Source organism: Solitalea canadensis DSM 3403 (assembly GCF_000242635.2).
GTDB classification, from domain to species: domain Bacteria; phylum Bacteroidota; class Bacteroidia; order Sphingobacteriales; family Sphingobacteriaceae; genus Solitalea; species Solitalea canadensis.
The window spans coordinates 1730143-1787813 of sequence record NC_017770.1; the positions used below are offsets into that span (position 1 = coordinate 1730143).

Consider the following 57671-nt stretch of genomic DNA (forward strand, 5'->3'; position numbering starts at 1 on the left):
TTACCGAAAATAATGACACCTAAAGCAACATATAATAAGATTTTTGCCAGGCCTAAATTTGTATCAAAAGTACTTGCACTAAAGAATAATAAGAGCTGCCCGATAGCCATCAAGCTTCCTCCAAGCATAATACAGTACCTGTTTCCCAGGAATCTGTCAGAAATAAAGCCCCCTAGCATTGGAGTCAGGTAACACAAGCCTAAGAATCCCCCATAAATTAATGATGAAGTTTCCTCACTCATCATCAAAGAATGAACGATAAATAAGGTTAAAAGGGTTCTCATTCCGTAGAAGTTGAAGCGCTCCCACATCTCGGTCCCGAATAATACCCAAAGACCTTTTGGATGTTTAGAGCTTGCTTTTAGAGCATCCTGCTCTTGTGCAAGTGTTTGATTTTGATTCATTTTGTGTGTAAAAATGTGCTACTATTATAATGATTGCTATATAGTTAACTTGTTAGTAATTAGCAAGTTTATTACTTATTTAATTCCTCTTTCTTTCATAATAGTGTTAAGCCATTTTAACAGCGCGAAACCAATAAGTGCCGATACCATTAATAAGGCGAAATTAACCCAGAAGAAATTAGCTTTATGATCATATGTATCCCACATAGAAGCTAATACACCTGATAATTTATTACCAATTGAGGTTGATAAGAACCAACCGCCCATCATTAATGAGGTAATCCGGGTAGGACTTAATTTTGATACTAGAGAAAGTCCCATCGGACTTAAGAAAAGTTCTCCAATTGTAATGATTCCATAACCACCCATTAACCATAAAACAGACACTTTCTCAGCCCCATTATTTCCGGCGTATACAGCAGCAACCATGGCTAATACCGAAAGAGCTGAAATGAACATACCAAACATAATTTTAGTTGCTGTTGAAGGTTCTTGATTGCGTTTACGTAACCAGGTGAAAAAAGCAACCACCAATGGCGTTAAAATAATAACCCATCCAGGGTTGATTGATTGACTAAGGTTTGTAGCCCAAAGTTCAACTGTAGTTCCTTCAGAAGGAAGTTGATTTGGTGTTACGTTTCTGAAGTATAATGGGTAATTAAATTCTTTTATAGGTTGACCATTTACTTTTTGTAAACGGAATGCTTCATCGTATAAGGCAACTGAATCTTTTTTGTAGGTAACTGTTTGTGATAAACTTAAGGAAGTAAAAGCTTTTTCAGCGATAGGAGTGGAAACGTGTCGGTCGGTATATCTGTCGGCCCAGGTATTTAATGCGCTACCATTTTGTTTGAAAACGGCCCAAAATAGAATTACTACTGCAAAAACCGTTAATAATGCTGCTATCGGTCGTCGTTCTTCCTTAGAAGCTTGCATGAATAAAGATCCATAGAAATAAACGACCGGAATACAAGCGAAAATAAAAGCGTCTGTACTGTTAGTGCCAATTAATGGATGTCCTAATAATGCTTGCGGTACAATCCAGCCAATAACTCCAGCTACAATTGACGGTAAAAGAATCAAGTAAATAATTTTCGAAAAAGGCATATCGCCATCCTGAACTCCTTTTTTAACATCAAATGCTTTGTAATGACGTAATCCTGATATGAACACCAATACACCTATGAACATACCAATACCGGCTGCAATAAATGCATATTCCCAGCCTAGCATAATATATAATGCAGCACCGAAGAAGTTACAGATAAAGGCACCAATGTTGATACCCATGTAAAAGATATTGTAACCCTCATCTTTTCTGGTTTCAAATTGCGGAGTTGAGTAGATATTTCCTAATAAGGTTGAGATATTGGGCTTAAAAAATCCGTTACCCACAATTACCAATGTCATTGATACATAAAGCATGGTAAGATCATGAATAGCCATTGTACAATAGCCTATTCCCATTAAAATACCACCAATAATGATTGATTTTGCATAACCTAAGTAACGATCGGCAATCAAACCTCCAAGAAAAGGAGTTAGAAAGACTAATGCGATAAAGGTTCCGTATAAATCAGCAGATTCTGCTTCTGTCATTGCGAAACCGGCTTTTACATCTTTAAGGTAGAGGGTGAAAATTCCTATCATTAAATAGTATCCGAATCGTTCCCACATTTCCGATAAAAAAAGAAAAGGAAGTCCTTTAGGGTGTTTCGCCTTGGTTGTTGACATTATGAGGTTTTAATTTTGGTTTTAAATAGCCTTTATTTTATTCGTTTATTTGATTGGTTTAGGGGACAAAGATTTTCCCAAAGCCGCTAAAGTAAAAATATTTTTCTGTTATGGAAACGTTTGCAAGCTAATTAATATGGTTTAACCTAAATAAGCTAATGTTAACTATTGATAATCAAATTGTTGTTAAGTTTATTCAACGCCACTTAAATCTATTTTGAAAGGTAAAAATGTCGTTAGAAATGAGAAAAGCCTGCAATATTGCAGGCTTTTTTTTGTTAGATCGATTCATAGCTTATAAATTCTTAAGAATAAAGTCCATCATCATGGTTTGTAACTGTAAGCGATATCTTACCCCGTGATGCTCATTCGGATAATAGAAGCTATCAAACTGCTTATTTTTTTTGATCAGGCTAAGTGCCATTTCAGCCGAGTTTTGGAAATGCACATTGTCATCAAACGTTCCATGAATGAGCAGAAATTTACCTTTTAAATTTTCTGCATAATGAATAGGAGAGTTATCATCATAACCCGAAGCGTTTTCTTGTGGTGTACGTAAGAAACGTTCGGTATAAATACTGTCATAATACCTCCATGAAGTAACCGGAGCACCGGCAATCGCCATTTTGAATACATCAGCACCACGAGTAATAGCTAAAGAGGCCATATATCCTCCAAAACTCCAACCATAGTATCCAATGCGAGAAGCATCCACATAAGATTGAGTTCTTAACCACTTTGCAGCATCAATCTGATCTTGTATTTCGTATTTTCCTAATTGTAAATAAGTTACCTTCTTAAAATCAGCACCGCGACCTCCAGTACCTCTGTTATCCATACAGAAAACGATGTAACCTTTATCAGCTAATGTTTGGAACCAGATATCACCGCCATTCCAAGAATCTAAAACTTGCTGACTACCTGGACCGCCATAAGCGTACATAAACACAGGATATTTCTTCGTTGCATCAAAATTTGAAGGTTTGATGATCCATGCATTCAATTTTAAACCATCAGGCATTGGTACTTCAATAAATTCTTTAGGTTGATAAACAAAGCCAGAAAGTTTCTCTTTTAACTTTTTATTTTCTTCCAACACCCTTAGTTGTTTTCCGTTTTTGTCATTTAAACTAAATACGGCAGGGGTGTTTGCATTACTATACGAATTGATAAAATAAGAGAAATCAGTACTAAAAGTGGCATTATTTGTACCTTCAATTGAGGTGATTTTTTTCTTTCCTGTACCGTCTATTTTGATTGCATAGATATCACGCTTAGCCGGAGCTGTTTCTGTCGACTGGTAATAAATGGTTTTTGATTGCTCATCTATACCATATAATGAAATAACCTCCCAGTTCCCTTTAGTGACCTGTCGAATTAGTTTTCCGGTCATGTCATACAAATAAATATGACGGAAACCATCTTGTTCGCTAGTTAATAGGAATGATTTATTGTCGGCCAAAAACGTCAAATCATCATTTACATCAATATAACGTTTGTCATTGTCAGTTAAAACAACCTTTGTTGCACCTGTTTGCGCATTCGCAAATAAGTACTCTAATTTATCTTGATGACGATTCATGCGGAACACACACAAGGTGTTTGCATCGTTTGTCCATTTAATACGTGGGATGTATTGATCTTTTTCTGCACCAACATCAACAGTGGTTGTTGAACCGGTGGTAAGATCATAAACATGAATACTTACGATCGAATTCTTTTCTCCCGCTTTGGGATATTTGTAACGATATTCTTCAGGGTACAAGCCATTATAAACAGGAATGCTTATTTCAGGAACCTCCGTCTCATCAAATTTGTAATAAGCTATTTTTTTGCCATCAGGTGACCAAAAAAAGGCTCTGGCAAATTCGAATTCCTCTTCATAAACCCAATCAGTACCCCCGTTAATGATTTTGTTTTTTACACCATCCGTTGTGATTTTTTTCTCCTCACCACTGTTAAGGTCTTTGATGAAAATATTGTTGTCTCTAACAAAAGCGATTTTTGAAGCATCGGGAGCAAAGTCAGCATATTTCTGCTTACCAGTTTCAGATACAGCAGTTAGTGACTTTGATTTACGATCATAAACAAAATTGTTGACAAGGAAAGAACGACGGTATACTTGCTCCGTTTCAGTTGCAACCAACACTTTGCTTTCATCATTACTGAACGCATAATCGTCCATTTTAAGACTCTTTCCTTTAAAAAGTAGGCTACTATTTTTTAGAATAGTGTCTTTTACCGATCCGCTTAAATAATCATACTTAAGCACATACACATCTTCCTTACTCTTATCAGCTAACTGCGACGAATAATGTTTACCATCATTCATGGATTTTAAGCCAAATACACCTCCGGCAATAAAACTGCGTTTGGTATATATGTCATCTAACGTAATCGGCTTCTTTTGTCCTATCGCCAATGCAGGCAATAGCAACAAAACAATGGGTAATAAATTTTTCTTCATCAATTTATGGATTAGTATTTTTTATCTTTTTTCGCTGGCTGATTTTGAGGTAATGCCAGTTTTTTAGGATCGTTAAATAACTCGTCGCTGATAGACGGATCGTTTGTGAGGTTTAGATTCGACATAAATACCCAACTTCCATTTTCATATTTTAAACCATCGTAGGAAAGATCAGGTCCATAAAATTCATAGAAACCTTCTTTCGCAGGCTGACTTGGTATCAGGTGATCAAATACGATCCATTTTTTTGATGGAAGATACTTAAGCATCATTGATAAACTTCTCCCATATTCAAACACCATCCGGTTGGCAATTTTACCTTTTTCTAATTTAAAAACAGGAGCACCCATCTTTACTTTATCATTTTCGAAAGTAATAGGTTCAATAATGCGCATGCTGGTTTTAGGATCATTCGCTTTCCATCCCAATAATAAATAAGGATCGGTTGGTTTTACCGGTGGAATAATTTCATAATACTGTGCACCTACCCAGTATTCATTAGTAGTTATCGTATCGCGAATATTTTTTATGGCAGGCGAATAATCTTTTAGCGGAAACAACTCCAATTTTTGAGGATTATTCATTTGAATTGCTCCATAAAAACGAGATGTGCCATCTTCTTCAGCAAAGGCCCAGCTAAAAATTCTGAACTTATTTAAAGGATCTTTTACAATTGAGATTGTTTTCAGCGAATCGAAAGGATAATTATATGAACCTGGAAGTTTGAGTGCCTGAACGAGTGTTTTAATAAATGTATAGGTCGAGTTTCTTCGTTCTACATCACTTTCACCGTTAATAACTTGTGCATCAATCTTTTTCAGTGTCGCTTCGTATTGCTTTAACTGAACTTCGGTTTTGTTTTGAGCTACTGCCGTGGAGAAAGCTAAAACTAATCCGAGCAAAATGATTTGGGCCTTTTTCATTTTTCTGATCAAAATAAGCTTCAAATATAATTATTGAAAGAAATTATGCTTTTGAAGTTTGATTTGTCACAAAAATGATAGAATAATAAGAGCCGGTAAATTACCAGCTCTTATTATTTTAATTGGATGTTATTTCTTAGCAGGTGAGGCCGACGAGTGTATCACCCCATCGGATACCATTTTTGTTACGATAATGTTTGCAAATTCGGTAGCTGCTTTGTCAATATTATCCGGATTTAATGTTTCCGATTGACCTGACCAAACTAATTTTTCAGTATTTACATCATATAAATTAGTTTCTAGATAATAGGTTTTGTCGGTTGTATAATAGCCTGGATCATACATAGCAGGACCCATTCCTCCATAATATCCCCAGAAATTACCATAATAACCTCCTGGAGCATAAGCTGTTGTTCCTGGTACATAACGGGTTTCTGAATCCTTGTTTACCAAAGCCACTGAAATAATAGCGTCGCAACCAGCTTCTTTGAATTTCTGAAGTAATTGTTCCCTGTCCAACGCTTTATCTTTTGTCATATCAGGAGGGAATACGTTAGTGCTTTCGGTTACTTTGGCTCCTGTATTCGTTAATGAGGTAGCCATTTTATCTTCAATGGTTTTTTTGTAAGCAAGATTTTTTCCTAAAGCTACAATGAAAAGATTCTTGTAAGTTTTAGCTTCTGCATCCTTATCTTTCCATGTTGCGGTAACTTTTGTGGCGGGAGAACAAGCTGAAAACAATAATGCGGTAGAGATGAATAGCGTCAAACACCTTGTGCCAACACTTGAGAGAACGTAATTTTTAATCATAATCAGTTAAAAATAGACAAGAGACATTTTTGTGATTTTTTTCGTCGAATTGTTTGAAATACAGGCGAATTGCAAGCCTTAATTAAATATATAGAAAATACTTTAAAGATTAATATTAGTTTATAATTTAATTCCAGAGTTTGAAAAACTACTTTTTGAAAGATTGACCGCTATTCTGTATTAAAATTAGCCTTGTTAAGTTGCTGATAATTAATAGAAAGTTATATTTAGTAATAAATTATTTTGAGGAGGTCTCCTAATTCAATTCTAAATTTTTGACCTGAACATTTTTGACCCTCTGCTGTTATTAATAATTCAGATATTATTTATATTAATAAACTATGAAACTTGTTGAACTTAGTTTACCACAACCCGATACTTTTCCAATAAAAGGCAAGCTTACATTTGCGCCATTCCTGGAGTTTCTTAAAGAAAAGGTGGCGACTGTTAGTTCTATTGAAAGAAAAGTTTATAGTGAAATTATTGATAGAATTGAATCTTGTCCGGATTTATTAGATACCTCAATTGACTCTTTAAAAGATAAAGAAGAGTTGATTAGCTTAATTAAACTGTCATTAATGCCGCTTGCAGCAAACGAAGAGACGCAATTGATGGCATTAAGTTCTCCTTTTCCACCTACGCTTTTCTATTATACTGACGCATTTGAGAAAACTTTTTTGAATGCGGATGGACATTTAAAAGATTTAACAGTTGATCCTTTCGGAAGCCCGGAAAGAGATCTTCGATTTGTTTATAAGATCATTTTTGATAAATGCTATAACCTTCGTGTTGGAATAGGGGGTATGTTTATGCAAAAATGGGTTGAAGGGGAACAAAACAGTATCAAGTATTTAAAGGTAAACCTCGATAATAGGTTTATTAAAGTTGACGTAGATGGAGAACTCCCTGATATCAGTGCTTACTTGGTCGACCTACAAAATACCGGTTTTTCTAATTTCGATTTACTTAAAACCATATTGCCCCTGGAGAAATTTACGTTGTCGGGCTTTACCATATTAACGGTTGAAGATGCGACTTCAGAAGAAGCATTATCTATCATCAAAAATGCCGTATTGAATATGCATACCCAGGAATCGGAATTGACCATGTCGCAGGTGGAAGATGGCCTAAAGACATTGTTAGGTAACCGTAAGTTATGCATTGGTATCATGCCTTTTTTAAAGGTGAATGACCAGGTAATTATTGATGAGGAAATTAAATCTGAGCATATTTTGATAAATACAATGGAGGTATGTCCTAATCATATAAGCTACAGGGATTCAGCAAGGTTCTTTGAAGAAAAAAAAGAACCCTTATTTATCCCGGTTGTTGATGAGCAGGCCGTTGCTCAGTACCCTTATCTTAAAACGTTGCTTGATAAAAGAATTCATAGTTACCTGGCGATTCCCATCTATAATAATGGCAAACCTTTAGGCGTGTTAGAAATTGGTGCTCCAGATGCCGGCTTTCTGACTACAGAAGTGATGCATTCTGTAAAACAGGCTACACCAATTATTAAAGAGTTGTTTTTCTATATGGTGGAGCGTTTTAAAGCCAGGATGGATAAGTTAATTAAGAAGAAATTTACCTCTTTGCAGCCGGCTGTTGAATGGAAATTCAATGAAGTGGCATGGGAATATCTTAAAAACAAATCTGCAATTGAAGCTCCCGTTCCTGATATTATTTTTGATAATGTTTACCCATTGTATGGGGCGATAGATGTCAGAAACTCGTCTATAGAACGAAACATTGCCATTCGTAAAGATATTTTGAACCAAATTGCCGAAACGGAAGATTTACTGGACCTGTTTAGCTTAAAAGTTAAATTGCCATTATTGGAGAAGTTGCTGTTTAAATGTAATCAATTTCGGGAGTTAACGGCCAGGCAACTCAGTACTGAGGATGAAGTGCGGATCAATGATTTCTTTAGAGCAGACATAGCTGATTTTTTTGAGTACATTTTAAAGGTAGATACTACTTACTTACCTCATATTGAAGAATACGAAGAAGCAACGGATGAACTAACAGGAAAATTCCACTTGCATCAGCGAGAATATGAGGCAGGACTTGCAAAGATTAATGGAGTGATCAATACCTATCTGGATAAAGAGAAAGAAGAAGTACAGCAGATCTATCCGCATTATTTTGAAAAATACAGAACCGATGGGGTTGAATATAACATCTATATCGGCCAATCGATTGTACCTAAAAAGCCATTTGATTCAGTTTATCTGAAGAATCTTCAGTTATGGCAATTAACTTCGATGGTTGAGATTGCCCGGTTAACTAAAAATATTTTGCCTGATTTGGATATTCCACTGCAGACAACGCATTTGATCCTTGCCTATCGACAACCTATATCAATTAGCTTTAGAAAAGATGAAAGAAGATTTGATGTAGAAGGTTCTTATAACATCAGGTATGAGATCATGAAAAAGCGAATTGATAAAGCATTGATCAAAGATACCAAGGAACGTTTTACCAAGGAGGATCATATTTCGATTGTCTACTCTAATGCAAAGCAAGCGGATGAATACCTGCAGTATATTGAATTCCTCCAGAACAAAGGCATGTTAGCGCCTGAGGTTGAAAATGTTGAACTGGAGGAACTACAAGGTGTTAGCGGTTTAAATGGTTTGCGCGTAAGGGTTCTTTATAATCAAGACTAAAATCTGAAACCCAGGGTTACATAAGGAAGGTTTTCTTCCCTTGAATGCCCGAAAATAGCAGTTACCACCAGCATGTTAACCGGCGAGAGGTAAATGCCTCCGCCAATACCGTTATGCCATTTCGATGAGTTTTCGCCTTCTATCCATACACGTCCAATATCTTTATAACCTATAATGCCAAGACTACCGGGAAATAGGTAGGTCCTAAAATCCAAAAGTTTATACCTGAATTCGAAATTGTTATATAAAAAGCTGGTGCCAGCAAACCGATTTTTACGGAATCCCATTAAATGGGTTCCTCCAATATAGTGATGCTGGAAAAAGGATGGATTTCCTCCTGTAAAGCCACCTCCAACTCGGTCGGCAATTACCAAACGTGCTGGTAGATGAAAGCTCATAAACAAACTCAAATCACTTCTTAATTGTGTGAAATCATTGCTCTCCTTATTTAAGCCATAGATAGATTTAAAGCTGGTTTTCCAGTAAATACCACGGCTCGGTAAAACTATATGGTCTCTGGTATCTATAATCGCATCCATTTGAATGCCTGTATAAAATTTGGTACTGAAAAGATTGGGTTCGTCCAGTTTGTTTAACGCAGGATCAGCAATAAAACGCCCTTCGTTATCGCTTTCATCCATTTTAAAATATTGAAAAGATGGGCCGATATCGAACTTTATTTTACTTCCTAATTTGAATTGGAATGCGGGATTTAAGTTAAATACATTATATCTACTTCGATAAAATGTAATCGTTTCATTTGCTGAATCATAAATGGTTTCATTTCCTAAACCAAAGAAGTTTTCAGTATTTTTCGGACCGAGTGTTTCTGCATCGATCACTAAACCCGTTTTTCCGAATACCTCATTAAACTGAGCATGGTATTTAAAGTAAAATGCTTTGGTAGATAAGGAATGCCCTAAAACGATACGTTGACGTGATGCCTCCGGTTTCTTCAAATAAGCATAGTTAACCAATGTTAATGCGGCTCCGATAATAACACCATCATCAAGGTTGTAACCGGCTATTAAAGAGGGTATTTGCTGATTGTATTTAAAATCCCGACTCACATAAGTGTTTCCTTCATCTTTTGACGATAACTTAAGCTTGACATTACTTTCAACTTCCAGGTTATTTTTTTCCTGTTGATGATCGTATATAAAGATTTTTCCGGGTGATCCCGTATTGGAAGCAACCTTAAACGTATCTATATCTCCTCCGCCAATTACCTTTATTTTTATAGGGGATGAATTATCTCCACTAATGTCAAAAACATCTGAGCCTTTTTCTCCAAATAATCGAATTTCTTTAGTTACCGATGGATTAAACTCCCGCTGATAAATCTCTTTTTTGATTTGCTGATCTTTAGCAATTTTGTGAATACTTACCGCTACCTTGCCACTATCTAATCGTTTAATAGCGAATAATTCCTGATTATTAGAGGTTGACACATCTACTTGATTGGAAAGGTATTTATAGAAAATAAGTGCGTTTTGCACTAATATATCCCGTCGGCTTTTTAAGCTTGAGGCGATGGTGTTAACCGTTTCGCGAGGGAGTTCAGGAGGGAAGCCTTTCATTGCGGCATCAATAACACTATCTGTAAGCGATTCTGCTACTTCCATTGAAATTTTCTTCCAGTCTTTTTCTTCCAGTTCGTTTAAGAAATCTCGATCGAAAAATTTAGCTCCCATCATAAATCCATTCACATTTTTGATTTTTGGCCCAAAACCCTGGAACATCGGTAACAACCACGGAGCAGAAACCATTTTGGGTAAAACACCCTGATTTACAAAGAAAGCCTGATCTCTGTCGCGCGGAATGGGGTAGAACCTTTTTCCTTTCCCTTTTTCTACATAAGCCCAACGCCACTGGTCTTCATGACGGTCCCAATCACCAATTACAAGATCAAATAACCGAGCCCGCAAAACAGCTTTCTGGTCAACTGAATTATCGTTATCCTTTTTCAACGCCTTTACCATTTTAGGTGTTGTTAGTGTTTTACCTGGCATTACAGGTTCGCGTTGTTCTAGCAGACACAACGTATTGGCAAAGTCTTTCCGGTATTGGCCTAAAAAAGGATCGTCGGGAACAAAAACAATTTGAGGTTTTGCATGCGGTATGTTTAAGGCAGTTGCCATTGTGCTGATCACCAATGGAGCGTAAGGCATAGCTGCAGAAATTTGATCTTGTAAAACTTCACGGGCAACCGTTTCTCTTAATTCTGCGGGTAAAGCCATTTCGGGTGATTTTCTGATGGTTCTTAATGCCCACTCTAAACCAGCCGTATCCGCCAATCGCAACGATTTAGTTTGATGTCCGCCACCTTGTTCCAATATTTTAAAACCTCCACCTTCTTTCCGGAGGTTTATAATTTTAGTGTTAACAGGGAGATTCCAGATCTTACGATAATTTTCACCTAGAATAAATCGTTTAAAACTGCCGGCTTCTTCATAACGACTATCCGCTACTACAACAGTACTATCTGGATAATTAACAATAGAGTCGGTTGTAACGGTTGATTGTATTACGTCTTTTAATTGATAAACATTCGACGCAAAAGCTTGCTTATCTTCCGCTTTATCATTTACCGTATAATACTGAACATTCAATTCACCGTTTGCGGTTTGCTCCAAAACGGCATAACCATGCCCCGGATTAACAAACAGTGCATTCCTGCCTTCACGAACCCTGCTTTCATTATAACCTGAACCACTAACAATGTAAGTTTTAGCGTCTTCCTTTATCAATTGCAAGTCATGGTCGTGCCCTGAAACAAATACCAATTGCTTATAATCCTTCAGTGTTTCCTCTACACTAGTTACCATTTTTTTGTATTTCGGATGTGGCAAGTCTTGAATATTGCCAAAAACAGAACGAGAAATAGGGTAGATAGAGCCAATAATAGGCAAGGGTATGTACAGGTTTTTGTTGAGATCTGTAAAAGGAAAAATGTGTTGCTTGATGGTATAGTAGCCGCCATGAATCCCATTACTTCTGAAAGGGTGATGCATGGCAATGATAATCGCTTTGTCGCGGTTTTTATAAGCCAGTTCACTTAGTTTGGCGAGTACTTCGTCGGCTGTTTTACAGATACAATCAGAGGTTAAACCGGGTTTGTCATACGGATGAAGCCACCATTGTGTATCCAACACTAACATCACCAGTTTGTCACTTAAAATAACCTCTTCGGGACCCGGACAACCATCTTTGGGTAATAGTCTTATGTTAGGTGATTTTAAACTATCCAACCATTCCTGTTGATTTAAAATGCGTTGGTAACCAGGAGGCCTTCCTTGCGCCCAGTCGTGATTTCCGGGAATGAAAATTACTTTCGACTGCTTATGAAGTCCAACCACCGATTGATATTTTAATATTTCTACAGCTTCGTGATAATTTGGATGATCTTCATCATACATTCCTCTTTCATAAACGTTATCACCCAGATAAACCAAAGTGGTAGTAGAGTCGCTCAGTGAAAAACGTTTTGTTGCAGCATCAACCACCGGATTTCGTCCGTTAATTAATCCACCTGCATCACCAATTAATATCACACGGTGAACAACTTGCTGGGCACTTGCCGCTGCCGACAGCAAAAGAAAGCCTAAGAGAAATATAGATTTTAAAAGTTTGCAATGAGTTGATCTCATAAATTAAGGCTTGTAGGAAAACTTGTAAATATTGGCAAAACTGTTCTTCGCTTCGTTAGAAATGTAGAGATCTCCGTTACTGCTAAACGCAATTCCTTCAGGCTGCTTAAACAGCTTTGGATCGAGTTTGTACACCGATTCGATTTTGCCTTTTAAATCCGTGATGATTAATCGTTTTTGTTGATGAGAGAGGATATAGAGTTGGCCGGTTACCGGATGAATCTCAGCTGCTGAAGGTTGGAACTGTGCCCCTTTTTTTTCTTTCTTTTTTCCCGTGGGTTCACTTAAATCATCCGTAATTGTAATTTGAAAAACGGGAGACCTGTTAAATTGATGAGTAGCAAGGTCGAAGCTAAAGGCAGATACCACACCGTCATCATTACTACATTTTTTACAGATAATGACAAGGTTGTTGGACGATTTATCATGATACAAGCTTTCAAATTCATAGCCTGTTTTTTCAGGAAAATCATATTCTGTATGTGTGAATTTATGGTCGCTGGTATCTCTTAGCTGGTAAATTGCTCCATTGCTCTTTAACACATACCAAACACCATTAACATTGCAGATATCTTCATAATCGCCCGATTTACCAAACTTAACACCTTCGTCTGCTTTTTTGGTTTGAAGATCAATAGTGAAAAGATAACCTTCTTCATCATTAATGGCTGCCAGTTTCTTTCCGTCAGGGTAAAATGCGATACCTGATATTTCATCTAACAATTCGTTAAATGTTATTTTATCATCAGGCTGTACAAGATTATAACCTTTGGGCGAAGCGTTTTTTTGTGCTTTAGAGTCTGGATTACAGGCAAATGTTAAGACTGTTATTGCCAGTCCGGTGATTAAAAAGTAAAATTTTATCATATTTTAATATAAGATAAAAACACGAAATTTAGTTTAACTTGTTATAGTAGAAAATAACCAATAATTTATGACTACATATCCGGAATTACTTACCGAAATAGAAAAGTACGTGAGATCACTTTACGCTTCTCATGATAGTGAACAACTTACTTACCACAATTTGCAACATACACTTGATGTAGTAAAAGCATCTGAGCAAATAGGTGCCCATTACCAACTAAACCTTCACGACCTGTTTATTGTTTTATCGGCGGCATGGTTACATGATATTGGTTATTTATACACAACACCTGCTTTACATGTTCCTGAAAGTGCTGTACAGGCAGAAAAATACCTTAAAAATCTACATGTTGAAGATGATATTATTGAACAAATAAAAGGTTGTATTCTGGCTACACAATTACCTCAAAAACCGAAAAATTTATTAGAAGAAATCGTTTGCGACGCCGATCTTTTTCATCTGGGTACAGCTGATTATGATGAAAAAAGTAAAAGCCTGCGAGCAGAGTTGGAGTTAATCACCAACAAAAAGCTCAAGGGCAGTCAATGGCGTGAGAATTCCATTTTTTTTCTCGAATCACACCAATATAATACAGATTTCGCCCGCACACTTTTAGCACAAGGCTTGAAAGGAAATGTTAATAAGCTGAAAGAAAAACAAAAGGAAAAGGAAGCTGAAAAAATGAATGAGTCGTTTGTTCAGGAAACATTACCGCTTGCTGAAGGAAAGAAAGAAAAGAAACAAAAAGATAAAGAGGAGGATAAGCCGGGTAGGGGAATTGAAACAATGTTTAGAACCACCTCTACAAATCACTTGCGATTGAGCGAGATGGCCGATAGTAAAGCAAATATTATGATTTCTGTCAACTCAATTATTGTTTCCATTGTCATTTCAGTTTTATTAAGACGCTTGGAAGATAACCCTCATTTTATTCTTCCGACCATTTTATTTGTTGCTTCGAGTTTGTTTACCATTGTGTTTGCCATTTTAGCCACGCGCCCGACAGTAACCTCTGGAATGTTTTCGAAAGACGATATTGAAAACAAACGCGCCAACTTATTGTATTTTGGTAATTTCTATAGAATGAGCTTAAAAGATTACGAATGGGGAATACAGGAAGTAATGAAAGATAAAGACTTTTTATATGGAAGTATGACCCGTGATATTTATAACCTTGGATTGGTATTAGGTCGTAAATATAAAATGCTACGGATAGCCTATAATATATTCATGTTTGGTTTTGTGATCTCAGTTCTTTCATTTGCTATTGCGGCATTTTTCTTTGCAAAAGACTAAATAGTTATGACGCCTGTTTTTTTCGACAGAGATTTAAGTTGGTTATTATTTAATTACAGGGTTTTGCAAGAAGCCCAGGCAACAGAGGTTCCGGTTTACGAACGGATAAAATTCCTTTCCATCTATTCTTCCAACCTTGATGAGTTTTTTAGGGTTAGAATGCCGGTTTTATTGGCTACAGCCAATATTGAATTACCGGATGTTGTTGATCAAATCGTTACGAATGACCTGCTAAAGCAAGTTCAGTTAACAGTAAGCAAACAACAGCAGGAGTTTGGGGCCACATTGATCCACTCAATTATTCCCGAATTAAAAAAACATCATGTGTTTTTTAATTATGGAAAGAATATTCCTGATGAATATCGTGATTACACAAGGGATTATTTCTTTACCCGTATCCTGTCATTTTTGCATCCCGTTTTTTTGAACGGAAAAAGTGATTTTTTACTGGAAAATAATTGCATTTACTTCGCTCTGCTATTAAAATCGAAAGGAGTAGAAAACTCCGGTAATCAATATGCGTTAGTAAACATACCGTCTACTCATTTACCCCGGTTCGTTTCGGTTAGATCTTCGGTCGATTTTCAGTTGTTCTTTATAGATGATATCATCCGGGATAACTTCCAGGTAATTTTTCCGGATCATGAGGTGTTGGAATGTTGCAGTATTAAGATTACCCGAAATGCCGAGCTGAATATCATTGATGAATTTAGTCCGGATATAGCTGAGTTACTCCAAAACGAAATTGAAAAGCGTGACTTTGGAGTTCCTACACGTTTTCTGTATGAAGAAGGCATATCGGAAACCTTGCTAAATTACCTTCAGCACTTTTGTGCATTATCGCCTAATGAAATGTTTGCGGGAGGGCGATATCATAATCTGAAAGACCTTGCGAACTTACCCAACCCTATAGGGAAACAGCTGGAATATGAGACGTGGCCTGCTCAGCATCATCCCGAACTTAAAAACATTGACTCTATTTTTACAGCCATTGATAAAGCGGATCAACTTATTCATCTTCCTTATCAATCCTACGATTACATTTTACGCTTTTTTAATGAAGCTGCAATTGATCCGAGTACCGAAGAACTATTTGTGACGCTTTATCGTATTGCAGCTGATTCCTATATCGCCAATGCATTGATAGGCGCAGCTAAAAACGGAAAAAAAGTAACAGTTTTTGTGGAGTTGAAGGCTCGTTTTGATGAAGCGAATAATATTCGTTGGGCCAAGAAAATGAAAGCTGCAGGCGTTAAGATTGTCTATAGCATTCCGGGTTTAAAAGTACATGCAAAAATTGCTTTGGTACATAAAAAGTCTGGGTTGAAACATAGTTACTATGGATTATTGGCTACTGGAAATTTTAATGAAGCTACTGCTCGCTTTTATTGCGATCAGGTACTAATGACGACAAATAAGGACATCACTAAGGAACTTGATTTATTGTTTGCCTACCTGCAATCGAGAGAGCAGCCATCATCCTATAACTTTTTAAAATTTGAGCATTTGTTGGTGGCTCAGTTTAATTTACAACAACGTTTTGAGCTTTTGATCGATCGCGAAATTGAGCATGTGAAGCAAGGACGAAAGGGACGGATTGTCATCAAACTGAACAACCTGCAAGAGCGAAATATGATCGTAAAGTTGTATGAAGCCAGCTGTGCAGGGGTGAAGATCGACCTAATCATCAGAAGTATTTGTTGCCTTGTTCCGGGTATAACTGATCTAAGTGAAAATATTAGCATCACAAGAATTGTAGATCGTTACCTGGAACACTCGCGAATATTTTATTTTGCTAATAATGGAGAAGATGAATTGTTTATGGGATCAGCCGATTGGATGAACCGTAACCTGCATAGTAGGATAGAGGTGTGTTTTCCTGTACTGGCAGTAAATCCAAAAGAGCAGGTAAAACAGGTACTAAAGCTGCAGCTGAAAGGTAATAGTAAGGCTGTGGTGTTGGGAGAAGATAATACAACAGAACGGTTGCATCACAAAGCAGAAGAACGTCATCAATCGCAAGCGGAAATATATGATTATGTAAAGCTATTAAAGAAAAGTTCTTAAAGAACACACCCCTTGCTCCTCATGAGAGAGGTTAGGGGGTGTGTAATTATTAATTTAGTTACGCTAAGTTTTCAATAACGATAGCAGATGCACCTCCACCGCCATTACAAATACCAGCTACACCAATTTTACCTTTTTGTTGTTGTAAAACCGACATTAATGTAACAACAATACGTGCACCAGACATGCCAATAGGGTGACCCAAGGCAACGGCACCACCGTTTACGTTTACTTTCGAAGGATCGATCGCTAATTCGCGGTTGTTTGCCACTGAAACCACTGCAAAAGCTTCGTTGATCTCAAAAGCATCCACAGACTTAATGTCAATATTAGCTTTTGCTAAAGCACGAGGAATCGCTTTTGCCGGAGCAGTTGTAAACCATTCAGGCGCTTGTTGAGCATCTGCAAAAGAAATAATGCGTGCCAATGGTTTTATGCCTAACTCTTTTGCTTTATCAGCACTCATTAATACAACAGCAGCAGCGCCATCGTTAATGCTTGAAGCGTTAGCAGCTGTAACGGTACCTTCTTTTTTGAAAACAGGACGTAAGCCTGGAATCTTGTCGAATTTAACGGCTTTAGGCTCCTCATCTTCACTGATTACAACAACTCCGCCTTTTCCCTCAATTTCCACAGGAACGATTTCCTCTTTAAATAAACCTTTTTCTTGTGCAGCTAATGCACGTTTATAAGATTCGATGGCAAAATTATCTTGATCTTCACGGGTAATATTACAGTCTGTCGCACAAAGTTCGGCAGCGCTACCCATATGATAATCATTATATACATCCCATAATCCGTCTTTAATTAAGCCATCAACTACTTGTTGATTTCCTAAACGGTAGCCCTGACGAGCTTTATCTAAGTAATAAGGAGCATTACTCATGCTTTCCATACCACCGGCAACCACAATGTCATTATCACCGTTCATGATCGATTGTGCAGCAAGCATAATTGCTTTTGTCCCTGATGCACAAACTTTGTTCACAGAAGTAGCCGGAATAAATGGTAAACCTGCAAATTTTACAGCTTGGGTAGCAGGAGCTTGCCCTACGTTTGCAGATAATACATTGCCCATAAATACTTCCTGAATAAGTTCAGGTTTAACGCCTGAGCGTTCAACGGCAGCTTTTACGGCAATGGCACCTAATTTGGTGGCAGATAATGAAGATAAACTGCCTCCCATACTGCCTATCGGGGTACGAGCGACAGAAACAATTACAACTTCTTTCATGCTAAATATATAAGGTTTTATTGATTGCTATTGGCTTGCAATTTAGGCAATTTTATATTATGTATAATGAAAACACTTGGGTGCCTAATGCTGTTTTTTCAAAAGGCAGAATTTTATTTTTATTGAAGTTAAGATTAGGCTGATAGGGAGGGTTAATTAAATTCTGTTGCTGGTAGCCGGTTTATAAGGTAAATGTTTACATTATTGTATTAATTTGTATTTTGATCAACATCATATAGATATACAGCGTGATTATTAACAGTAAAATATTAAGGTTCTTTAGAGTAAAGTATGCTGATACTTACCATATTATTATGTTGCTTTCGTGCATAATGGTGGTGGTGCTGATACTTCCAAAGGAAAAACGTTTTAAATACGAGTATGAAAAAGGTAAGGTTTGGATGCACTCAGATTTGGTTTCGCCTTTCAATTTTGCCATTGAGAAAACACCTAAAGAAATAACTGCTGATAAAAAGGACGCAATAGATGCTGTTTTGCCTGTTTATAAGTTTGCCGACAGGATAACTGCCATTGAGCAGGAGGCTTTTAAGATTGATTTTGACACCAAATGGAAAGCTAAGTTTCAGGGAAATAACAGTCGTTCGAAAAATTTTAAAGCAGGTATTGATTTAATTGATGAATTCTATAAAAAAGGGATCATCGAACTGAATAATCATTATCAAAAGAAGAAAAATGCAGATTATTACCTCACCATTGTACAGAATAATGTAGCAACCAATGTTAATTCATCTGCATTATATACTCCTTCACGCGCATTGGATTATGCGAAGGCCAAGTTAAACAAAGCGAATGATGATATTGAACAGGGCTTCCTGTTGGATATTATACAGGATCATGTGCAACCTAATGTGATCTTCGACGAAAATCTTACCCAAAAATTGGAGCGTGAATCAGAGGAAAGTGTGTCTTTGTATAAAGGGATGGTACAAAAAGGGGAGCTTATTGTTGCGAAAAACGATGTGGTAACGGATGATGTTTATAAGAAGATCGAATCGCTGCGAAAAGAATATGAACAAACCGGTTTGTTTTCCGGAAAAAGAGAGATCGTTGCCTTGGGACAAGTAATTGTAGTAGGTATTTCACTTTCCCTGTTGATCATTTTCCTTTATTTATTCCGTAAAGATATTTACAACGATTACCGTCAGCTTTCGCTGATACTGATCATTGTTACAGGAATGCTTGTAGCTTTATCATGGGCCATAAAAATTGAATTACCAAGCATCTATTATATACCTTATTGTATTGTACCGATTATTATCAGGTTGTTGTTTGATGCGCGCCTTGCATTAAATATTCACATTTTGGTGGTATTAATAGCAGGCTTCTTCGTCCCGAATGGATTTGAGTTTACTTTTTTCCAAATCACTGCAGGTATGACGGCCATTTACAGTATTCAAAACCTGTTACGGAGATCACAATATCTTGTATCAGCTTTCTTAATCTTGTTAACCTACCTGGTTTGTTTTGCTGGGGTTTCATTTATTCATGAGGGGAATTTTTCTAAAGTTGAATGGATACATGTGGCGCCATTTGTGTTGAGCGTACTGCTTTCATTGCTGGCCTATCCAATGATCTATTTGTTTGAAAAGCTATTCGGTGTTACCTCAGATATTACGTTGATGGAGCTTTCGAATACGAACAATCCTTTATTACGCGAATTAGCATTTAAAGCACCTGGAACCTTCCAGCACTCGATGCAGGTGGCTAATCTGGCAGAAGCGGCTATTTATAAGATAGGAGGCAACGCATTGTTAGTGAGGACAGGTGCATTGTATCACGATATTGGTAAAATGCGTGCACCTAACTATTTTATAGAGAACCAGAAAAAAACTGGAAATCCACATGATGAGCTTACTTATGAAGAAAGTGCCCGTATCATTATCCGACATGTTACCGATGGGGTAGAGATAGCCCAAAAGAACCGCATACCCGACGCTGTGATTGATTTTATTCGTACTCACCATGGTAATACAAGAGTCGATTATTTTTATCAGTCGTTTCTTAAGAATTTCCCTGACCGCATTTTTGATGAGCAGGTATTCCGTTATCCCGGTCCGATTCCATTTTCAAAGGAAACCGGAGTGTTGATGCTGGCTGATTCGGTGGAGGCCGCCTCAAGAACACTTAAAGATCCGGATGCCCGCAGTATTGATATATTGGTAGAGAAAATTATTAACTACAAACTGGAGCAACAACAGCTAATAAATACTGATATTACCCTAAAAGATATTGAAACAATTAAGCAAATCTTCAAACAAATGCTCATGAGTATCTATCACGTGAGGGTAGAATACCAGTCGGCAGGCATAAAATTGCCCGAAAAAGAGGCATTAGAATCATAAATTGAAAAATAATGAAAAAATAATTGGCTGAAAGTGAGGCTGTGAGCTCTATAGGCCGAAAATAATTGGAAAAAGTTTTTGCATCGAAGTTCTTATTTCTATATTTGCATTCCCGTTACGAAACGGAGTTCTTAAATAAGTTTTCAAAAGCAGGTGAGGTGCCTGAGAGGCCGAAAGGAACGGTTTGCTAAACCGTCGTACGCCAAAAGTGTACCGAGGGTTCGAATCCCTCCCTCACCGCTTAAAATTTTCGGGGTGTAGCGTAGCCCGGTATCGCGCCACATTTGGGATGTGGAGGTCGTAGGTTCGAATCCTGCCACCCCGACGAAAATTTAAGAACAAAAGTTAGTAACGCCTCGGGGTGTAGCGTAGCCCGGTATCGCGCCACATTTGGGATGTGGAGGTCGTAGGTTCGAATCCTGCCACCCCGACCACAAGCTTAACAAGCAAAGTCAAAACCCTCTAAATTATATGATTTAGAGGGTTTTTTCTTTTTCTCCTATCATCTAAAATCAAAACAAATCAAATTTCTGGTGAGCTATTGGTGAGTTGATTTATGTTTAATAAATTGATTAAATAATGTACTTAAATTGTTGAAAATCAATTTATTAGCATACGAAAATCAGTGAGTTAAATCGGAACAGGAACAAAAGTTGTGGAGTTTAGGCTAAAAGCTGATTTTTGTGGATCAAAAAAAGAATAATGCACGATTCCTTTCAAGCCCTTCTTCACTTGGTTATTCCCGAAGGTGTTTCAGATTATTTCAAACTGGTTGACCATAAAACGCAGGCCAACTCCATTCATATTTACCTGGAAGAACTCAATAGTATTCCCCTGGAGTACCAGTCCAACCGGCTGCAATCCAAAGGTTTTTTCGATGAAGTGATTTTACAGGATTTTCCCCTCCGTGGCCGGGAGGTGTTCTTGCACGTGAAGCGTCGCCGATGGCTGAATTTAGATAGCAACAAAGTGGTTTTCCGTAACTGGGAGGTGGTGGCCAAGGGAACGCGAATCACCCAGGATTTTGCCGCTTTTTTAAAAGCTATCAGCCGATACCAAGGCACATAGCCTGCAAACGATCGGTTCATTTTACGGCATTAGCGGTAAAAAACTGCAACGCTATTATCGGGATAAGCTTAGTGACTACTCCCTTTGGGAACATAAAGTTAATGCTCGCAAGGGACTTGTTTTTGAACAGAATATGGGACCTTTTCTATCGATTGATGAAACCTCGCTCTCTCACGGAGAGCTCTATACGGTGGTGACCAACAAACAGGCAAAAGGGAAGGCAGGAACTTTAGTGGCCATTATGGAAGGCACTAAATCGGAAACGATCATCCCTTTGTTGCAAAAGCTATCGCCGAAACAACGCAATAAGGTACAGGAAATAACCCTAGACCTGGCGGGCAACATGAGCCTGATTGCCAAGAAGTGTTTTCCCAATGCCACCCGGGTGATCGATCGGTTTCATGTGCAGCAGTTGGCCACAGAAGCCTTGCAGGAGATAAGAATTAAATACCGCTGGCAAGCAATCGATGCAGAAAATCAAGCAATAGAAGATGCTAAAACAGCCCAAGTAACCTACTGCCCTCCGGTTCTCTCCAATGGAGAAACGCTCAAGCAACTGTTGGCCAGAAGCAGGTACCTCTTGTATAAAAAAGAGGATAACTGGACTGTCGAACAGGCCCAGAGGGCCGACCTGTTATTTGAACGATACCCCGATCTAAGAAAAGCCTATGAACTCACTCAAAAACTATCTTGGATCTTTAGTACTACCACAGATAAATTATATGCTTTTGTAAGATTGGCCAAATGGAACGAACTGGTGGAACAATCGGGATTCAAGTCGTTCAATACCCTCTCCAGAACAATTATTAATCACCACCAACACATACTCAACTACTTCGGACAACAAAAGTACCAATGCTTCGGCCGAATCGTTCAATGCCAAGATCAAAGCGTTCAGAGCTCAATACAGAGGGGTGGGAAATGTGAATTTTTTCCTTTTCAGGCTGGCTAAATTATATGCTTAGTCCACAGATTTTGGACCTGATCCGTTAAATCGCCTTTTAAAGCGAATTGTTTCATTTTAATGTGATTTGTTACATTATCCTCTTTAAATAGCAAGCCTCATCCTTTCAATAAGTATTCTCTGCCCAAGCTATCTTCAGATCAGACGTTTCAGTTTACATCGGATTAATTAATACGAACGGAATGTTCTGTTCCTCAAGAATTAATCGCACTGCAATAGGAGAGTAGAACAGCTGATTGATAATATAAATATGGTAACATGATCAAAAACATGTTTCATCAGCAATACTAATAACACCTTTGTTTTCAAGCAATCAAAATCATTATGAAGGTTAAATATCTTAAAAAAATAAAGATCTAATCTTCAAAGGTGCTTAAACAGAAAACATCTGGAAATTAGCTCTGAATACCTATGAAACTATTGTAAGCTCTTATTTTAATTAATAATACATGAAATACTCTACTCTACTTTTGATTATACTGCTATGCGCAGTTTTTTCACAAAACCTATCAGCATCTGTAAAAGAATACAGTACCAGTGTCACGACTGATACCATCAAAGAAAGGACTTTGTTAAGTACGAGGTTATATTCCCTCGAGAAGGTGATCAGTCTGCAACAGGAGAATAAAGAATTAAGCAGAAAAGTAAGCTGAAAGTGATTCTTATGAAAAGGTTAATTATTCTTTTAATGGTTGCGGGAGCAACTATAAGGACTGTTTACGGCCAAAAATCTCCAGGAGTATTGCCCCCTTCTCCAGTAACAGCTGAATTTACCAAATACATTACTCATCCGGTGAATATGTATAATGGTCTTGCCGATGTTTCCATCCCATTGTACACGATTCAGCTTAAAGGAGGTCTTAGCATTCCTATAAGTCTTTCTTATCACGGCTCAGGCATTAAAGTGGGCCAGGAACGGGGACAGGTGGGACAGGGTTGGGTGGTAAATCCCGGTTACCGTATCTCCCGCACGATGTATGGTTATGCTGATGAGCGGGAAACGATGCCGGACGATTTCAGTGATGCCATTAGCCGGTTAAATGCCGGAGCCGAACTGGATAAATACGTGGCCCGTTTTATGCCACCCAATGAGAGCGACCGACCGAGTTGCAGTTACGACATGCAATTGGACGGAGAATATGATCAGTTCAGTTACTCGCTACCGGCAGAATCCGGTAGTTTTATCATCAAGGACCGCAAGAAAAAACTGGTTCAAAACCTGGATGAAAGTTCATTGCTACAAACCACCTATTCCCTAGGTACAAGCATCAATAACTTTGCCCCAGGCATCTTGGGTTTTAAACTGACAGACGATGCAGGTAACCGCTATCATTTCGGTGAGTACATGTCGTTAAAGGGTAACTATGTATGTGAAACGACTTCTTCACAATACAACCTTAGAGTAAACACCGCTTGGGCGCTGACCGATATTGTCTCTCCTTTGCAGGAGAACGTTCACTTTGATTATTCCCAAATTAATGTAGGCGGTTGGAATCCTCGGGCCAGAAATCTAACTATTGCAGAGGTAGTAAATGGTTGGGGGGATGATCATTTATATTCATTTTTAAATGAAAATAATGAAGGAGTTGACGGCTCCTACATATCTTTTGCCATAGACCAAATCACCAGTCCGAATGAGACCGTAAAGATTTCACATACAAATGGATCTATTGCTTCGATTTCCATTTATAACAAAAGCAATGAGCTGTATAAAAGCATACAGTTTTATTCCAACTCAGGCCTGTTGGACTCCCTCAGCATTCACGATCAACTGAATAAGAAGGTGGAAATGTATAGATTCAACTATTACAAAGACCAGCTTCCCCAGGGTGCTCTTTTTGTAGCCGATCAGTGGGGATATTATCTTCAGGCATCCAACTCCAACAATGTATATCACAAGCAATTCGAAGATGACCAAATGTGGTTGCTATTCCGTGACGGAGGCCCTAACGGATGGGTCACGATGAGAAGTCTTCTTACCGGAACTCAACGAGATGATTTATATACTGGTTATCCTCCAACGATGTATGCATTAAAAAGTATTACCTATCCTACAGGGGGAATGACGCAATATACCTATGAGTCCAACCGATACTGTGATGATAGGGACAAAAATGGGGGAGGGTTACGTATTAAACAGATAAAAAGTACCGATGGTGTCACAGGTCAGTCCATCATTCGGGATTATGTATACGGTGTTGATGAAAGCGGTAGTGGGACTGCAACCTTATTATTAAGGCACCATCATTTTGCCAGTCAAGCACCTTTGATTCAATTGTTTTGCACATTATGGAGTGCTCAACAGGTGGTAAGCTACACCAGCAACGTACAAGGAGATATCGACCCAGGAGGCTTTATTTCCAGCCCGGTTGTTTATCCCCAAGTTGCTGAATATATCAGTTCCACAACTGAAGGAAATACAGCTGGTAAGACTATTTACAACTATGACCTAGGGTACCAGTTCAGTACCAATAGTTATGCAGTGGCTGACCGTGGGATGTCAGGCAAATACTTTGATTACCCGCACTATACCAGCCGTTACCGGTATTGGGATAAGCCCAAACTAAGCAGTCAGCTGGAATACCGAAGGACAGCATCAGGTGCTTATGAAAAGATAAAGGAAACAGTACTAAGTTATGAGAGTTTCTTCAATGTTTTTAGCGGCTTAAAGGTGCGCCCTTATGCCCGGTTGAAGGATGCTTATTACATTGAGGGGCAACCTTACTACAACGATATCGCATCATTTTTTCGTTTCGGCGAATATACCCTTGAAAGCGGTGCTAAGCAGTTAAAGGAGAAGAAGGAAACTCTCTATAGTTCTGCAGGGACAACAACTACTACTACCAGCTATAGCTATAACAGCCGTGGCCAGCTATCGGTGCAAACCGAACAGACTAGCAATTATGAACCGTTAAAAACCTACTACCGTTATCCACAAGAAGTGGTGAGTCAGGTTGATAGCCTTGCCAGTGCTGTAAGCTGTCCTATAGGCTTTATGGTTCGATCAAATATGATCGGAAAGCCTTTGGAAACCCAGCAGACCATTACCATCTCTGGTCAGGAAAAAGTTCTCTCTGCCAGTTTTACCGGATACAAAGGCTGGCAAATTAACAGAACCGGTACACCTGAGTACACCGTCCTTCCCTACAAGGAATATACATCAGTGTTGGAGCAGCCTCTGTTAAAGAGCAGTTACGTACCACTAAAAGCAAACCTTAGTAACAACACAGAAACTCTGGTATACGATCCGTGTCTCGAAGCAAAGCTAACGTTTGATGAGTACAATTCTTATGGAAACCTCAGTCAGTATACCGTTACTAACGGGACAACGGTTAGCTACTTATGGGATTATGCTAATCAGTTCCCGGTGGCACAGGGCATCAATGCACCGTTGCAAACAATAGCGCATACAAGTTTTGAAGCTGAGGGGAAAGGTAATATGAGTTTTAACCAGGGACGTATCTCCACAGACCTGAGCGCTCCTATTGGCACTAAATGTTATACATTAAGTACAACGGCATCCGATTACATTACAAGAGCTGGTTTAACGACCAGCCAGACTTACCTACTTTCTTACTGGGTCAAACAGGGGGTATCTCTTACCATTTCCGGAGGCACCTTAGGCACGCCGGTAAGTACCCAATCGCTAAATAACTGGACCCGTTACGAGCGTACCCTTACTAACGCTACTTCAGTTAGTTTCTACGGATCCGGGCTGATCGATGACATTAAACTCTATCCGGCAGGAGCCCACATGAGCAGCTACAGTTACAAGCCATTAGTAGGTATGACAAGTTCTACCGACATCAAGGGTCAAACGATGTATTATGAGTATGATGATTATCACCGCTTAAAATGCACCAAGGATCAGGATGGTAATATCATTAAAGTCTTAGACTATAATTATAAACATTAAGACAAGTAATGAGTATTACAAAGATTGGTTGTTTTTTAAACTAATATTTCTATGAAATTCAAATATTTAGTGAATCGTTTTTCATTATTACTTATAAGTATACTGCTTTGTTTTAATGGGTTTTCAAAGACTTTAAGCGGCAATTCAAAAGGAAAGGCTATCGGTTATATTATTGGGCAGAGTGAGGTATTTGACGGGCTTGTTTATAATTATTATGTCTCAGATGGTGCTTCGTTTTATTTTTTCAATGTAGAAAACGGTGAAATCGTTGCAAATCATAGTAGCTGGATAGAGGTAAAGTGGAACTGTGGAGCTACCTCGGGAAGAGTGACAGCATATGATGAGTATTACATCGAGTCTGCCTGTTTAGATGTGGTTATTGGTTCAGGCTTAACAGCAGGAACAATTAGCGGGAACCAAACGATTTGTTCGGGTTCTAGTCCAACACCCTTCACTCAAACATCTCCTTCTGGAGGGGATGGCATTTATACCTATCAGTGGCAGAGTTCGTCGAACGGTAGCACCTGGACAAATATCTCCGGAGCTACTGCGGCAACCTATTCAGCACCGACCCTGACAGCCACAACCTATTATCGCAGAAACGTAACCAACGGTTGTTATGGGACTGTTTCCAGCAGCGCAATCATGGTAACGGTGCTGCAGCAACAAACTTCACAGGATCAGAACTACATCTTAACCCATACTATTCGTAGATCGGGAGTTACCGACCCGACTTTGGTTTCTGGATTATCTGTAGAGGATGTTAACCAACAGGTTCAATACTTTGATGGCCTTGGTCGTCCATTGCAGGTCGTTACAGTACAGGGAAGTCCGAAAAAGCGCGACTTGGTGCAACCGATGGAATATGATGCTTTTGGTAGGGAGACAAAGACGTACCTTCCTTATGTTTCGCCAGATTGTCCCACAAGCGCTTATCGAAGCAATGCCTTAACAGCCGGACAAGGTGTGTGGGCACATTATAAGCTTACCACCCAATCCGTTGATACCACCAGTTTTCCGTTTTCGGAAACCATGCTGGAAGCTTCACCTTTAAACCGAGCGACTGAACAAGGTGCTCCGGGTAAAGCTTTCCGGGTGCTGAAAGATGCAATCGGAGGCAGCACCTTACTAGGTAATACTATAAAGACCGAATACGGCACCAATACAGCCACAGAAGCCAAACGGTGGACGGTTACCACTAATGGTGCTACCGGAACGACTAACTACGGAGTTGGTCAGCTACACAAGATAACGCTGATGGATGAAAATTGGAAAATAGCTAATGGTCAGGTTGGAAAGATGGAAGAGTTCAAGGATAAGCTAGGCAGGGTAGTATTAAAGCGTATCTATAACAAAAATCCGCAGGGAACAATTGAGACATTGTCAACTTATTATGCATATGACGATTTCGGTAACCTTCGCTACGTACTTCCTCCGGCAGTAACGGTAAGCAGCTTTGTCGAAACTGATGCTCAGTTCAAAGATCTGATGTATGGTTACCATTATGATGGTCGTAAGCGGGTAGTAGAGAAGAAGATTCCGGGAAAGGACTGGGAATACCTAGTGTACAACAAACTTGATCAATTGGTACTAACCCAAGATGGCAACCAACGGGCAGCAAAAGAATGGACTTATACTAAGTACGATGCGATAGGCAGGGTTACCAATACAGGTAAGTACGTGCATGCAACCGTAGTAACCCAAAGCCAGATGGTTGCAGCAGTGAATGCCGTCGCCACTTTATGGGAAAGCCGTCCCATCGGAAATGACTATACCAATGTAGCCTTCCCAACCAGTGGCGTAACACAACTGTATACGGTTAATTATTATGATGATTACTCGTTTCCTCAGGCGAGTATCTATCCGTATCAAACTGATACCTTAAACACCAAAAGTGATATGGTTCGCGGCCTGTTAACCGGTACGAAGGTAAATGTATTGGGTAGCGCCGATTTCCTCTGGACGGTGAATTATTACGATAAGGACGGTCGGGTGATCCAGCAACATAACCAGAATTATGTGGGTGGTAAAGATGTGATCAATACCAAGTACAGTTTTGTAGGTCAGCCGCTTGTGGTAAAACGGGTGCATACCGGGCGCAACGGCAATGCTGTTACCCTAATCAACTGGTATGAATACGATCACATGGGCCGTAAGAAACGCACCTTGCAAAAGGTCAACAGCGAACAGCGGATTATCCTTGCGGCCTATGACTACAATGAATTGGGCCAGCAGGTGGCTAAAAAGCTTAATTCCCGTAACAATGGCAATACGTACACGCAGACGGTTAAATACAATTACAACATCCGCGGCTGGCTGACTAAGATCAACGACCCGGCTGCAATGGGAACCGATAAGTTCGGCCTGACTTTAAAGTACGACAACGGAACAGATCCGCAGTACAACGGCAATATCTCGGGGATAGACTGGAAAGGAGCTAAGGTGAACCTGCTACAAAGTTATGCCTTTAGCTATGACAAGCTGAATCGTCTGATGAATGCCCAAAGTACAGCTGGAGGTAGTTATAATGAGCGAATCGATGGTTATGATTTAATGGGAAATATTCAAAAACTGAGCCGCAGGTCTATTGTCAATTCTGTTAGTACAGTGATTGATTCACTGACTTACACCTATAGCGGTAATCGTTTAACAGCAGTAGAGGATAAAGGAACCTCCGCAGCTGGGTTTGTGAACGGTAAAACCCAACCGAAAGAATATTTCTACGATGTTAACGGCAATATGACCCGGGACTATAATGCAGGACTGGATACGATCCTGTATAATTACCTGAATCTGCCAACCCTGATTAAGAAAGGTGCCCAAACGATTCGGTATGTGTATGATGCCGGAGGACTGAAGCTGCGAAGAATATCGGGAGGAACCATTGATTCATTGGAGTATGATAACGGTATCCAATATAGCGGCGGGTCGATTGATTTTCTGCAAACTGAAGAAGGCATGGCTTACCGGAACGGTACGAGTCCATATATCTACCGGTATAATTTGACAGACCACCTGGGTAATGTACGGGTAACGGTCAATGAAGATGGTTCGGTACTTCAAGAAGACAGTTATTATGCTTTCGGTATGCGGATGAGCCTAACAAACAATTCGATGCCATCTCCTCAAAACCGATATCTTTACAATGGGAAGGAAGAACAGGATGTAACCAATTGGCTGGATTATGGTGCTCGCTTCTATGATCCGACTTTAGGCAGGTGGAATGTGGTAGATCCACTGGCAGAATTGTCAAAAAGAAATAGTCCCTATATTTATGGCAAAAATAATCCACTTCGGTTTATAGATCCGGATGGAATGGCTGACAAGGATGTATTTGGAAGAAATAAATATGATGAAAATGGTATATACATCCCGCCTACAGATAGAGGGTCCGTTTCGGAGGGTATTAGCCAACAACAACAATCAACTGAAGGCTCATCAAATACATCTCAAACTAATAATGATAGGGAAAAGAAGAAAAATGAAAAGAATAAAGAAGATGCTCCATCTAGTAGCACAGGCGAGCAAGTAGAAGAAAAAGTAAAGGAAATTACTAATGATGTAGCGAGCTCATTTGTTCTTTTGGGAACCACTTTGTATTCAATAGTTGGAAATCAAATAGTAGTTGTTTGGAACGAAGGGCCCCATGAAGGTTTGGCTTACAATAGAAAATATTATAGTAGAGTCCCTTATAGACTAGTTGATTGGAAACTAGTTCCAACTAAAAATCCTGGAACTACGAGTTCAACAACTGAAAATGATATTGAATTGTTAAAATCATCTTCAAATGTACTTTTAACATTTATACCAGTTAAATCACCTTTTGTAACTGAGATACCTTTTGTAAATAAAGCAATCAATAAAGTTGTAGATTATGGTACAAAAAAAGCAATTAAAGTATCAAGAGATAAAGCATTAGAACAAATTAAATAAGAAAACTATGGATACTATCATTGAATTTTTAATCTATTATCTATTAAGTTATCCTGGTGCATTAATAAGATCTTTCTTTGTAAAAAAAAGTTTTAAAGATTTATTAGATGAGTCAATTACTTTTAATGCCGGGGTTTCAATTTTGTTGGCAGTTATTGTTTTGCTAGCATATTATTTTTTTAATTAATTCCACATTCGGCTAAGGTGTGTTACGAATGCAAGTACTGCAGCTACAGAGCAATGCCACCCGCTCGCACGCGTTTGCAACGCGTGCGAAATACTGTCAAGGGTTGCCTAATCGTTGTCGTAAGTCTTAACGTGGATACTTACAACTATAACCGAGGAACTTGACCCCGATGAATACGTGATAAAACTTAACAAAACCACCTGTAAAAGAGTGGTTTTGTTGCAGCAGCCCGTTGTTGAAGGTGTTAACCGATAGCGTCACTTTCAACAACTAATGAAACAGAAAACTCCGTCTGGCCAATGGCACTAACAATCCAATAAAAGAAAGCAACAAAACCATTCGGAAGGATGGTTTTGTTGCTTATTGACTTGGAATAAATTTTTCAGTTTTGCTTCACAATATTCACTCATTTGCCGCTTTTCGAAAGCTATTATAAAAATGGTAAAAAAAGTTAGAAGGTAATTTTAAAAATGGAAAAATCATTGGAGTAATCAAATTGTATGATTTCGATGGAGTTATTATTACAGAAGAAAATAATTGATGTCAACTTTGAAATGATTTTTTAACTACTTTTGACCAAAGTTTTGATTTTACGAGTTATTAGTGAGTTGAGTTATTTTAACTTGCTATAAGTATTTGATAGATATGTAGTTGTGTTGGTGTTAGGTCATCCTGCCACCCCGACCACAAGCTTAACAAGCAAAGTCAAAACCCTCTAAATTATATGATTTAGAGGGTTTTTTCTTTTTCTCCTATCATCTAAAATCAAAACAAATTGTAAGCTTCCCTGAACTTTTGGGATCAACTTTTTGAACGCTGGGTTATTTTAGTAGTTGTTTTGGATCATTATTTCTATCTGATTTATGCACTATGATATTTTTTAAAAAACCATACTTTCAATAGGTCTGCTGTAATGATATATACTGCAACAATCAATAACATGGCTCCCAGATTAATCATTGGCAATGGTGTCAAACCAATGTCATTTGAAAAGGGTAAATAAGTAAGCCCGATTGTGAGTATTAAAGCTATAGTGCTAAAAATAAAAAGATACTTGCCCGGTCTGCTTTTGAAAAAGTTTTTGTGTGTCCGGATGATGAAAACAATAAAAAGCTCTGAAAGAACTGATTCAATAAACCAACCGGTTTGAAATTCAGATTCTTTAACCTTCATTAAATAGTAAAGTATCAAAAAGGTAACAAGGTCGAATAATGAACTATGAACACCAAAAACAATCATATAATTACGAATGAGTTTCAGGTTCCATTTACCTGGTTTTTCCAATTGTTCTTTATCTACGTTGTCTGTTGTAACTGTCAAGAATGGAAAGTCAGTAAGAAAATTTGTTAAGAGTATTTGCTTGGGAAGCATGGGTAGAAATGGCAAGACCAAAGAAGCGGCAGCAACGCTGCACATATTACCAAAAGTAGAGCCCGTGCTGATGAATAAATATTTCATTGTGTTGGCAAAGGTTTTTCTTCCTTCTTTAATGCCATCGACCAATACCATCAAATCTTTTTCCATAAGCACAAAGTCGGCTGCTTCTCTGGCTACATCTACAGCATTCTCAACTGATATTCCTACATCGGTTGCGCTTATTGCTGATACGTCATTGATGCCATCGCCCATATAAGCGACTGTATAAGTTTGTTTGAGAGCCAAGATGATTCGTTCTTTTTGTTGTGGTTCTACTTCAGCGAAAATATGGGTTCTCTTTACCAGTTGTTTTAATGCTTCGGGACTGGTATTGAAAAGTTCTTTACCAGTCATGATTACAGGATTTTTAATTCCAATATTAATGGCAATGGATTCGGCTACATTTTTATTATCGCCTGTAATTATTTTTAAACCAACTTTGAGTTTGTGCAGTTCGTTAATTGTTTCTTCAATACCTGATTTCACCGGGTCATTCATCAGAATAAAACCGGCAAAAATCATATCTGTTTCAAGGTCTTTTGATATGTTGATTGTATCAATATTTCTGTAACAAATGCCAATGGCTCGCAAACCATTGATGCCAAATTGTTCAAACTTTTTTTCTAGCTCTTGTCTGTATGCTGAGATATCTTCAACACTTTCATTACTCAATTTAATTTTTGAGCAGATGTTTAGTATTTGTAAAAAAGCTCCTTTGCTGATGAGTAATTTCTCTTTTTCATTGCTTATGGCAATGCTCAGTCTTTTTCGGATGAAATCATAAGGAACTTCGCCGATTTTCTGTGAAAAAAAAATTGTATCGAGTTTCAGTTGTTTTAACGCTTTATCAATAGGGTTGGAATATCCTGTTTCTAAAGAAGCATTCCAAAAAGCCAGTTGCTTTACAAATTCGCTTTCTTGTCCTAGTCCATCTATCAAGCCTGCTATCTTGATAGCTCCTTCTGTTATCGTGCCTGTTTTGTCGGTGCATAATAAATTTACTTCTCCAAGGTTTTGGATAGAATTCAGTTTCTTTACAATCACCTTTTTCTCCAATAATCTCTTTGCTCCGGCACTCATGGCAATAGTAGTAATGGCTGGTAATAATTCAGGAGCCATTCCCACTGCCAACGCTAATGCAAACAGTGCTGATTCGATTATACCTTTATGATTTAATAAATTTACAACAAGAATAAATAGGGCTAATGTTAAGGTGATTTTCATCAGGAAAAAACCAAAATCTTTTATGCCTTTCTCAAATGTGGTTTCAATAGTTTTTGATGCACTTAATGCAATGCTCCCAAATATGGTGTTTCCACCAGTTTGAATGACCAATGCTTTTGCATGACCACTTACGATATTAGTTCCCTCCCAAAGGCAGTTTGTTCTTTTAGCAAGCACTGTTAGTTCATCCAATACACATGCTTCTTTTCTTGATGGATAGGATTCACCTGTTAAGCTGGATTCGTTGGCATGGAGTTCATTCGCTTCCATAATGAGGCAGTCGGCTGGCAGCATATCACCTGCATTTAGAATAATTACATCGCCCTTCACTATTTGAGTTGATATAATTTCCTGTGTCAGTCCATCTCGCAATACAGTCGCTTTTAAGGAAATTAAGGATTGAAGTTTTTCAACTACTTTCCCTGCATTTCTTTCTTGAAAAAAACTGAGCAATCCGGTTGATAAAACAATGAAGAAGATAATAAATACATCGGATGTATCGCCAAGGAATGCCGATATAATAACTGCTCCAATAAGTAAGAGCATAAGTGGACTTTTAAATTGGCTTGCAAAAAGTAAAATATCTTTTTTGAAAATTGATTTACTTTTAGGATGAAGTCCTTTTTCAAGTAGGATTTTGTCGGCTGTAACTTGTGATAATCCTTGCTCTGAACTATTTAATTGCTGTAGCCAATAGTTGGTGTCGAATTGCCAAAATCTATTTTCTGTTGTTTGCATAAGGTATTTTTTTATTGTTGTTTGTGAGTCACCTTGATGCTTAAAAAATATTTGAATTGTTCTATCGGTCAATTACTGCTAACGGGTAGGTTGTTGCTATTGCAGGTTTCAGAGCGCTTCACTATCCACCATTGCAAAACCAGAAAGCGCCGCACTTGAAATGGCCACAAGCCGATGTTGAACTAAACCTTCGGTAGTTATAATTACCGCAAGATTTAAGGTTTGCGAAAGTATTAAACAGTTATTAACATGACAATAAAAGAATCCTGAAGCATTACAGGAAGACACCAAGCTTAATCGCACCCCAAGTGATGTTTCCAGAGTTGATTTAAATTTGATAGGAGTAATCATCGGCTTCAGAAATTATTAAATTTAATTTGATGATAAAGTCTCTCTGCATCTTCAAGCCTGCATAATTCAGTTCCTGCATTTAAAGTGGCAGCAGTTCCGCAGGAAACGCCATATTGTACTGCTGACAAAAGATCCATTCCTCTTGATAAACTCAGTACGATTCCCGCAACCATACTGTCACCGGCACCTACAGTACTTTTTCGCTTAACCGCAGGAGGAATAATCGTTTTTGCTATATCTCCCGTTATCAATCTAGCTCCGGCAGCTCCCATTGACACTACAACAATTTCGCATTTTCTTTTTTTTATTAGTTGCCTAGCTGCATCATCCAGCATATCAGTATCTAACTCTTCCTTGCCCACTAAAGCACTTATTTCGCCCAGATTGGGTTTTAAAAGATAAACTCCTTCATTAACAGCGTGATTTAATGCATCGCCGGATGTATCTACGATTAATTTCGCTTTTTTTTGTTTTGAAATTTTTGCGATTTGAGCATATACATCCAATGGAACTCCCGGAGGCAGACTTCCACTGGCCACAATAAATTCCAGGTCTTTAAACTGATCTAGAGCCTTTAAGCAAGCGGTCCATTCATCTTCAGAAAGTGGTGAGCCAGGCATTCCAAATCGGTATTGTTGATTGGTACTAAGATCATTGATGATGATGTTTTCTCTGGTCTCGCATTTAGCTTCAATTATAACAGATGTGATGGACTCATCTGATAGTAATTTATTAAAGTATTTGCCTGTATATCCTCCTGAAGGGAAAATTGCTGTAGCTTCTCCTTTCAGTTTTTTAATTGCTCTCGACACATTAATGCCGCCTCCACCAGGCTCTAGTTTCAAATCATTACATTGTAATTTCTTTTCAGGTACAAGGGAACTTACAGTCGCACTTTTGTCGATGCAGGGACTAAAGGTGATCGTTACAATTGATGACATGGATTTATTGTTAGTTCTTGATACTAATTATTATGATTTACCTGCTAAGGAGAATATTCAAAGCTTTCCAGTCCTTAATATGTTCACTTAGTAATTTCAGAATTGCAAGTAGCGGAAGTGACAGAACCATTCCGGATGCTCCCCATAAAATACCGCCTATAATAATTGCAATGATTGACGCCCAGGTATTAATATTCAATTGAGCTCCAACAACCATAGGGAAGATTAGGTTGGCCTCCAGGTATTGTACAAAACCGAAAACAGCAATTACTCCTAAAGGATACCAAAGAGAATCGGTACTTAACCATGCCACTGAAATAGGTAGTAATGAACTGACTATAATTCCAACATAGGGTATTATTGTCATAATTGCAGTTAGTATTCCAAACAGAATAGCATGCTCAATCCCCAGCAATAGCAAGCCAAGACTATTGAGTACACCTACAATAATGTAAACTACAATCATCCCTTTTACATAATTGAAATAAGTTTTGATCGTTTTTTCTAAAATAGAATGAAGGTCGGCTTTATATCTTTTCCCAACCAATTCTTCAAGAGCACCCACAAATGTTTTTACTTATATTAAAAATGAAATTTGAAAGCCAGTTGTTTTGGGTATCAATTGTTACTTTCCAATTTTCGTTGAGCCAAAGGCTAATATCAGAAAGTAAAAGTTCGACCTTCCCGATCAGTGAAGGCAGATCATTTTGAAAAGTTCTTGCTTCCAAAATCAGTATCCAGATGAGTAAGCCTGAGGCACTGAATAAAATCAACATTGAAATGCTGATTGCAAATGTTTTAGTACACTTTTTATTCTCTAACCATCTGCAAACAGGATAAAGAATAATGGCTATTAAGAGGCCAAAAAAAAGTGGAATAAATAAGGTCTTACCAAAATAAAGTACAAGAGTGCTTAGTACAGTTATTTGAAGATAACGCAATATAGTAGCTGATATTACCGACATACTTTAGTAAAGCTGTTTGTTTAAAGTATTCTGCTATATGTAGTTAAATAAGTAATTGTTTACTCCATGACCTTGCCTTAAAAGCGAGAATAATTAATATGAATCCGATTGTGACAGAATAGGCGGCTATTAACCAAATTAATGCTAAGGCTCCCGCTCCCGGATTTACAATCACCCAAAGTCCAAACAACATCGAAATGATTCCGTTTAAAGCAAGCCAGGCTTCATTTTCTATTTCCTTTCTTAATCTTATGGCTGCTATTAGCTCGAGTATTCCGTTGAACAGTGCCCTAAATCCCATAAAAATAACAAGGTATACTGCTGATAAAGCAGGGTAGATTAATGTCAGTATTCCAACCGCCATACTGACAATTCCTATAACAAGCATAAAATTCCAATTTTCAGAAGTCTTTTTATGCTGAAGCGAGACCGCTATAGCTGAGATCCCATCGGCAATTGCATAAATCGCAAACAAAATTAGAAGTGATATTAAGGTAATGCCTGACAGGCTGAAGGCTATAATGCCAAAAATGATACTTAAAATCCCTCTGATTAACAACGACCACCAGGTTCGGTTCAGAAACGTTTTCATAATAAGTACTTAGGGTAATTCTTATAATTTACAAGTAAATAAACTTTATTGCAAACCTACTTTGCGCTATATGCGTGAGAAGGTAGGTACAGATTATTAAGTGAATTCAGGTCGTGCATTAAAAGCGGTTTAAATTGCTTCTTTTCTTTTCTTATTTTTTTGCTCACTGATTTTAAAAAATCGGCTTCAGTATCACTTAACTTTTCATAATGACGAGGCTGCAATAAATCAATGGCAGTTGTCAGATCATCATAATATTCAAGATCAAGAGCAGCCTTTTCAATCTCTTTAAGTTTAGCTTGGGAGCAGATTTTTACAGGAAACCCATTGCCAAGCTTTTGGTTGAATATGAAAATATTGTATAAAATGTCTCGAAGATTCTTCCTCAAAAGTATCAGGTTATCTTCTTGTTCTTTGTTTTCAAGCAATAGTTTAATTTTTGCTACTTTATCCTGAATGAAATTTTCAATTGTTGTCTGATGAATACTCTTAGGTAAGTGCTCATGCAATTCCTCTTTTGCATCAGGCAATGGATTTTTGTGAATAGCCTGATGTAGTTTCAACTTCCAATTGTTAAGCTCTTCTGTTAGTTGATTAGGGTAGTTCTTAATTTCATTTGCTGAAAGGTTAATGTTCTTAATTTTGTGTTCAAGCCATTGCAAATCCCGAACGATTCCTAAATAACCATAAACAGTTTTCATTTCATTAGGAAGTTTTAATGTAGAATCATTGGCCGATTCAATGTTTACAATGCGTAAAAAGGCCCTTAATTGCTTAAATTCTTTCCATAAGCTATAAACATTTTCTGATTCGGGTTCATCAATCAGTTTATCAAAGAGTTTCCTGAAATCCCTGAAATAAAAATTTAATATATGTACTATTTCATCTTTGTTCATTGTTATTTATGTGCTATAAAAACAGGAGTTTTATAATTCATAATAATTTCAGAGATAAAACTCCTTCTAAAGAATTCCGACAAACCCGACCTACCGAATGCACCTGCTATCAGTAAGGGATTTTTCTGACCTGCAAGCCATGACATAAATTCATATTTCGCATTTGCTCCGAATTTGAATAGGGTAAGGTCTTTGAAATGTCTTGCTGCCAACTCCTCAATATACACCTGGTCAGGTATTGAATCATTACCCAGATAGATAAGTGCTGTTTTTTTCTGGCGCCATTCCGGAAACAGGTACGAATATTGTTTAATTGCGTATACAGATGCTTCTGTGCCATCGTAGGTTAAAATTATACTCGAAGGAAAATGAAATTTCTCCTCAGGAACTAATATTATAGGGCATTCCGTATCCCGTAACACCGATCGCATATATTCATTTGGTTGTTCTCCTCCTACATTTTTGTAAAACAAATCACTACTAATAATAACCAGATCGGCAAACCGGCTTTCTTTATTTATTTCACTTAAGGCATAAGCTCCTAATCCGTTATGTATTCTAAAATCAATACCGTTATTTAAACAAAGCGCCTCAAAGCGTTTAATGCTTATTTTTGCTCTTTGCTCGTCGTCTTCTCCTAATCCCCAATCAGTAAAAACCAGTCCACCTCCAAAACCATATTGAAAAGCGGTTGCATAATCCCTGTTGCTCAAAAAAACACCGGTCAACAAAACAGGGTTCATGCTGTTCATATGACAGGCAAAATCAAATGCAGCCTCTGAGAAGTTGGATCCATCAAAAATCAACACTATCTTTTTCATGATAAATTTATTTTTTGATTCAATTAATTATTATTCTGAAGCATTAATTCAGCTTCAGCATTATTAATGTTTTTAATTCCTGTTAATAGTGCATCTGGATTAAATGAAATACTACTGATACCCCGTTCAACGAGAAATCGGGTAAACTCTGGATAATCACTTGGAGCTTGTCCGCATAGACCGATTTTTTTGCCCAAAGCATTTGCTTTGTCGATTGCCATTGTGATCATTTGTTTTACAGCAGGATGTTGTTCATTAAAAAGTGGAGCGATCAGTGCGGTATCCCTATCGATGCCTAGAACAAGTTGAGTAAGATCATTTGACCCGATCGAAAAACCGTCAAAAACTCTTGCAAAGTTCTCGGCATCTAATACATTGCTGGGTATTTCGGCCATAACATAGATTTTTAAGCGATTTTCATTGCGTTTTAATCCAAAGGATTGCATCAAAGCAACAACTTTTTCACCTTCTTCAGCGGTACGGCAAAACGGAATCATTATTTTCACATTTTCCAGGCCCATTTCCTCTCTAACCATTTTTAGGGCCTTACATTCCAAACGAAATCCTTCCTTATACAGATCGCTGTAATATCGTGATGCACCTCTGAAACCAATCATCGGATTTTCTTCTTTGGGCTCAAAGTCAACACCTCCAATCAAATTAGCATACTCATTAGTTTTAAAATCACTTGTTCTAACGATTACTTCTTTTGGATAAAAGGCTGCAGCAATGGTGGCAATGCTTTCAGTAAGCTTTTCTATGAAATAGCTTTCTTTATCGGCATAATTATGAGTAAGTGTTTCAATTCTTTCTTTTACATTTTCATCCTTTAACTCATTGAATTTAACCAGTGCCATTGGATGAATTTGTATAGAATTAGCTATTATAAACTCAAGTCTCATTAATCCAACACCATCATTTGGATAAAAGGAAAGTTTAAACGCTTTTTCAGGGTCTCCTACAATCATCATCACATCTGTAGTTTTAGGCATTGTAACGGATGACAGATCGATTATTTTCGTCTCAAATGGAATTTTTCCAGCATATACAAATCCGGTTTTACCTTCGCTGCAAGAAACTGTTATCAGGTCGCCATCTTTAATTTTATCTGTAGCGTTACCTGTTCCTACAATAGCAGGAACACCCAGTTCTCTGGCTACAATTGAGGCATGGCTTGTGCGTCCTCCTTTATTGGTAATAATGGCCGCAGTCTTTTTTAAAACTGGATCCCAGTCGGGGCTCGTAATATCCGTTACAACTATATCCCCATCCTTTAATCGGTCACTTTCATTGGTTGATTTTAATACTCGGGCTGTTCCAGTAGCGATTTTGCTTCCAATCGCTACTCCTTCAATAACTGTCTTGCCTTTACCGTTAAGCTTAAATTCTATAATTTGTTGGTGATCAGCTTGAGAATGTACAGTTTCAGGCCTTGCCTGAGTAATGAATAACTCATTTGTCAGGCCATCTTTGGCCCATTCTATATCCATTGGCCGTTGGTAATGTTCCTCTATTTTATAGGCCCATTTAGCCAGCTTGTGAACCTCATTATCTGTTAAAACAAACTGGTCCCGTTTTGCTAAGGGGGTGTCGGTGTTGATGATTGTTGAATTTTCCGATTCATCATAAATCATGGTTTTTGCTTTTTCTCCTAATCTTTTTTGAATAATGGCTTTCTTGCCTTTCAGTAAAGTAGGTTTAAAAACAAAATATTCATCAGGCGTTACAGTTCCTTGTACTATGTTTTCTCCAAGTCCCCAAACTCCTGATATATGGATCAGCTCACGAAAACCAGATTCAGGATCCAATGTAAACCCTATACCGGAACATGCCATATCCGAGCGAACCATTTTTTGTACACCTACAGACAGTAGCACACTATGGTGCGCAAAGTCTTTATCTATTCTATATTTTATAGCCCTATCTGTATACAGGGATGCAAAGCATTGCTGTACTGCATTTAAAAGCGCTTGCTCCCCTCTGATATTAAGATAGGATTCATGTTGTCCAGCAAAGCTTGCCGATGGTAAATCTTCCGCCGTGGCACTACTCCGTACAGCAACCTCAATTTGTGATGCTCCCGATAGGTGATGATATGCTTCAACTATTGCCTGAGCGATTGCAGGAGGTAGCTTTCCTTTTAAGAAGAGTTGCCGGGCTTCTGATCCGGTTTCTTTAAGATTGGAGAATGATTGTTTGTCTAGCTGTTGCATTACAGTCTGCAGTGGCAGTTGTAACTGGTTATACTCAATAAAAGTACGAAACGCGTCAGCTGTTACAGCAAAACCGTCAGGCACATTTATTCCACGTGGAGTAAGATGTATAATCAGTTCACCCAATGATGCATTTTTACCTCCAACTAACGCAATATCATTTAGTGTGATATCCTTAAATTGTTTAATGAAAGTAACCATAGTAATACGTTGTTTACTATAAAGTTAACCTCATTGTGGTTCTGCTTTTATGAGCAATATCAGGTAAATGGTTGATTTATATCAAGCAGCGATAATTATGCAGAAACAAGTTTCTATTTTGTTCAATTTATATCCTGATTTCTATCACAAGGATACTTGATTATTGTCATGCTAATTGATCTGGTAGGATGGTAAATTTAGTTTATATGTGATAAAAATTAAGACTATGATAGGTGAGCTAAATGATGATCAAATATTCGAGGTACTTAGAAGTCAGACCATAGGGCGTATTGGCTGCCATGTGGATGAAACAACGTATATAGTTCCGGTAAGTTATGTTTTTGACGGAACGTATATTTATGCACATTCAAAGGAAGGCATGAAAATTAAAATGATGCGCCAAAATCCACAGGTGTGCTTTGAAGTGGAGGAGGTGGAGAGCGCAGCAAGCTGGAGATCTGTAATTGCATGGGGAGAATATGAAGAGCTCCATAACAATGAAGACCGTAATGCTGCAATGCAATTACTGATAAAGCATTTTTTGCCTTCGATTCAGAATGAATCGATATTGCTTTCTCATGGTTTGGGAACCTATAAAGTAGCGGTCGTTTACCGGATTCGCTTAGATAAGAAAGTGGGTAGGTTTGAAAAACACTAAACTTACATTAATAATTATATGATGCATTTTTCTTAATTTGATAGGTGTTTACTATATACATTTCTAAAAATTAATGAAAATTGAGAATAACTTATATAGTACAAGAAACGAGAATCGTCAATTTGAGGCTCTTTTTGATTTTGCAGCAATTGGAATTGTATTGATTAATGAAACCGGTGAAATTATAAACTTTAACAGGCAAGCTGAATTACAGTTTGGTTATAAAAAAGAAGAGGTGATAGGCTGTCCTGTTGAATTGCTGATTCCGATAAAATTTCATCAAAACCACTCCAAATTCAGGGATGATTTTTATAAAAATCCGCAGAACAGACCAATGGGTAGCGGCCGGGATTTATATGCACAACGGAAGGATGGAAATGAGTTTCCGGTAGAAGTAAGTCTGAGCTATTACAATACCAATGGTGATATGAATGTGGTTGCTTTTATTATTGATATAACCGTACGGAAAGGAAACGAAGCAATTGTTTTAAAGCAAAAAGAAGAGCTGGAATCTTTTAATGATAGAATTCAGCAAATGAATTCAGAGTTAGAACAAAAGATTGAAGACCGTACAAAAATGTTAAAAGAGACACTTGCTGAACTTGAAAAATCAAAAAATGAGGTTAGTGATGCCTTGGAAAGAGAAAAGGAACTTAGCGATTTAAAATCACGGTTTGTAACCATGGCTTCTCATGAGTTCAGAACACCCTTAAGTACCATTTTATCATCTGCATCATTGATTGAGCATTATAACGAAAGTGATGAAAGTGAGAAGAGGCTAAAACATATACAACGCATTAAAAGTGGAGTTACCGCTTTAAAAAGCATTCTTGAAGATTTTTTATCACTGGGAAAGTTAGAAGAGGGTTCTGTTCAAGCCAAACCGGAGTTGGTGGATGCTGAATTCCTTATCATCGAAATGGAGTCGGTAATACAAGATATGCAGCAACTGGTAAAATTGGGACAAACAATAGTTTATTCGTGCAACCTTACTGGAAAAGTATTTATTGATTGTTCGCTTTTTAAAAATATTGCCGTTAACCTAATCTCTAATTCGATTAAATTCTCTTCTGAAAATTCAGTTATAGAAGTTGCCTGCTCAAATACCAGCCAATATTTTATTTTTAAGGTGAAAGATAACGGAATTGGAATTTCAGAAGAAGACCAGAAACATTTGTTCGAACGTTTTTTCAGAGCTAAAAATGCTATTAATGTGCAAGGTACTGGGTTAGGTTTACACATTATTGCTAAATACCTCGAAATGATGAACGGCAGTATTGAAATAAAAAGTGAGCTTAATAAAGGCTCAGATTTTACTGTTAAAATTCCACAGGTCAACCATGAATAAAGAAGTCAAAATTTTGTTAATTGAAGATAACCAGGAAGTAAGAGAAAATACTGCTGAGATTCTTGAATTGTCAAATTATAGCGTGTTAACTGCCGATAACGGCAAAACCGGAGTTGAACTGGCATTAAAGGAGATTCCTGATCTTATTATTTGTGATATCATGATGCCTGTATTAGACGGATATGGTGTACTGCATCTAATTAGTAAACATGATGAAACGGCTGGTATTCCTTTTATCTTTTTATCGGCTAAGTCGGAGAAATTTGATTTCAGAAAAGGTATGGAGTTGGGAGCAGATGATTATTTAACCAAACCTTTTGATGAGCATGATTTGCTTAAAGCAGTTGACATGCGTTTAAAGAAATCTCATTTGACTAAAAAGGAATATACTAACGATGAGAAAGGATTATCCGATTTTTTTAAGACTGTAAATGGTGTGGAAGGTTTTCAGTTTACAGATCAGGATTATGAACATTTTTGGTATAAGAAAAAGCAATTATTATACATGGATGGCCATCGACCGCTTAATATTTTTTTTCTTATTAAGGGAAAAATTAAAACATACAAAATAAGTGAGGATGGGAAAGAACTTATAACAGGAATGTACGGTCCCGGCGATTTTTTGGGATATACCGCAATCTTAGAAGAAAGCTTTTACATGGAAAATGCTGAAATAATTGAAGATTCGGAACTCATTCACATTCCTCAAAAGGATTTTCTGCAATTGATAAATACGAATAACCAGATAGCACGACAGTTTATTAAACTTTTAACTCGTAATGTATTGGAGAAGGAAGAACAACTCTTAACGCTTGCTTATAATTCTCTTCGCAAAAGGGTTGCTAATGGGTTATTGCAGGTTGCCGAAAAATTTAAGGACTTAGAGAACGACAAGTTAAAGATCGATTTGTCAAGGGAAAACTTGGCTCATATTATTGGTACTGCAACTGAATCACTTATCAGGACATTAAGCGATTTTAAGAATGAAAAGTTAATCGATATCAATGATGGAAGGATCATTATCCTGGAGAAGGAAAAGCTGAAAAAATTATTGTTTTGAGCTGATTACAATCAGGCTGAACCAATCACCTCACTACTTTCTTTAATTACATTTTGAAACCTTGTTTTACTGATGCCAATTGATGAGAGAATGGTATGGTCAGCACAAATTTCTTTACACAGTATGATGCCATTTTCCAGTAATTTCATTTTTTCAACTGCTGATAATGTCGTTAAACAAGTAATTGGGTAAAGAGATTTGCTGTCTATGCTTTCTCGGATGCTTTTTTCTGCCGGATAATCCCAGCTGATTAGCTTTAATCCCATGCATTCCCCATATTTTATAGCATCAAGCGAGAATTTTGTATTGGTAACCACCCATCCCTGGTCAAATGTTATTGTTTTATTATTCAACGGAATAGCTTGATTTATCAGATCATTAAATCTTGAATTGATATAAAGTGGAATTTTTACATCACACATATAACCAACCTGGTTATGGAACTTACATTCGAGCATGTAATAATGATCGTCTTTACTCGCAATTATATCGATCTCATGGTTAATGCAATGTCCGTGCGCAATGACATTTAAAAATGTGCTGTATCCCTGATGTTTTAATATTTCTGCATAAAACTTTTCAAAAGGAAAACCGGAAGGTCCCAGCTGCATAATAGCTCTTTTTAAGTTATACTTTGCAGCAATTGCATGCGGTTGTTTTTTTAACAGCTGAAAGGCTATTGAATAGATCTCTTTAGTACTTATTCCATCATATAGCTTGTTTTTTATATTATCAATAATAGCGCTTATTGCTACATCTGTGGCTCCAGCCCGACTCAGCGACTGTTCAAGTTTCCATTCCGAAAACGGAGCTTTCTCTCCGGAGGCTTTTGTTATAATGATAGACATAAATATATAATGGAATGTACTTAGGTAAAGTTAATGTTATTGGTTTACCAACAGTACCAGAATCAAAAACACTGTGCGGCTTATTTGATTTGCCGATTGATCATTCATTGTCAATCCTGTTTTCTTCAATTCTATCATCTAATGATTTATGTTTAATGGCATCTGCACTTAACTGAAAACCCTCATAATTTTGGCGAGACAATGTCCAATCGTCTGTTAATGATGTTTCGATCCATAGGTTACCCGATTTACGGAATATTTGAGCCGACAACCCTAGTTTTTCCCAAAAATCTTTTTCTACCATTGCAACAGTCCGATCTTCGCTTATATCAATTGTATTTGAATTGCCATTTGCTAAATAGTTAATTAATAAATCTTTTGAATCTATCTGATCCGATTTAGGCGAGGCTTTTTTTGTTTCATGCTGATGCCGGAAGAACTCGACTTTCAAATACGAGTATTCCTTGTTAAAATTACGTTGCAGGTCCGTTACAGTTGCATTGTTATCAATTCTTAAAGTAGTCATGGTCATATAGTTCTTAAATGAAAATAGTAGTTTACGTAGACAGATTAAGGGATTCTTGTTCAATATTATCGTTCTCTGTACCAAGATCAGGATGAAGTTCATGAGGCCCTTTTTGCTGTAAAGCCCAGCAATTAATATTTTTGAATATAGTTACCGCAATATTATTAAGGGCTTCTTTGGTAGCAAAAGCCTGATGCGGAGTGATGAGTACATTAGAATAACTCAATAGTTTTTTAAGCAAGGGATCATTAACCTTTTTTTCTGAATGATCATAAAAGAACACGTCCTTTTCATGTTCATATACGTCAGCCCCATAATATCCAATTTTACCTTTTTCTATACCTTCAATAATATCTTGTGTATTAACTATGCCGCCACGTGCCGTATTTATAATCATTACCCCCTGGCGCATAAAGTCAATCATTTCTTTGTTGATCAGGTATTCTGTTCGTTCGTTTAATGGTAGGTGTAAAGTGATAATATCTGAGTTTTTACATAGTGTTTTTAAATCAGCATAATGCAGCTGATATTTCGATATTAGCTGTTCATTCCTGATCTTATCATAGCCAATCAGGTTGCAGTCAAAACCACTTAAAATTTGGGTTACAGCACTTCCGATTTTTCCGGTGCCAACAATTCCTACCGTTTTGTGATGTAACGTTGAACCTAACAGATTATCAATTTTAAAGTTGTATCGCTGAGTTTGTTGATAAGCCAACGTAAGTTTCCTGATTAGTGCAAGCATCAAACCTATTGCGTGCTCAGCAATACTAAAAGGGGAGTAGTCAGGAACATTTGCAACAGTTATTCCTAATGCTGCTGCTTTTTTAAGATCGACATGGTCAAAACCTGTGGCTCTAACGGCGATGTATTTTATATTATACTCTTTTAGTTTAACAAGAACCGGGGCAGAAGCATCATCGCCTGTAAAAATGCAAACCACACCAGCTCCCTTTGCAAGATGGACTGTATTGAGTGATAATGACTCTGTAACCATCACTAATTCTAATGAGGTAGTATTTGCGCTGATCAAATACTTCTTCTCAAATTCTCTGGTGCTGAAGACTATAACTTTCATGACCATAAAATTTATGTTTATAGTATAAAGTTATGTTGATATACACACTGTAGTTATGAGTTTAATCAAAGGGATGAATGATTTTCATCAACTTAGTAGCCATGTATACATGAAAGGGTAGGTGAGACATTCTTTAGGGTGGATCATCAGAATATCATTGTGTCAATATTGAATACATACTTTAACAATTCATCGAGTGTATAAATGTCAACTGATGAAGGAATCAGCCACAAGACTAATAATAATAATAGACGGGGGAAAATGTGTTCAAGATCAACAATTGTTTGCATAACACTAAATGCCAAGGTCACCAGTAAGATGTCAATACTTAGTAAAGATAATGCAATGCCTCTGAAGAGTCCGAGTATCAATAGTATCCCACCTATACATTCAGAAATACTTGTTGCATAAGCACTGAAGGATAGTATCCACTTAGGGTAGTTTTTACCTGCTAATTGTTCTCCAAAAAAATCAGCAACATGTTTGCTGCCTACCTTGAATAATCTGGAGTATCCCTGGCTGACAAATATAATTCCGAGAAAAAGTCTTGTTACAAGTGCTGCTATTGAAAATCCTATATGATAAGTTTCCATAATACTAAGCATTTATGTTTTTACCGAAGAATTTCTATTCTTAAGAGTAGCTTTTATATCTTCCATTAGTTCTACCTGTGTCTTTTGAATGTCAAACAGTGTTTGCATTTGTTCAACAATTAAAAGGTCGAGTTTTTGATGAAGGTTTCTGATTTCTATTTCAGCTTTTAAATTAATCAGGTAATCGTTTTGTGCACGCTGCCGGTCTTTTTCTTCTTTCCGGTTCTGGCTCATCATAATAACAGGAGCTTGTAATGCTGCCAGACATGATAAAAGCAGGTTCAGTAAAATGAAGGGATACGGAGTAAATGGGCGGCTTAACGCCTCCTCATGCATCGAATCCAGGACAAGTTGATTAAGTTTCTGTAAATGCTTATTTTCTGTTTCTAAAAGTTCTTCTAGTTTTTTTTCCTGTATTTTTTTTTGTCATTGACGAGTTGGCTATTTATTGTGTGCAATGAATAAAGGTGCCTTTATTTCACTCATTAATACATCCGCCATACTTTGATTAAAAAACATTGAGACAGGGTTTCTCCGGTAAGCGCCACATGTTACTAAAGTAATTTCTTCATCACTTTCAAGATTTAGTACAATTTCTGTTTCCGGTAAACCGGTTAAGACTGTATAATTAGCATCCGGAAAGTGTCGTTTCATAAACTCTTTAACTAATCGGCCATCCGGTATATGAAGTGATTCCTTACGTGATTTAACAGTAATAACCTTTGTATCGAGGGACTTTAAAGATGGAAGCAGGTAGCTGAGCATCTTTATTGCATAAACCGAAGAAGGTTTTCCATCATATAGTAGTACCAATTTTTCAATCGGCTTAAATTTGTTGGGAACTAATAAAACAGGACATTGTACATCACTTAACAAGTCAGTAATAAAATGAGTAGGAAGAGGTTCTGTTTTGTTTGAAAAGGTTTCATTAAAGTTGATGATCATAATGTCGGCAAAAACACTTTCGTGCAACAGGTCTCGAATTGAAAAGTTATAATCATGATGTACGCTATGATTAATTCCCGAATGCTGGCATGCCTTTTCCAATTTTTCAATTGAAAGCTGTTTAGTTACCTGGTCAGCTTCATCCAACTCTTTTAGTTTTTCTATAGGAGTGCCTTTCTTTACAACCGTTTCATATACATTGTATCCTCGCCTGGTAAAATCATCAAGAAATACACCTACTAGGTGAGCTGATTCTTGCTTGCTAAGGAATATAGAATATTCCAAAGTACTTTCAGAGAATCTGAGACAATCAAAAGCAGCGATGATCTTTTTCATGATTTGTTAATTAAAAATGAGTGATAAAGATGGGTAAATTGACACCCCTGATAAGCAAATCGGCTTTACTTGGTTGAAACAGGTATGATAACGAATTTCGTCCATAAGCACCCATGACCACTAATGCATTACTTTTGTCAAACAAATACCTGAAAATTTCATTTTTAGCACTTCCACTGACGTATGTAAATGTTATATTAATATAATAAGATTTTAACCAATTGGTTATCTTATCCTTTTCATCAAAGTCCCAGTCGTACTTAGGGTGTACTTTCAGTAAAGCGACGTGTAGTTCATTTGACATTCAAATTTGTAGGGAGTACCTCATTAATCGCTGCCTCAAAAGTGAATGTTCACCTCTGATAGTCCTTATAATAATGTCTTTCTTTTTTGAGTGTTCTTAAAGCGTAAAACAAAAAGTCAAGAGATATCCATACCATAAACCAACCAGTTGGCTCTAGCAGCAATTTTATAGACAGAGGGAATGAATAAGCACCTTCAAAGCTGATATAAGTGTTCACTGCCATAATTGCTAGGCCTACATTACTCCATTGTGTAATTTTTTAGTGAAGTCATTGGTATGTTTGTATAATAGAATCAAACCCATTTTTTTGACAATCCTTTGATTGATGAATTCAGAATCAATCGAATGACCTATTAAGTCACCCACCTTTAAGTTTTCTACATGCTTTAGCTTATTTAATTATCCTACAGGTTCTTTTAATGTTGGTTGGAATGGAAAATAGTTTGGTTCAGGTGGTCTTCTAAATTTAACTTCACTTGGGCCACCATCAATAATTAGGTGTCCTTTAGGATCATTATATCCGGAGGCAACAACAGTATTATCCTCAAAAACTAAAACAATTTCTTCTTTATATTCAATACGATGTTCGAATAACTGTTTTTTATGAGACGAATTATATGAAATTGTATCTTTATCTAAGGTTATTCTCATTCCATCAACTATGAATGTATCATTCATAGTTTCAATATTTAATGTTTGATATCCATCAAATGCCTCTAAATAAACATAAAATTCAAATATATTATGTTGCTGTATTTCCGAAATAGATTCATCTGGGAAACGAAGACCAATATGAATTAGCTGTCCAGCACGAATATGGGAATTTCTATGTTCTGAAGTTGCCGAATAAAACTTACCATTAATCAAGTATATCACAACTGTAATTCTTAAGATGTTATTCCCTTCCCACGAATGCTTTTTTGAAGTATGTGGAATCCCGAATGTTAAGTAAGCAGCTTTTAGTTTAGTCATAAAAAAATAATTAGCATTGATTTTAAATTTAATCAAATTAACTGATATTCAGCAATTTATTAATTATATCAAAGGTTAATCATAAAAAAATAAATGATTAACTTTTAATAAAACTACAGATGCCCTATGGAAATAATATTAGAGACTTAAATTGAAGAAGATTACCATTGGTTTCATAGATATAAAGGCCGATTGTTTACTTAACGATCGGCCTTTTTAATTTATTTGCTATTTTATTACTTCAATAGTCAACCAAAACGTCAAACTTTTTCTCATTTAGGCTATGATCGAACCAATCACATGTCTATTAATTGATGATGATCCAGAAGAGTTAGGAATCATTAAGTTTGCTAGATCTGTAAGCTTTCCTGAACTTGGGCTAATTTAAAAGTAGAATTCTCCCTCTCATTGACTTAATAACTGTTGAATGTGTTGTCATTATGCATGAACAACATGTCATTTTAACGAATGCTTATAATGAGATTAAAGATATTAGGGAATATTAAGCAATGAACTGATTTTCATTAATACTCCAACCAAAGTAGGTTAAACCTACATCATCCTAAATAAGCTTTGGCAAGATTTTCCTTAATTACTGATGGGTTACCCACTTCTTTTAAATTCTTCGAAAATACTCTTAAGGCATTCTTATTCATTACTTAGTTGAGTCGTTTGATGAGACTGTGATAGTTGGCAAAATATAGGATAAAACAGCTAACATTGGATCTGTAACGATTTTAATTGCAATATAGGAAATACACTATTAAAAGTATTTAAGCCCTGTAATGACATCGGTGATTAACACCGGTGCTTTTTTAGTAATTTGAGATTAATTATAGAAAATGAAAAAATTTAAACAACAGATTTCATTATTAATTAACAATGAATATGGCCTTCCGTATATTGAAGACTCCACTTTGCTGCTTTGCAATCGCATTATCGTGCTAGAAAAATAGAGGGAGACAAAATGAGTAAAAATACATTATCAACCTTCTGAAAATCTAAAGAAACTTTATGGATGTACTACAACTTATAACCCTGCTCTTACTTGTAAGTGCAGGGATTTCCTATATCAACCAGCGCTTTATCAAGCTTCCGGGAACCATAGGCATAGTGGCAATTTCCGTAGTGATTTCTGTAATTATTGTAATTGTCGGTAAAACAAATAACGAACTCGCGGCTAAGATCAGAGAGGCATCGGACAGCATGAATTTTTCAAGTATCCTGCTTGATGTAATGCTTGGTTTCCTACTTTTTGCCAGTGCATTGCATTTTGATTACCAAAAATTAAGGAAACAGCAATGGCCCGTTTTTGCTTTAAGCACTTTAGGAGTTCTGCTTTCAACGTTTTTGTTTGGGATATTCTTATATTACCTTGCAGGTTTGTTTGGCATCAACCTCCCACTGATCTATTGTTTTATTTTTGGAGCTCTGATCTCTCCGACTGACCCCATAGCTGTGGGATCAATTCTAAAACGCTCTAAAATCTCGGAAAAGCTGTCAACTGTTATTGCCGGGGAATCCCTTTTTAATGATGCAGTTGGATTGCTTGTGTTTATACTCCTACTGGAACTGGTGCAGAAACCTGGTGTAGTTATTAGTTTCAATACCATAGCAGGGCTGATTATCCATGAAGTTTTGGGTGGAATCGTTATTGGGCTTGCCATTGGATATGTTGGGTATATGCTGATTAAATCAATTAAAGATTTTCAGACCATTTTGCTTATATCCATAGCCCTAGTATTAGGCATTTCAATGCTTGCAGGTTATTTTCATGCTTCTGTACCGCTTGTAGCCGTAACAGCGGGCCTTATCATAGGCAACAACAGCTTTCATGAAGATAAAGTATCAGATGATTTCCTCCTGAGAATCTGGAAACTTATAGATGAAGTACTCAATACCATCCTCTTTGTCATGATTGGCCTGCAGATGGTAGCCATGCCTTTTTTAAGGGAATACTGGCTGCTAAGCCTTTTTGCAATTATGATAATCCTTATTGCCAGAATTATAAGTGTATCGTTACCGGCACTCTTCCTGCTAGGGAAAGTTAATTTCAATAACTTATTTATACTTAGTTGGGCAGGCCTGCGTGGTGGTATTTCTATTGCAATGGCATTATCATTGCCAGATTCGCCTTATAAGGAAGGTATACTTTCCGGTTGTTACTTTATAGTATTATTTTCTATAATTGTACAAGGATTGTCTTTAAACAAACTAATTACCGTTTTAAAAGATCGTGAAGCTTAGGCTCATGATCCTATTATGAATTTCATCAAACTAAGGCTGTTCTTAGGGCAGTCATTACCTCATTTTCAGAACTAATATGACGATCTTAAAGCACATTTTGGATAAAAACATCTCTTAAAAAATACAAAAAACCGCTTCGCTTCTCAACTTGGCGGTCATTTTGATTAGATAATTGGTTATTCCTTACTTGCTTCTTGGTTAATATAACCTTCTGCAATTTTAGTTAAAGTAATGTTGGTAGCTTTTTCATTTTCAAGGGTCTCATTCAAAAGTTTCACTACTTCAGTATGTCCCATGTTTGCTGCAAACGCTTTAAGAGTTCCATAAGTGGCAATTTCATAATGTTCTACTTTTTGTGCTGCTAATATTAAACCAGCATCTCTTACCATTGTTCCACTATCTGTGTCGCTTAAAATACTTTCTGCTTCAGAAACAAGACCTTCCATTGCATCACATTTTTTGCCACTTGCTTTTTCACCTAATAAGTCAAAAACTTGTTCTAATCTGGAAATATGATCCATGGTTTCTTGTGAATGCTTATCAAATGCTGTTGCCAATATCGATGAGGTGGATGCTTTTTTCATTTTAGGAAGGGCTTTCACTAAATGCTTCTCGGCCCAGTAAATATCCTTTAGTTCGTCTATGAAAAATTGATGAAATTCTGACTTGCTCATATCATGAGTCATCTTGTCAACTTTATTCATTCCCAACTTTTTTGATGAAGATTTACTTCTTTCTTGTGTCGTTGTCATAATTGATTGATTTTAAGTTTGTTGAATATAGTCAATCTAAAAGCATGCCTCTTTTGGAATATGCCTTCTAAGGCTATTTCCTTAATTCAACATCCTTGGAACAGGAATTAATTGCCCATGATGATCTCTTTTAGGTACTTTAATTCCATTAATTCTTTGAAATAAAAAGCCCTGATCATCAACTAATCATTGATCAGGGCAACATCTACCTATGAAGTCCTGGGAGAACTTATTATCATTTAAACCTGTTTATTCATGATTTGGTTGCATCAATTTCAAATTTGGAATGTAAACATGAGCCGATTTATCTTAATTAATGGGCTCATGTTTTACTGATGTAATGAATACTTTTACGTAATTTGAAAAAGTCTTTAATCGTATTTCTCTCCTTTTCTTCTTGTATTAAACGAACCTTAATTCATCTAAATCACCCACTGAAAATACCTTGTTTTTCTTTACTTTATTTGTGATTTCTTCTAAAATTGCATTTGAAAAATCATTAATTTGCTGAGGGATTTCCATTTGAACTATTTCATAAAAGTATTTAATTATTAAATCAGCTAACGTTTCATCATCGTTAGCATCTTTGATTAAATAATACCAAATCTGTTTTTTGATAAATGCTCTTCTTTAGCTGCTTTCGGATGTTCCTCAATCCATATATGGCAGTAAAACAAGGAAATATGTTCATTTCAAAACTATTATTAGCTGTAGAATTTTAGTATAGCCTGTAAGACTTTTTGCTAAAGGAATTTAAATTAGACATCTCCTTTTTAAGGCTTTGCTTAAATGAAGTTAAATCATCAATCCTATTGTTTTTGTACATTTATATGAATTCATTAAAATGAAGATAAATATTAATACTCAGTGAAAATTCACATCAAAAATATGGTATGTATACGCTGTAAAATGATATTGAAAGCCGAATTGGAAAAGCTGGGTTTGAATTATTCTCAATTGGAATTAGGTGAAGTTGAAATTAAGGGGAGCATTACTGAAGAACAACTAAAACAGCTCGACAAAGGGTTGCGAAAATATGAGCTGGAGTTGATGGATGATAAGAGGAGTATACTCATTGAGAAAATTAAAAGTTTAATTATCGAACTTGTTCATTACACCGATGAACAATTGAAAATAAACCTATCTGACTACCTAAGCGAAAAACTTAATCACGATTATACCTATTTAGCTAACCTTTTCTCTGAAGTGCAAGGTATCACCATTGAAAAATTCTTTATAATCCATCGTATTGAACGGGTAAAAGAATTATTGGTGTATGATGAACTGAGTTTGACAGAAATTTCATATAAACTGCATTTTAGTAGCGTTTCCCACCTTTCTAACCAATTTAAAAGAATCACCGGATTAACTCCTTCCTATTTTAAACAATTAAAACATAAAAGACGGGGCATAGTAGGTCTCGATAATGTGTGAATTATGTAATTATTAGATTTAGTTATGTAACGTTCCCGCTGGTTTATAGTGATACATTTATTCTGTAATTGTTAAACTACTATTAAAATAAAAATCATGGAAGAAACCAAATCATCAGGAACGTTCGGACAAGGAAAATGGTCTGAACAAAAAACTAAGCTTATTGCAAAGTTTCCTGTTTTAACAGATGCCGATGTTCACTACGAACAGGGTAATAGAGGAGAAATGTTGAGAAAGATTGAAACCAAATTGGGTAAAACCAAAGAGGAATTAGATTTAATTATTCAACAACTATAATTTCTATTTAATATGATAATGAGTCGAAAATCTTTTGGCTCATTATTCTTTTGAGATTTTAAAGCTATTTCTTAAACACTACAAAGGTATATTGAGTTAGAGGCATAGGCAATAGCGGGTTCAATGAATGTTTTTTAACAACTTATTTAATAAGATGAAAAAGTTAATTATGTCCTTAATTATAATAGGTTTTATAGCGGGATTGAGTGTTTTGGCCTTTGGCCGAGAGGGTTTATTAAAAATAATTGAGCCCCGGGACGTTCGGGTTTTAGCTAATAATGTAGATTCTTTAGACTATGCACAGTTTAAGAAAGATGCCCAGGAAAAAATTCAGAGTAATGATAAAGATATTGCCGATTTAAAAGCAAAAATGAAATCAAAAGCTAAAGAAGGCAATGCCAAGGCAAGTAGCCGATACAGTAAAAAAATTGAAGATCTGGAAGCTAAAAACGATGATCTGCGCCAGCGAATCACCGATTACAAATATAATAACAGTGATTGGTCGTCATTTAAGCAAAAGTTCGATCATGACATGTATGAATTAAGCAAAGCATTTAAAGGACTTACTTCCAAAAAGTAAACAAGCCCAAGGTTCACCATCATATAAAAGGGTGAACCTTTTATTATTATTAATTATTAATTATTGAATTACGTAAGGAGGGAAGCGAGGTTATTGAAAAATCAAAAGCACTTTATTGTTGAAATAATATAGTGGGGGTAAGCAAAATAATCGTTAAAAAGTCGATAGGCCATGTTAGTTAAACTTGCACTTGCCCAATATTACCAATGCTACAAACGGACGCTTTAAAATGATATAATAGGCACAATCTTTGGATTACAACAATATGCAAGGTGTAGGAGCTTTATAAGTGATCTTGAAATGGACAAGCTATTTGCGTATATTTTATTATGATGCAACTTAAGAATAACAGAAGTCGGCCTATAATTTTTTTTGCTTACATATTCTTTTGCTCATTTCCTCTCGTAGTACAAGCTGTTAACGATGCTTGGGGACTCACAAATTTTTCTTTTTACAATGACACACTTACTTCCGATTCGGGAAATAAAATGAGTTTTACCATAGATTCACTAAGATATAGCAATTCGGGAGATACACTGATTAAAATATTGAAGAATGCAGCCTATGATGTTCTAAGTGAAAGACCATATCGGCCATATCATGGTAGGGTGATTCGTGATGTTATTATCCTTCAGGTGAACGTTTTTAACAAAGACACAAAGGAAAATCGTCAACAACATAATAGCATTCTAAAACTGCAACATCTTCTGGACTTTTTGCACGTAAACACCAAAACCAAGGTTATCAAGGAAGGATTGTTTTTCAGCAAGAACGATACAGTGAGTCCATATCTTATGGCATATAACGCGTATTACCTGCGTAATTTACCCTTCTTCCAGGCAGCAGAAATTTCTATTAAACCTCTTTCACATACTAAGGACTCTGTCGATGTAGTAATCATTACTCAGGATGCTTTTGAATTCGGAGCAAGCTTTGCCAACTCAAAGGTGACACTATACAATGTCAATTTTCTGGGAGGAGGTCAGCGAGTTGACGTGGCAATGAGTATTGACAAGCATCGTAAACCTACTGTAGGAACGGCTGCTTCATATGCCAAATATAATGTGTTGGGGAGTTTTGTGGATGCAGCCATTGGCTATACCACATTAAACGACGCAGCTCCTATTGATACTGGGGTTTATGAAACTTCTTTATTTATGCATATGGACAGGCAACTCTATAAACCTACCGTGAGGATAGGTGGTGGCTTAACCATGTCATACAATTACTCCATAGATGTTGACTCCCGATCGGCTGGTTCTTATCGAAACTATGCCTACAAATATTTTGATGTTTGGGGAGCCTGGGCATTTAATGTGCAGCAACTGCTTAAAATAGGTTTTGAGAATCGTACTCGCAAAGCGATATCATTAAGGTATAGCCTTATTGATTTTAGTCGCCAACCACAGCAGCAGATTTACCGTCTAGATCCCGTTTATAACAATCGCCAATATGTAATCGGACAATACAACTTTTTCCTACAAAGCTATTTCAAAACACGTTATGTGTATGGATTTGGCCGAATAGAAGATATTCCAAGCGGCTACAATCTGGCACTAACAACAGGTGTGGAAAGATGGATTAACAGGGAACGGATTTATACAGGAGCACAATTTGAACGCTCAAAGATATTTACCAAGGGCAATTTTATGGTAACAACCATTGGCCTGGGCGGTTTTTTCAGAAATGGGTTTGAAGATGTGGTGATGGAGTTTAAAAATGATTATTACACTAAACTTTACTCCCTTAGTCGATGGAAGCTTCGTTACATGGTCGGTTTAAACTATATGATCGGAATAAATCCCCATTTTAATAAGTCGATTAACCTGAACACTGAAAAGGGCATCATAGGCTATGATTCTGAGTTGCTACATGGGTATCAGCGTATTAAGCTTACAGGTGAAGCTAATTGCTATGCTCCATTTCAGTTATTGGGGTTTAAATTTAATTTTTTTACAGTTGCCCAGGTAGCGCAGCTTGGAGACAATGATGAACTCCTTTTCGGAAACCGGCTGTACTCCGTGCTGGGAACCGGTGTACGCATTAGAAATGAAAGTCTCGCGTTTCGTACCTTAGAAATAGGGGCTTATCTCTACCCTGGAGGCCCTTCAGATATGGAAAAAACCGGTATTCAGATCAGAGGCATCCCGAATATACGATTCAGAACTACGCCCATTCAGCGTCCTGAATTTATACGCTTTGAATAAACCCGCAAGAATATAAATTCACGACTATGAATGATGGATGTGGGTTCATGATGGCTCTAAAAAAAATCACATTCAAAAAATAAGATTTGTAAAAGACTAAAAGTAAAATGAAAAAGCTTGAATAAAACAAATTTCGCCACAATCATCTATTTGAATGATACATAATTATGGCATGACCTTTAACCTGATTCCTCCTGAGATTATTCGTCATTTAATACTTGGCAAAGAGTTCAGATGGCGGATATCTTTTAGTTTAATCGGACGGATGTTATAAACTGAAAAAATAGTTATTCAAAGATGTTCTTATGCATTTGCGAGTTGCAGATTAAATTTCCGATATTATAGAAAAGAAATACCTACGATCATGTTGTCTATTACATCACTTGTTTATTTTATCATATTGACTTTATATGTATTACTAATTATTACAGTAATAATTAAAATAGTAATGGATAATAAAACTCCTGCCAAATCATTAGGGTATCTTCTTATTGTTGTGTTAATACCAGTTGCTGGGGTTATTATCTACCTATTTTTTGGGTTGAATTTCCGTAAGAAAAAACTCTATACAAAAA

The 57671-nt window shown here is 37.0% G+C and carries 44 protein-coding genes, 3 tRNA genes and 1 pseudogene (2 of these 48 only partly in view); 22 read left to right on the top strand and 26 right to left on the bottom strand.

The window, feature by feature from the left end; all coding sequences use genetic code 11:
- From SOLCA_RS07030 to SOLCA_RS07050, 5 genes are all read right to left on the bottom strand, one after another.
- Nucleotides 1–404 carry the start of a peptide MFS transporter gene (locus SOLCA_RS07030; RefSeq protein WP_014679752.1) on the bottom strand. The gene continues 1303 nt to the left of window position 1, outside the view, so only the first 404 of its 1707 coding nucleotides appear in the window; its start codon is at nt 402–404; its stop codon lies off the left edge, out of view.
- A 75-nt stretch (nt 405–479) separates the two neighbouring features.
- Nucleotides 480–2138: a peptide MFS transporter gene (locus tag SOLCA_RS07035; RefSeq protein WP_014679753.1), complete on the bottom strand. Its 1659-nt coding sequence runs from the start codon at nt 2136–2138 to the stop codon at nt 480–482.
- Between the two features lie 295 nt (nt 2139–2433).
- Complete coding sequence (locus tag SOLCA_RS07040; protein WP_014679754.1) at nt 2434–4605, bottom strand: S9 family peptidase; 2172 nt, start codon at nt 4603–4605, stop codon at nt 2434–2436.
- 11 nt (nt 4606–4616) lie between these two features.
- Nucleotides 4617–5528, bottom strand: a complete 912-nt coding sequence (locus SOLCA_RS07045) for a hypothetical protein (RefSeq protein WP_014679755.1) — start codon at nt 5526–5528, stop codon at nt 4617–4619.
- A gap of 129 nt (nt 5529–5657) precedes the next feature.
- Nucleotides 5658–6338 carry a DUF4136 domain-containing protein gene (locus tag SOLCA_RS07050; protein ID WP_014679756.1) on the bottom strand — a complete coding sequence of 227 codons (681 nt, stop codon included), beginning with the start codon at nt 6336–6338 and terminating at the stop codon, nt 5658–5660.
- Between the two features lie 341 nt (nt 6339–6679).
- Here SOLCA_RS07050 and SOLCA_RS07055 point away from each other — a divergent pair, with 341 nt between their 5' ends.
- Nucleotides 6680–9007 carry a GAF domain-containing protein gene (locus SOLCA_RS07055; protein ID WP_014679757.1) on the top strand — a complete coding sequence of 776 codons (2328 nt, stop codon included), beginning with the start codon at nt 6680–6682 and terminating at the stop codon, nt 9005–9007.
- On the opposite strand, the gene SOLCA_RS07060 is transcribed toward SOLCA_RS07055, so the two are convergent.
- Both SOLCA_RS07060 and SOLCA_RS07065 read right to left on the bottom strand, forming a co-directional pair.
- Nucleotides 9004–12657 carry a BamA/TamA family outer membrane protein gene (locus SOLCA_RS07060; protein WP_014679758.1) on the bottom strand — a complete coding sequence of 1218 codons (3654 nt, stop codon included), beginning with the start codon at nt 12655–12657 and terminating at the stop codon, nt 9004–9006. The two genes, SOLCA_RS07055 and SOLCA_RS07060, sit on opposite strands and share 4 nt — an antisense overlap.
- Before the next feature lie 3 nt (nt 12658–12660).
- On the bottom strand, nt 12661–13524 hold the full coding sequence (locus tag SOLCA_RS07065; RefSeq protein ID WP_014679759.1) for an SdiA-regulated domain-containing protein: 864 nt from the start codon (nt 13522–13524) through the stop codon (nt 12661–12663).
- Between the two features lie 67 nt (nt 13525–13591).
- Between SOLCA_RS07065 and SOLCA_RS07070 the strand changes: the two genes are divergently transcribed.
- Nucleotides 13592–14821, top strand: a complete 1230-nt coding sequence (locus SOLCA_RS07070) for a Pycsar system effector family protein (RefSeq protein WP_014679760.1) — start codon at nt 13592–13594, stop codon at nt 14819–14821.
- Nucleotides 14822–14827: 6 nt separating this feature from the next.
- The gene (gene ppk1 / locus SOLCA_RS07075; protein ID WP_014679761.1) at nt 14828–16888 is read left to right on the top strand and encodes a polyphosphate kinase 1; all 2061 of its coding nucleotides are present in this window, start codon (nt 14828–14830) and stop codon (nt 16886–16888) included.
- A 58-nt stretch (nt 16889–16946) separates the two neighbouring features.
- Here ppk1 and SOLCA_RS07080 read toward each other — a convergent pair whose 3' ends face one another.
- Entirely contained in the window at nt 16947–18122 is a 1176-nt protein-coding gene (locus SOLCA_RS07080) for an acetyl-CoA C-acyltransferase (protein WP_014679762.1), read from the bottom strand.
- A gap of 314 nt (nt 18123–18436) precedes the next feature.
- Between SOLCA_RS07080 and SOLCA_RS07085 the strand changes: the two genes are divergently transcribed.
- The 10 genes and pseudogenes from SOLCA_RS07085 to SOLCA_RS07125 all read left to right on the top strand — a co-directional run bounded on the left by SOLCA_RS07085 (nt 18437) and on the right by SOLCA_RS07125 (nt 30553).
- Nucleotides 18437–20485 (top strand): HD family phosphohydrolase, encoded by a 2049-nt coding sequence (locus SOLCA_RS07085; protein ID WP_157604524.1) that lies wholly within the window; start codon nt 18437–18439, stop codon nt 20483–20485.
- Between the two features lie 152 nt (nt 20486–20637).
- Nucleotides 20638–20725 (top strand) — tRNA-Ser (locus SOLCA_RS07090).
- Between the two features lie 11 nt (nt 20726–20736).
- A tRNA-Pro gene (locus SOLCA_RS07095) sits at nt 20737–20810 on the top strand.
- 32 nt (nt 20811–20842) lie between these two features.
- A tRNA-Pro gene (locus SOLCA_RS07100) sits at nt 20843–20919 on the top strand.
- 268 nt (nt 20920–21187) lie between these two features.
- Nucleotides 21188–21553, top strand: coding sequence for an ISAon1 family transposase N-terminal region protein (locus tag SOLCA_RS23435; RefSeq protein ID WP_042479065.1), 366 nt, complete (start codon nt 21188–21190; stop codon nt 21551–21553).
- A 43-nt stretch (nt 21554–21596) separates the two neighbouring features.
- Nucleotides 21597–22340 (top strand): annotated as a pseudogene (locus SOLCA_RS07110) (ISAon1 family transposase); the annotation flags it as partial.
- Nucleotides 22341–22437: 97 nt separating this feature from the next.
- Nucleotides 22438–22518: a hypothetical protein gene (locus SOLCA_RS23925; RefSeq protein WP_281048062.1), complete on the top strand. Its 81-nt coding sequence runs from the start codon at nt 22438–22440 to the stop codon at nt 22516–22518.
- Nucleotides 22519–23181: 663 nt separating this feature from the next.
- Nucleotides 23182–26433, top strand: a complete 3252-nt coding sequence (locus tag SOLCA_RS07115; protein ID WP_245536759.1) for a hypothetical protein — start codon at nt 23182–23184, stop codon at nt 26431–26433.
- Between the two features lie 51 nt (nt 26434–26484).
- Nucleotides 26485–30366, top strand: a complete 3882-nt coding sequence (locus tag SOLCA_RS07120; RefSeq protein ID WP_014679765.1) for a DUF6443 domain-containing protein — start codon at nt 26485–26487, stop codon at nt 30364–30366.
- Nucleotides 30367–30373: 7 nt separating this feature from the next.
- Nucleotides 30374–30553, top strand: a complete 180-nt coding sequence (locus SOLCA_RS07125) for a hypothetical protein (RefSeq protein WP_014679766.1) — start codon at nt 30374–30376, stop codon at nt 30551–30553.
- An 861-nt stretch (nt 30554–31414) separates the two neighbouring features.
- Here the strand turns inward: SOLCA_RS07125 and mgtA are convergent.
- The 9 genes from mgtA to ppsA form a co-directional block, all read right to left on the bottom strand.
- The gene (gene mgtA, locus SOLCA_RS07130) at nt 31415–33931 is read right to left on the bottom strand and encodes a magnesium-translocating P-type ATPase (RefSeq protein WP_014679767.1); all 2517 of its coding nucleotides are present in this window, start codon (nt 33929–33931) and stop codon (nt 31415–31417) included.
- Nucleotides 33932–34039: 108 nt separating this feature from the next.
- The gene (locus tag SOLCA_RS07135; RefSeq protein ID WP_014679768.1) at nt 34040–34282 is read right to left on the bottom strand and encodes a hypothetical protein; all 243 of its coding nucleotides are present in this window, start codon (nt 34280–34282) and stop codon (nt 34040–34042) included.
- Between the two features lie 5 nt (nt 34283–34287).
- Entirely contained in the window at nt 34288–35223 is a 936-nt protein-coding gene (locus SOLCA_RS07140; protein WP_014679769.1) for a 1-phosphofructokinase family hexose kinase, read from the bottom strand.
- A 37-nt stretch (nt 35224–35260) separates the two neighbouring features.
- Nucleotides 35261–35788 (bottom strand): AI-2E family transporter, encoded by a 528-nt coding sequence (locus tag SOLCA_RS23755; protein WP_052308561.1) that lies wholly within the window; start codon nt 35786–35788, stop codon nt 35261–35263.
- A complete protein-coding gene (locus tag SOLCA_RS23930) occupies nt 35775–36188 on the bottom strand; it encodes an AI-2E family transporter (RefSeq protein WP_042479466.1) in 414 nt (137 codons plus the stop codon). Before SOLCA_RS23930 ends, SOLCA_RS23755 begins: the two co-directional genes overlap by 14 nt.
- A 43-nt stretch (nt 36189–36231) precedes the next feature.
- Entirely contained in the window at nt 36232–36780 is a 549-nt protein-coding gene (locus SOLCA_RS07155; protein WP_014679770.1) for an HdeD family acid-resistance protein, read from the bottom strand.
- A gap of 56 nt (nt 36781–36836) precedes the next feature.
- Nucleotides 36837–37676, bottom strand: a complete 840-nt coding sequence (locus tag SOLCA_RS07160) for a CHAD domain-containing protein (protein ID WP_014679771.1) — start codon at nt 37674–37676, stop codon at nt 36837–36839.
- Between the two features lie 2 nt (nt 37677–37678).
- Nucleotides 37679–38497 (bottom strand): adenine nucleotide alpha hydrolase family protein, encoded by an 819-nt coding sequence (locus SOLCA_RS07165; RefSeq protein WP_014679772.1) that lies wholly within the window; start codon nt 38495–38497, stop codon nt 37679–37681.
- A 23-nt stretch (nt 38498–38520) separates the two neighbouring features.
- Nucleotides 38521–40911 (bottom strand): phosphoenolpyruvate synthase, encoded by a 2391-nt coding sequence (gene ppsA / locus SOLCA_RS07170; protein WP_014679773.1) that lies wholly within the window; start codon nt 40909–40911, stop codon nt 38521–38523.
- Nucleotides 40912–41137: 226 nt separating this feature from the next.
- Here ppsA and SOLCA_RS07175 point away from each other — a divergent pair, with 226 nt between their 5' ends.
- From SOLCA_RS07175 to SOLCA_RS07185, 3 genes are all read left to right on the top strand, one after another.
- Nucleotides 41138–41569, top strand: coding sequence for a pyridoxamine 5'-phosphate oxidase family protein (locus SOLCA_RS07175; RefSeq protein ID WP_014679774.1), 432 nt, complete (start codon nt 41138–41140; stop codon nt 41567–41569).
- Nucleotides 41570–41642: 73 nt separating this feature from the next.
- Nucleotides 41643–42917, top strand: a complete 1275-nt coding sequence (locus SOLCA_RS07180) for a PAS domain-containing sensor histidine kinase (protein ID WP_014679775.1) — start codon at nt 41643–41645, stop codon at nt 42915–42917.
- On the top strand, nt 42910–43977 hold the full coding sequence (locus tag SOLCA_RS07185) for a response regulator (protein ID WP_014679776.1): 1068 nt from the start codon (nt 42910–42912) through the stop codon (nt 43975–43977). Before SOLCA_RS07180 ends, SOLCA_RS07185 begins: the two co-directional genes overlap by 8 nt.
- Before the next feature lie 11 nt (nt 43978–43988).
- On the opposite strand, the gene SOLCA_RS07190 is transcribed toward SOLCA_RS07185, so the two are convergent.
- From SOLCA_RS07190 to SOLCA_RS07225, 8 genes are all read right to left on the bottom strand, one after another.
- On the bottom strand, nt 43989–44825 hold the full coding sequence (locus tag SOLCA_RS07190) for an ATP cone domain-containing protein (RefSeq protein WP_014679777.1): 837 nt from the start codon (nt 44823–44825) through the stop codon (nt 43989–43991).
- Nucleotides 44826–44925: 100 nt separating this feature from the next.
- A complete protein-coding gene (locus tag SOLCA_RS07195) occupies nt 44926–45351 on the bottom strand; it encodes a hypothetical protein (protein WP_042479469.1) in 426 nt (141 codons plus the stop codon).
- Between the two features lie 31 nt (nt 45352–45382).
- Complete coding sequence (locus SOLCA_RS07200) at nt 45383–46429, bottom strand: 2-hydroxyacid dehydrogenase (RefSeq protein WP_014679780.1); 1047 nt, start codon at nt 46427–46429, stop codon at nt 45383–45385.
- A gap of 146 nt (nt 46430–46575) precedes the next feature.
- Entirely contained in the window at nt 46576–47022 is a 447-nt protein-coding gene (locus tag SOLCA_RS22215; RefSeq protein ID WP_014679781.1) for a DoxX family membrane protein, read from the bottom strand.
- 12 nt (nt 47023–47034) lie between these two features.
- Nucleotides 47035–47358 carry a DUF1003 domain-containing protein gene (locus SOLCA_RS07210; RefSeq protein WP_081479980.1) on the bottom strand — a complete coding sequence of 108 codons (324 nt, stop codon included), beginning with the start codon at nt 47356–47358 and terminating at the stop codon, nt 47035–47037.
- 105 nt (nt 47359–47463) lie between these two features.
- Nucleotides 47464–48303 carry a hypothetical protein gene (locus tag SOLCA_RS07215; protein WP_014679782.1) on the bottom strand — a complete coding sequence of 280 codons (840 nt, stop codon included), beginning with the start codon at nt 48301–48303 and terminating at the stop codon, nt 47464–47466.
- Between the two features lie 10 nt (nt 48304–48313).
- Complete coding sequence (locus SOLCA_RS07220) at nt 48314–48607, bottom strand: universal stress protein (RefSeq protein ID WP_042479474.1); 294 nt, start codon at nt 48605–48607, stop codon at nt 48314–48316.
- A gap of 399 nt (nt 48608–49006) precedes the next feature.
- Complete coding sequence (locus SOLCA_RS07225; RefSeq protein WP_014679783.1) at nt 49007–49579, bottom strand: hypothetical protein; 573 nt, start codon at nt 49577–49579, stop codon at nt 49007–49009.
- Between the two features lie 1014 nt (nt 49580–50593).
- Between SOLCA_RS07225 and SOLCA_RS07230 the strand changes: the two genes are divergently transcribed.
- A complete protein-coding gene (locus tag SOLCA_RS07230; protein ID WP_014679785.1) occupies nt 50594–51826 on the top strand; it encodes a cation:proton antiporter in 1233 nt (410 codons plus the stop codon).
- A 176-nt stretch (nt 51827–52002) separates the two neighbouring features.
- Here SOLCA_RS07230 and SOLCA_RS07235 read toward each other — a convergent pair whose 3' ends face one another.
- Complete coding sequence (locus SOLCA_RS07235; protein ID WP_014679786.1) at nt 52003–52578, bottom strand: YciE/YciF ferroxidase family protein; 576 nt, start codon at nt 52576–52578, stop codon at nt 52003–52005.
- Between the two features lie 909 nt (nt 52579–53487).
- On the opposite strand from SOLCA_RS07235, the gene SOLCA_RS07240 reads away from it, so the two are divergent.
- The 5 genes from SOLCA_RS07240 to cls all read left to right on the top strand — a co-directional run.
- Complete coding sequence (locus SOLCA_RS07240) at nt 53488–54012, top strand: helix-turn-helix domain-containing protein (protein ID WP_014679788.1); 525 nt, start codon at nt 53488–53490, stop codon at nt 54010–54012.
- A gap of 96 nt (nt 54013–54108) precedes the next feature.
- Complete coding sequence (locus SOLCA_RS07245) at nt 54109–54309, top strand: hypothetical protein (RefSeq protein WP_014679789.1); 201 nt, start codon at nt 54109–54111, stop codon at nt 54307–54309.
- 154 nt (nt 54310–54463) lie between these two features.
- Nucleotides 54464–54889 carry a hypothetical protein gene (locus SOLCA_RS07250; protein WP_014679790.1) on the top strand — a complete coding sequence of 142 codons (426 nt, stop codon included), beginning with the start codon at nt 54464–54466 and terminating at the stop codon, nt 54887–54889.
- 488 nt (nt 54890–55377) lie between these two features.
- A complete protein-coding gene (locus SOLCA_RS07255) occupies nt 55378–57096 on the top strand; it encodes a hypothetical protein (RefSeq protein WP_157604525.1) in 1719 nt (572 codons plus the stop codon).
- Between the two features lie 364 nt (nt 57097–57460).
- Nucleotides 57461–57671, top strand: partial view of a cardiolipin synthase gene (gene cls / locus SOLCA_RS07260; protein ID WP_042479479.1) — the start only. The gene runs 1253 nt beyond the window's last position; only the first 211 of its 1464 coding nucleotides appear in the window; it begins with the start codon at nt 57461–57463; the stop codon falls past the right edge of the window.

Excerpts from the sequence above, each read along its gene's own strand:
- SOLCA_RS07250 (WP_014679790.1), top strand. The coding sequence starts at position 54,464 with ATGAAAAAGTTAATTATGTCCTTAATTATAATAGGTTTTATAGCGGGA.
- SOLCA_RS07050 (WP_014679756.1), bottom strand. The coding sequence starts at position 6,338 with ATGATTAAAAATTACGTTCTCTCAAGTGTTGGCACAAGGTGTTTGACG.
- SOLCA_RS07135 (WP_014679768.1), bottom strand. The coding sequence starts at position 34,282 with ATGATTACTCCTATCAAATTTAAATCAACTCTGGAAACATCACTTGGG.
- SOLCA_RS07035 (WP_014679753.1), bottom strand. The coding sequence starts at position 2,138 with ATGTCAACAACCAAGGCGAAACACCCTAAAGGACTTCCTTTTCTTTTT.
- SOLCA_RS07180 (WP_014679775.1), top strand. The coding sequence starts at position 41,643 with ATGAAAATTGAGAATAACTTATATAGTACAAGAAACGAGAATCGTCAA.
- SOLCA_RS07210 (WP_081479980.1), bottom strand. The coding sequence starts at position 47,358 with ATGCATGAGGAGGCGTTAAGCCGCCCATTTACTCCGTATCCCTTCATT.
- SOLCA_RS07055 (WP_014679757.1), top strand. The coding sequence starts at position 6,680 with ATGAAACTTGTTGAACTTAGTTTACCACAACCCGATACTTTTCCAATA.
- SOLCA_RS07080 (WP_014679762.1), bottom strand. The coding sequence starts at position 18,122 with ATGAAAGAAGTTGTAATTGTTTCTGTCGCTCGTACCCCGATAGGCAGT.
- SOLCA_RS07040 (WP_014679754.1), bottom strand. The coding sequence starts at position 4,605 with ATGAAGAAAAATTTATTACCCATTGTTTTGTTGCTATTGCCTGCATTG.
- SOLCA_RS23435 (WP_042479065.1), top strand. The coding sequence starts at position 21,188 with ATGCACGATTCCTTTCAAGCCCTTCTTCACTTGGTTATTCCCGAAGGT.
- SOLCA_RS07255 (WP_157604525.1), top strand. The coding sequence starts at position 55,378 with ATGAGTTTTACCATAGATTCACTAAGATATAGCAATTCGGGAGATACA.
- SOLCA_RS07140 (WP_014679769.1), bottom strand. The coding sequence starts at position 35,223 with ATGTCATCAATTGTAACGATCACCTTTAGTCCCTGCATCGACAAAAGT.
- SOLCA_RS23930 (WP_042479466.1), bottom strand. The coding sequence starts at position 36,188 with ATGTCGGTAATATCAGCTACTATATTGCGTTATCTTCAAATAACTGTA.
- SOLCA_RS07245 (WP_014679789.1), top strand. The coding sequence starts at position 54,109 with ATGGAAGAAACCAAATCATCAGGAACGTTCGGACAAGGAAAATGGTCT.
- SOLCA_RS07240 (WP_014679788.1), top strand. The coding sequence starts at position 53,488 with ATGATATTGAAAGCCGAATTGGAAAAGCTGGGTTTGAATTATTCTCAA.
- ppk1 (WP_014679761.1), top strand. The coding sequence starts at position 14,828 with ATGACGCCTGTTTTTTTCGACAGAGATTTAAGTTGGTTATTATTTAAT.
- SOLCA_RS07085 (WP_157604524.1), top strand. The coding sequence starts at position 18,437 with ATGTTGCTTTCGTGCATAATGGTGGTGGTGCTGATACTTCCAAAGGAA.
- mgtA (WP_014679767.1), bottom strand. The coding sequence starts at position 33,931 with ATGCAAACAACAGAAAATAGATTTTGGCAATTCGACACCAACTATTGG.
- SOLCA_RS07225 (WP_014679783.1), bottom strand. The coding sequence starts at position 49,579 with ATGACTAAACTAAAAGCTGCTTACTTAACATTCGGGATTCCACATACT.
- SOLCA_RS07195 (WP_042479469.1), bottom strand. The coding sequence starts at position 45,351 with ATGACTACTTTAAGAATTGATAACAATGCAACTGTAACGGACCTGCAA.
- ppsA (WP_014679773.1), bottom strand. The coding sequence starts at position 40,911 with ATGGTTACTTTCATTAAACAATTTAAGGATATCACACTAAATGATATT.
- SOLCA_RS07230 (WP_014679785.1), top strand. The coding sequence starts at position 50,594 with ATGGATGTACTACAACTTATAACCCTGCTCTTACTTGTAAGTGCAGGG.
- SOLCA_RS07190 (WP_014679777.1), bottom strand. The coding sequence starts at position 44,825 with ATGTCTATCATTATAACAAAAGCCTCCGGAGAGAAAGCTCCGTTTTCG.
- SOLCA_RS07220 (WP_042479474.1), bottom strand. The coding sequence starts at position 48,607 with ATGTCAAATGAACTACACGTCGCTTTACTGAAAGTACACCCTAAGTAC.
- SOLCA_RS07185 (WP_014679776.1), top strand. The coding sequence starts at position 42,910 with ATGAATAAAGAAGTCAAAATTTTGTTAATTGAAGATAACCAGGAAGTA.
- SOLCA_RS07155 (WP_014679770.1), bottom strand. The coding sequence starts at position 36,780 with ATGAAAACGTTTCTGAACCGAACCTGGTGGTCGTTGTTAATCAGAGGG.
- SOLCA_RS07120 (WP_014679765.1), top strand. The coding sequence starts at position 26,485 with ATGAAATTCAAATATTTAGTGAATCGTTTTTCATTATTACTTATAAGT.
- SOLCA_RS07060 (WP_014679758.1), bottom strand. The coding sequence starts at position 12,657 with ATGAGATCAACTCATTGCAAACTTTTAAAATCTATATTTCTCTTAGGC.
- SOLCA_RS07115 (WP_245536759.1), top strand. The coding sequence starts at position 23,182 with ATGAAAAGGTTAATTATTCTTTTAATGGTTGCGGGAGCAACTATAAGG.
- SOLCA_RS07215 (WP_014679782.1), bottom strand. The coding sequence starts at position 48,303 with ATGAAAAAGATCATCGCTGCTTTTGATTGTCTCAGATTCTCTGAAAGT.
- SOLCA_RS22215 (WP_014679781.1), bottom strand. The coding sequence starts at position 47,022 with ATGGAAACTTATCATATAGGATTTTCAATAGCAGCACTTGTAACAAGA.
- SOLCA_RS07070 (WP_014679760.1), top strand. The coding sequence starts at position 13,592 with ATGACTACATATCCGGAATTACTTACCGAAATAGAAAAGTACGTGAGA.
- SOLCA_RS07175 (WP_014679774.1), top strand. The coding sequence starts at position 41,138 with ATGATAGGTGAGCTAAATGATGATCAAATATTCGAGGTACTTAGAAGT.
- SOLCA_RS07165 (WP_014679772.1), bottom strand. The coding sequence starts at position 38,497 with ATGAAAAAGATAGTGTTGATTTTTGATGGATCCAACTTCTCAGAGGCT.
- SOLCA_RS07125 (WP_014679766.1), top strand. The coding sequence starts at position 30,374 with ATGGATACTATCATTGAATTTTTAATCTATTATCTATTAAGTTATCCT.
- SOLCA_RS07045 (WP_014679755.1), bottom strand. The coding sequence starts at position 5,528 with ATGAAAAAGGCCCAAATCATTTTGCTCGGATTAGTTTTAGCTTTCTCC.
- SOLCA_RS07235 (WP_014679786.1), bottom strand. The coding sequence starts at position 52,578 with ATGACAACGACACAAGAAAGAAGTAAATCTTCATCAAAAAAGTTGGGA.
- SOLCA_RS07065 (WP_014679759.1), bottom strand. The coding sequence starts at position 13,524 with ATGATAAAATTTTACTTTTTAATCACCGGACTGGCAATAACAGTCTTA.
- SOLCA_RS07160 (WP_014679771.1), bottom strand. The coding sequence starts at position 37,676 with ATGAACAAAGATGAAATAGTACATATATTAAATTTTTATTTCAGGGAT.
- SOLCA_RS07200 (WP_014679780.1), bottom strand. The coding sequence starts at position 46,429 with ATGAAAGTTATAGTCTTCAGCACCAGAGAATTTGAGAAGAAGTATTTG.